Genomic DNA, 53,882 nt, shown 5'->3' with positions numbered 1-53,882 from the left:
CCTGAACCTGCTCCCGGTGGGCCAACTCGACGGCGGTCACATCCTGCGGGCGATGCTCGGCGAGTCCCAGGAACGGGTCGCGGCGCTCGTGCCCGCCGGCCTCTTCGGGATCGCGGCGTACCTCCACTACGGGCTGGGCTATGGGCTCAACGAGTCGGTCGGACTCTGGGGCTTCTGGGGGCTGCTGTCGGCGTTCATCGCGTTCAAAGGCCCCGCGAACCCGATCGACGACTCGCCGCTCGACGCCCCGCGGATCGCCGTCGGGATCCTCACCTTCGCGCTCGGCGTTCTCTGCTTTATGATCGTGCCGGTGGAAGTGACCACGATCTGAGGCTCCGCGACGCCCGGTCCCGGTCACTCGTGGGTGTAGCCCTCGTCGGCGAGCGGCTCGCCGTCCGCCGTGACCCCGCCGTCGGTCACCTCGCCGATCACGTGGAGATCGACTGCGAGCGCACCCCGAGCCCCGCCGACGGCCGACGGGGGAAGCGTACACACGAGCTCGAAGTCCTCGCCGACGGTCGCGGCCAGTTGCCACCGGTCGGCGGCGTCCGTAGTGTAGTCGTCGGCGGCGTCGTGGACCGGGACCGCCGTCCGATCGACGTCGAAGCCGACGTCCGACGCCTCGGCGAGTTGGTGGAGCGACCGGGCGAGCCCGTCCGAGGAGTCCATCATCGCGGTCGCGAACGGAGCGAGCGCCCGTCCGGCGTCGATCCGGGGCCGGAATCGAAACAGCTCGTTGCCGCGGTCGACGTCGCCGGCCTCGAACGCGCGGAGCCCCGCCGCCGTCCGCCCGAGCGCGCCGGTCACACAGACCACCTCGCCGGGCGACGCGCCGCGCCGCCACACCGGACTGTCGGTCCCGCCCACCGCCGTCGTCGCCGCGGTGAACTCCGCGGCGGTGTCGAGGTCGCCGCCGACGTACTCCGCGCCGACTGCCTCGCAGACATCGACCGCTCCCTCCACGAACGCGTCGAGTTCCGCCGCCTCAAGCGTCGGCGACGCGTACGCAGCCAGCGCCGCGGTCGCGTCGGCGCCCATCGCCGCCACATCGGAGAGGGACGCCCCGACCGATCGCCACCCCGCGGTGTACCGGGTCGTCCCCGACGGAAAGTCGGTCGTCTCGTGGAGCATATCGGTGGTCACCACCAGGCCATCGACCACGGCGGCGTCGTCGCCGGCGGCCGGGAGCGAGGCGGCGAGCCGCCGGAGCGCCGAGCGTTCGTCCATACGTGGCGTCCGGCGCGGGCGGACAAAAGTCCACCCCACGACCGGTTTCGATGGGTTGATAGACGGAACGGTCGACCGGCCGGTATGGTCAGGGCGAACCTCCGTGCCACGGTCGTGGGTTTCGCCGCGGCCGCCGTGGTGTTCGCCGTCCTGTTCACGTTCGCCGGGGTCGACGAACTCGTCGCGACGCTCCGGGCGGCGGACACGAGCGATTTGGCGTTCGTCATCGGCGCCACGGTGGCGTGGCTCCTGGCGTGGTCGGTCTCGCTGTACACCGTCCTCGGCGTGCTCGGCGTCGAACGCACGTTGCCCTCCTCCTTTCTGATGTTCTCCGGGGCGACGTTCGCGAACAACGTCACGCCGTTCGGCCAGGCCGGCGGCGAGCCGATCACGGCCTTCCTGATCTCCCGGGTCACGGACGCCGAGTACGAGCGGGGGCTCGCCGCGATCGCGAGCGTGGACACGCTGAACTTCGTGCCCTCGATCACGATCGCGCTCCTGGGCGCGGGCTACTTCGCCACCGAGGTCGCGCTGGGCGCCAACCGGAACCTGCTCGCCGCTGTCGGCGGGGTGGTCGCCCTCGCGATCCTGGTTCCCGGCCTGGTTTACCTCGGCTGGCGGCGTCGCTACCGGCTCGAAGCCCGGCTCGTCGACGGGCTCACGCCGATCATCCGCGCGCTCGCCCGGCGGCTCCCGCGGGTTCCCGTCCCGACGCCCGAGGGGATCGAGGAGCGCATCGACGGCTTCTTCCGGGCGATCGAGCGGGTCGCCGACAGCCCGCGGCGGCTGGCGGTCGCGCTGGCGGCCTCCACCGCCGGGTGGCTCGCACAGACGGTCGCGCTCCGGGCGGCGTTCGAGGCCATCGGCGTGAGCGTGCCGCTGTCGGTCGTGCTCGTGGTCGTCCCCATCGGCGCGATCGCGGGGGTCACGCCGTTGCCCGGCGGCGCGGGCGGGATCGAGACCGTTCTCGTGCTGTTGCTCCTGGCGGCGCCGCTGCCGCAGGTGACCGAAGCCGCCGCCGTCGCGGCCGTCGTGATCTTCCGGGGTGCGGTCTACTGGATCCCCGTCCTCGTCGGCGGGGTGGCGGTGGCGTGGATCGGCGTCGGCCCGGGACTCCGTGCCGATCCGGAGTGACAACGACCGTCGGTCGAGCAGCATCTACCGACGGTACGAACGACCGTCTCACGCGCCGTAGCCCCGATACGATGGCTTTAAACGACGCCGTCGGGAACTGAAGGATATGGTAAGCGTCTACGACGTTCCGGCCGACGCCCTCATCGAGGACGTCGCCGACCGCCTTACGGATCGCATCGAGCAGCCGGAGTGGATCGAGTTCGCCAAGACCGGCCACAGCCGCGAACTCCCCCCCGAACAGGACGACTTCTGGTACGTGCGCTCGGCGTCGCTCCTCCGGAAGGTGGCTAAGAAGGGGCCGATCGGCGTCGACCGCCTCGCGACCGAGTACGGCGGGCGCAAGCGCGGCTCCAACCGGTACCGCGTCGCCGGCAACAGCTCCGCCACCGGGAGCAAGAAGATCATCCGCACCGCGCTCCAGCAGCTCGAGGAGGAAGGGCTCGTCCAGACCGCGAAGGGCCAGGGTCGCCGCATCACGCCCGAGGGCCGAAGCTTCCTGGACAACGCCGCCAACGACGTCCTCGACGAACTCGACCGGCCGGAACTCGAACGCTACGCGTAGTCGGCAGCCGCTTGCGGTTGTCGGCGCAGCCCACCCCACAGTCCGGCTCGCCGACCGCGCCGACGTAACGGTTTTTACTGCTCCGCCGAAATTCGAAACTGATGAGTGGAACTCCCGACGACGACCGACTCGAGGAACTCCGAGAACAGAAGAAACAGCAGCTCCGAGAGCAGGCCGAAGGTCAGGGAGGCGGCGCCGACGCCCAGGCCCAGCAGGAGGCGGCCCGCGAACAGGCCGAGGCCAAACAGGAGGCGATGCTGAAACAGTACCTTACCGACGACGCCCGACAGCGGCTGAACGCCATCGAGATGTCGAAACCCGAGTTCGCGGAGTCGGTGAAGAAACAGCTGACCGCCCTCGCACAGAGCGGTCGAATCCAGGATCGCATCGACGACGAACAGATGCAGGACCTGCTGCGGGAACTCCAACCCGAATCGAAGAGCTTCGACATCCGGCGCCGGTAGCGGTGGACCTCGCGCTCCTTTACAGCGGCGGGAAGGACTCCACGCTCGCCGCCCTGTTCCTGGATTCCTTCTACGACGTCCGGCTGGTGACCGGCCGGTTCGGCATCACCGACGACTGGACCCGCGCCGAGGCCGCCGCCGACCGGCTGGGGTACGCCTTCGAGCCCGTCGACCTGGACCGCTCGGTCGCCGAGGCCGCCGCCGACCTGATGCTCGAGGACGGTTACCCGCGTAACGGGATCCAGCACGTCCACGAACACGCCCTGGAGCGTGCGGCCGACCTCGACGTCGACGCCGTCGCCGACGGGACCCGCCGCGACGACCGGGTGCCGACCGTCTCCCGGGCGCAGGCTCAAAGCCTCGAAGACAGACACGGGATCGACTACCTCTCGCCGCTGGCGGGGCTGGGCCGCCACGCCGTCGACCGGCTGGCCGACGAGACCCTCCGGGTCGAGACCGGCCCCTCCGCGGAGGTCCCGAAAGGCGACTACGAGACCGAACTCCGGGCGTTGCTCGCGGCCGAGCACGGCACCGACGCGGTCGACTCGGTGTTTCCGGATCACGAACAGTCGTACGTCCGCGGGATGCGCGACGCCGAGTAGCCGGCTTTCCCCCGCCGGAACCGAACGGGTTTTGGCTGTCGCCGTCCACTCGCGACCGTGTTCCCTCCGGGACCTGGCGTCGGGTACGCCGTCGTGGCGGCGGTCCTCTGGGGCGGCTACATCTTCGCGCTCAAGCGGTACTTTGCGGCGTATCCCGGGACCGTCTTGACCGTCGGCATCAACGCCGCGGCGATCGCGTGGTACCTCCCGATCACCGCGACCCGCGGGGGGTTCAGTCGGCTCCCGGCGCCGGCGGCGATCGGTGCCGTCGAGGCAGCGGTCACGGCCGGCACGATCGTCGCCACCGCGGCCGCGTTTCTCCTCTTTCTCCGTGCGCTCGATCTGGGCGCGGTCTCCTACGTCGCGCCGATCAGCAAGATCATCCCCGCGTTCGTGCTCCCGATCGAGGTGCTGGTGCTCCACCAGCGACTGACGCCGCTGGAAGTCGCCGGCGTCGTGGTGGCGACCCTCGCGGTGTACGTCGCGAACTACCGGACCGGACCGCTGCTCGACCCGCTCCGGAAGGCCGCAACCGCCCGCGCAGCGCAACTCGCGCTGGCGAGCGCGGCGTGTTTCGCGCTCGGCGACGTCGGCAAGCGGCTGGTGCTCCAGGAGTACGGGATCCCGCTGACGGCGTGGGTGCCGCTTTTGCTCGGCGGGGTGCTCGCCGTCGTGTTCCCGCTCGCGATCAGGGAGTGGGTGTCGCTCCGGGAGGCCGCCCCGCGGTTCGTCCTCGCGGGGGGGCTGGTCGCGGTCGCGGAGCACGCGACGTCGCTTGCGTTCTCCGTGGTTCCGGCGTCGATCGCGTCGCCGATCATCAACACGCAGGCGGTGGTCGCGGTCGTGCTCGGCGGGATCGTTCTCCGCGAGGAGGCGTTCGGGATCCGGCTTGCGGCCGCGGGGCTGGCGGTGGTCGGCGTCGGGCTGATCGCGGCGTGAAGGTCCCCGCTGGGCGTCACAGAAGCTTAGTCGATCGGTGCCCTCACCTCTCACGTGCTCGATTGGTCCCGCAGACGCCTCCTCGCAGCGGTCGGTACGGCCGGCGCGGTCGGCGCCGGCGGGTGGGCCCTCGCCGAGCGCACCCGGTGTCGGCCGTTCGTCGAACCGCAGTGGACGTACGTCGGCCGGCGACGGCTCGGCCCCACGGTCCGGAGCGGGAACGACCTCCTGCTTCCGGAGGGGTACGGCGTCACCGGCAGCAGCACCGACCACCGGCTCGCCGCGGTCGAACCGTTCAGCGCACAGGTCCAGTGGGCGGTCGTCGCGGAGGGCGGGGGGTTCGGCGTCCCCGTCCGTGTCGACGACACCGTCTACGTCGGCACCGGCCGCGACACGGTCCGCGCGCTCGACGCCGACACGGGCGAGCGGCGGTGGATCTACGACCCCGGCGGTCGGGAGGAACACGGCGGCGGCGCGTGGGGACAGCCCCTGGTGACCGGCGACCGGGTCCTCGTCGGCGTCTCCCACTCGACGGATCCGAACGCCGACCCCACGGATCCCGACGAGTTCGCCCACCGCGTGGTCGCTTTGGACCGCAACGACGGCTCGGAGGTGTGGGCGACCCCGGTTTCGGGGCAGGTGTGGACCGGCCCGGCGCTCGCCTCGGGCGTCGTCGTCGCCGCCGCACGCCAGGGCGTCCTCCACGGGCTCGACCCCGCGACTGGGGAGTCGCTGTGGGGGGTTTCGCTTCCGGACCGCGTCACCCAACCGGTCTCGATTGTCGCCGACGGCGTCCTCGCGGTCGTCGCCGACGACGGGACCGTCGCGTTCGTCGACGTTCCCGACGCGACGATCCGCCGGACGCGAAACCCGGTCCGCGACGCGACCAGCCTCGCCCACAGCGGCGACACCCTCTACGTCGGCGGCGCCGAGGGCCGCGTTGCCGCGCTTGCGACCGACATCGACGGCGGGATCGACGCCGAGACCGGCGCGCCGCGGTGGACCTACGACGCCGAGGTCCCGGTCGACGGCGTCGCGGTCGCCGGGGAGACCGTGTTCGCGATCGACCGGACCGGCCACCGCCACCGGATCGTCGACGGCGAGCGGACGGCTCGGGATCGGCTGGTCGAGACCGAACACACCGACGGCTGCGGGTGGGACGGCAACCTCCGGCGGGTCCTCGACGCGACGGTCGTCCGCGGCGGGCTTTACATCGCCGGCCGGTTTTGGACGCGGCTGTATCCGATCGAGCGGTGAGCGAGCGATTGTGGCAGTCGCGCGCCCCCGCTTCAACAGTTTCAAGCGCGACACCGCCGAACCGGGCGGTATGTACGACCGACTCAAGGGGTTTCGCGACTTCTACCCCGAGGAGATGGCCGCCCGCCGAGCGGTCATCGACACCCTGGAGGACGCCGCCGCCCGCTACGGCTTCCGCGAGATCGACACCCCCGCCTTGGAGCGGACGGAGATGTACGTCGACAAAAGCGGTGAAGGGATCGTCGAGGAGCTCTACGCCTTCGAGGACCAGGGCGGCCGCGAGGTGTCGCTGACGCCGGAGCTGACGCCCACGGTCGCCCGGATGGTGGTCGCAAAACAGCAGGCGCTCTCGAAGCCGATCAAGTGGGTTTCAACCCGCCCCTTTTGGCGGTACGAGCAGGTCCAGCAGGGTCGGTTCCGCGAGTTCTACCAGACCAACGTCGACATCTTCGGGTCCGCGGCGCCCGAGGCCGACGCGGAGATCCTGGCGTTCGCCGCCGACGCCTTGACCGACCTGGGGCTCACCGACGACGACTTCGAGTTCCGGGTCTCCCACCGCGACATCCTCGGGGAGTTGTTCCGGGCGTTCGACGCCGACGTCGACGAACGCGACGCCATCCGCGCGGTCGACAAACGCGAGAAGGTCGACCGCGGCGAGTACCTGGGGCTGCTCTCGGACGCCGGGCTCTCCTACGACCAGGCGGAGTCGTTCGACGACCTGGTGACGGCCGCCGACCTCGACGAGATCGCCGAGTTCGGCGGCAGCGAGGTCGAGGCGGCGGTCGGAAACCTCCGGAACGTCCTCGACGCGGCCGCGGACTTCGGCGCCGGCGAGTTCTGCGAGGTGTCGCTTTCGACCGCCCGTGGACTCGATTACTACACCGGCGTCGTCTTCGAGTGTTTCGACTCCACCGGCGAGGTTTCGCGATCCGTGTTCGGCGGCGGCCGGTACGACGACCTCATCGAGAGCTTCGGCGGCCAGCCCACCCCTGCGGTCGGCGTCGCCCCCGGATTGGCGCCGCTGTCGCTCCTCTGTCAGCGCGCCGGCGTCTGGCCCGAGGAGTCGCTTGCGACCGACTACTACGTGCTGACCGTCGGCGACACCCGCGACGTGGCCGCCCGGATCGCCCGCGACCTCCGGGGGGGCGGCAACGTCGTCGAGGTCGACGTCTCCGACCGGAGCTTCGGCGCGCAGATGAACTACGCCGACGGGGTCAACGCCGAGACGGTCGTGATCGTCGGCGAGCGCGACCTCGAAAACGGCGAGGTGACGGTGAAGGATATGGCCTCCGGCGACCAGACCACCGTCCCGGCCGAGTCGTTCCCGGGCGACGCCCGATCGCCGACGTTTGCGGACTTCGAGTGAGGCCCGCCCCGCCGTAGCCGTGGCTCCTGCGCACGACGACGTTTTGCCGTGGCTCGCGTATGGACGGGTATGTACGAGACCACCCTCGTCCCCGTCGACGGGAGCGCACCGAGCGACGCGGCCGCCGACCACGCCGTCGAACTCGCGCGGGACGCCGGCGCCACGCTCTCGGTCATCTCCGTCGTCGACGTCGGCACCCTCTCGGCGGCCGAACTCGAGCGAGGCCCTACTCGACGGCTACGAGACAGAGGCCGAACGCCACGTCGAGACGGTCGCCGACCGCGCCCGGGAGGCGGACGTCGCCGTCGAAACCCCCGTCCTCCGTGGGACGCCGTATCAGGCAATCCTCGACCGGATCGACGCCGTCGACGCGGATCTGGTCGTGCTCGGGAGTCGGGGTCGACGGGGGCTCGCACGCGCGCTCCTCGGGAGCACGACCGACCGCGTGCTCAGGCTCTCGCCGGTCCCGGTGCTCGTGCTCCCCGGCGAGGAACTGGACTACCGGGAGCCCGACAGCGTCGACTCGGCCGATGAGTAGCCGGGAGAACCGCCTGCGCGCCTTCCGGCTCGCCTACGACGGCCGGCCGTTCCACGGCTTTCAGCGCCAGCCCACGGTCCCGACCGTCGAGGACGCGCTGTTCGACGCGCTCGATCGGCTGGGGGTGTTCGACCGGTCGGCGCAGGACCGCCCCGAGGGGTACGCCGCGGCCGGCCGCACCGACGCCGGCGTGTCGGCGACGGCCCAGACCGTCGCGATCGAGTGCCCCGAGTGGTGTACCCCGCGGGCGCTGAACGGCGAACTCCCGGCCGACGTCCGGGCGTGGGCGTCGGCGCCGGCGCCTGAGGGCTTCCACGCGACTCACGACGCGACCCGCCGGACGTACGTCTACCACCTCTATGGGCCAGCCCTCGACGACGACCGTGCCCGCGCTGCCGCCGCGGCCTTGCGGGGCGAACACGACTTCCACAACCTCACGACCGACACCGCGGGGACGGTTCGGGACCTCTCGGTCGACGTCGACCGCGACGGCGATTTCCTGCGGATCCGCGCCGCGGCCGACGGGTTCCCCCGGCATCTGGTCCGCCGGATCGCCTCGGTCGTCAGGGGCGTCGGCGCCGGGAGCCGCCCCCTCGAATGGGTGCGTCGACTGCTCGGCGCCGACCCCCTCGACGGCCCGGAGGGGGTTCCGACGGCCGCCCCCGAGCCGCTTCTGTTGACCGGCGTTTCGTATCCGGGGCTGACGTTCGAGCGGGACCCCGAGGCGTCGGCGTCGGTGGCGGCGGTGTTCGGCGAGCGGCGGCGGGAGGCGCGGGTTCGGGCCCGCGTGGCCGACCACCTGGCGTCGGTCGCTCGGGAGTCGACGTCCGGTTCGGGCGGGCGCAGTGAGCGCTGAGCGTAACCGGCGCCGGCCACGGTCCGGCGCGAATAGCCGCCCGAGTACCGCCGCGGCACTCCGTCGGTAGGTTCACCCTACTCGGGGCGGACCGCCACACACAAGATTTTTACCCGATTCGTGAAACGTTCCGGTACGGTTACGGGCGACACCCCGACGGGCGTCTCGGGTAGGGGTACACGAACGCACGGCGGGCGTCGCTCGCTGGACATTTTTCGGACGCTACACGGCGAGCGACCCGTCCGGCCTACGCGACGAGGTAGATCACCGTGTAGCCGACCAGCGCGACGGTGATCCCGGTCAGCCCGGCCGCGCCGAAGTCGAACCCCGACCGTTCGGTGCCGCCGTCAGTGGCCGCCACCGCCGACGGTGCCGGCTCGGAGCGGTGCCACGACAGCCCGGCGCAGACGACCCCGAGCCCGACGATCGAGAACACGAAGTGAAACGACGTCTCGAGCGTCGGCGGGAGCAACACCAGGGCGGCGAGGCTGTACGTCGCCCCCAGCCCGCCGCTGGGGCGGTAAAACGTCCGCCACGACCGGTCGGTGACCCGAATGACCGCGATCGCCGCGAGCCACACGGTCGCGAGTTCGACCGCGAACGCCCCCAGCAGGTGCAGCGTCGGGTCGCTGTGGAGGGCGATGCGGGCACTCAACACGCCGGTGTCGAACGGGTAGAACAGCTGCGGGGGCTGGCCGGTCAGGAGGTCGCCCCACGGGTGCGATGCCAGCCCGGCGGTGGCGGCTATGCCGACGAGCCTCGGCGGGAGGTCGGTCCACCGGCGACACGCGGTCGCCGTCGCGAGACCGACCACGACGAACGCGCCCATCACGATCCCGCCGAGGGTCCCGCTCACGACGACCGCGACCGCGACGAGCCCGACTAGTCCCACGAGTGCGAGGCCGTGGCACGTCCGGCTCCCCCGGCTGCTCCAGGCGCCGAGCGCGGGGCCGGCGACCGCCGCGACGATCAGCGAGTGGGTCATCGACCGGTGGACCGAGTTCGCGGCGCTCCAGAACACCTCCGCCGTGACGCCGCCGCCGAGGACCCGGCCGCCGTCGATCGCGATCACGGCGTAGAGCACGTCGACGTCGGGCAGGGTCGCGAACGTCCCCGCCGCGACGCCGAGTGTCAACGCGCGCCGGGACGACCAGCCCCGCCACTCCGCGGCGAACACCGCGAGCGCGAACACCAACAGCCCGTGGCCGACAAACACGTCTGTTCACGTCGGTCCGACAGGATATAAGCGTCGCGCACCTGCGCGTGAAACGATAACAGCCACCTCGTCTACCGCCTACGTTCCCGTGAACGACGCGCTCGGCACCCGCATCGCACGTTCTATATGCACTCGTACCTCAACGACGACACGATGACCACGCCAGCAGACGTGAGAGCCACCGTGCCGGTGTTCGAGGACGTCCGCTACCTCAACACCGGTGCGAGCGGCCCCAGTCCCCGGAAGGTCGTCGAGGCGGCACAGCGCGGGATCGAGGCCCACGAGTGGGGTGCGGCGAGCGACCCGGGACCGTACCCGCACGCCTTCGATCTCTACGAGGACGTCCGGGCCCACGTCGCGGACTTCCTCGGCGCCGATACCGAGGAGATCGCACTGACACAGAGCACGAGCGACGGGATCGCGCGGATCGCCGGCGGGATCGACTGGGAGCCGGGGGACGCCATCGTCCGGACCGACCTCGAACACCCGGCGGGCGTCCTGCCCTGGCAGCGACTGGAGCGACGGGGATGTGAGGTGCGGGTCGTGCCCACTACCGACGGCCGGATCGACCGCGAGGCGTATCGCGATGCCGTCGCCGACGCGAAACTCGTCTGTCTGAGCGCGCTGACCTGGAACTACGGGACGTACCTCCCGGTGTCGGAACTGGTCGCGGAGGCCCACGACGCCGGGGCGTACGTGCTCGTCGACGCCGTGCAGATCCCCGGGCAGACCCCGCTCGACGTCACCGAGTGGGGGGCCGACGCGGTCGCGATGGCCAGCCACAAGTGGATGCTCGGCGTCTGGGGGGCGGGTTTTCTCTACGTCGACGGCGACGTGGTCGGCGAGTTCGAACCCGGAGGGATCGGCTACCGGAGCGTCGCGGATCCGGAGGCGGACGCATACGAACTGAAACCCGGCGCGGCCCGGTTCGAGGTCGGGACCACCAGTCCCGCGCCCTACGCCGCGCTGTCGGCGTCGATCGACCTGCTGGACGACGTCGGACTCGACACCATCGACGCACACATCGAGGACCTCGCCGAGCGGTTCGTCGACGGGGTCCCGGCCGACCGACTGTACACCCCCGCAGACCCGGAGTCGGGGCTCGTGACCGTCCGCGTCGACGACCCCCAGTCGACGGTGGACCGCCTCCGCGAGGAGTACGGCGTCGTGGTCCGGTCGTTGCCCGACCCCCCGGGCGCCGTTCGGGCGTCGCTACACGTCTACAACACCCCTGAGGACGTCGACCGACTCCTGGCCGGCCTCCGGGAGACCGGGTGGTGAACCCCTCGCACCGAGAACCACCGGATTCTGTATAGCAGCATAAACTGTATCCTCCGGCCGATGCCGGAGAAGTCATACGTTCGCCCGGCGTAGCAGTCGGAACCGATGGCAGACTCACCCGAGACCGTCCGGATCCCGCTGGAACCGCTCCGAAAGCGGGTGGCGGACGCGACCGACCGTTCGGCATCCTACGTCGACGTACAGGAAGTCGCCGTCGACGGAACGACCCTGGAGGTCACGTTCGCCACGCCCGACGAGGACGTTCCGGCGATCCACATCGTCGTCGAAGGGCCCACCGGGCGGATCGACACCACCCCGGCCCGGCTCGACTCGCCGTTCGGACTCAACGTCTACGGCGAGCTCCTCCGGGTGGAGTACGCGGGCCGCGACACCGAGACCGACGAGATTCTGGTGTCGGTCTCACAACGCGACGGCGAGGAGTGGCGGACGATACTCGGGTGCGGTCGGGTGTGGGCCGTCGAGACGACCTACGAGGGTGACCCGGTCACCGTCACGTGCCACGCGGAGACGCCTTCCGCCTCGGAGGACGACGAGGCGGCGGAGCCCGACGCCGAAGTAGAGGATGACCCGGACGAAGACTCCAACGACGGCCTGCTGGGCGGACTCGGCAGGTAGGGATCCTCGATTTCACGGCAGTGCGAGAAATAAACCAGTGTATGCTATACAGAAAAGCGGTCGGTCGTCATCGGCCGTCCGTTGCAGCCGACAGTACAGCCTCGGACTCCCGGGGCTACTCTTCGCCCACTCGGTGACCCCAGAATCCGGGATGTTTCGTCACCTCGATGTCGGCGTAAACGCGCGTCTGACAGGCGAGTCTGAGTCCCGAGCCGGAATCGTGCGGCGGGATCGAAAGTCGGCCGCGTTCGACGGTCCCGACAGCACTCACCGGCGGGTCGGCGGTGTCGGCAGCCTCAGACCTGATCTCGACCGCGCACGTCCCGCAGGTTCCGTGACCGCGGCAGTTGAGCGTGTCCGCGGTCCCGTTGTGCGGTGATACGCCGCTGTCGAGCAGGACGTCCCGAAGCACCGCTCCCTCCTCGCAGTCGATCTCGCTGTCCCCGAACGAAACGGTCGGCATACAGGATCCAACGTCGGCGCGGATAAGTGCATACCGGCCCGAAGGGCGGCAACGAACCATCGGAGGGCGTCCCGACCTGACGACAGCCAGCGGTCGATTCGTTGGATCGCTTTGATTGCTTCCTTACAATGGTTCGAGGAGAAAGCCAACGGCTTTATGTGTGGGATGAATCTGACACCGCCCGAACCGACTACGACGGTTCGTGTTGTAGGTGATGTTGCCGAGTCTCGGGTAAGGATATGCACCCCTTGCGGGGGTAGATGAAGCCCGCTATCCGAGCCGGGGGCCGAACTGGCACGGCCCACAACCCCACCGCGCGGCGCCACGAGTGGGGAACCTCCCGGCGTGGGACGCCCGGTCTGTGACCGGGAACCCCACGACTTCACTCGTGGGAGGATGTCAGACGACACACTACCCCCTGTCAACGCGGATGGAGGGTTTGGGGCGACGTTGGAAACTGTTGGCGAGGCCGCCGGTCGTTTCGGAAGGTACTCCGGAAGAACGTAAAAATCACATAGAAATTCGCCGGTTCACTCCCTGGGCGACTACCGCCGAAACTGCGGCTCCGGCCGCCTCGAGGGAATCAGCTCCAGTAGACGACCGCAGTCGCCGACCCCTCCGTGCGGTGGGCGGAACCCGGTACAGTCACCCGACTCACGAGTTGCCGTCCGACGCACAATCGCAGCCGCCCCGGTCGATCAGCTCCGTGATCGGGTAACTCGCCCCGCAGTCCTCACACAGCACCTGGACTTCGAGCAGGACGGTGAACTCCCCGATCGTGAGGTCGCCCACCGACCGGAGGTGATCGAGGTTGTTCTCGGCGACGGCGACGAGCCGGCTCCGGAGCCGCTGGATCGTCCCCCGGACGCTCTCCGAACGGTCACCCGCCGACCGGTCCTTCGAGGCGCCCCGGAAGTCGGTCAGATACGTGTGGATCGCCTGGTGGGAGACGAACTCCCGGCGGAGCGTCTCGACGTCGATGCCGTACTCCTCGAGCGTCGCCTCCGCGTCGACCCGGCTGCCCGCGGTGACGTCCGCATCGGAGAGCAGCCGGTAGAGGTTGGCGGCCTCGCCGTCGAGCGGGTCGTGGCCGGCCGCCGCGAGCCGCCGTCCGAGGAGCCGTTCGTTGAACCAGTCGGCCAGCGACCGGAGGCTCTGTTCCTCGTGGCCGCGGCCGAGCCACCGGGCTTCGAGCTCCTGTCCGAGCCCCGTCATCCCGTATTCGTCGATGAGCCGTCCGACCTTGCTCCGGGTCGGGTCGGGTTCGTCGGCCATACCCGGCGTTCGGCGCTCGCCCGGTTAAATCTATCAACGGCCGCGGTCACACCGGCAGCGGCAGGCCCGCGCCGACGAACGGCGTGACCACGACCGCGAGGATCGCACTCGCAGTCAGGACGTACCGCGCCATCCGCTGGAACACGTCGGACGCCGAACTGTCGAGCCCGCGGTCGTCGCGCATGTTCGGGATCGTCGGCGCGTAGGCTGTAAGCCACACGATCCCGGCGGCCAGAAACTCCACCAGGTTCGCGAAGGCGTCGGCGACGAACCCCGACTCCAGGGCGAACCACGCCGCGGCCGACGGCCCCAACTCCGCGAGGGTGAGGAAGGCGTACGCCCCGAGCGTGGCCGGCAGCAGGACGAGCACGTACAGCAGCCGGTACTTACCGGCGGGGTCCTCGAACCGCCGCACGACCGCCCCGCCGATGGCGCCGATCAGACCGGCGGACAGCGCGAGCACGATCAGGGTGAAAAGCTGGGACCCGAGCTCCGCGGACGCGGTCTGAAGGGTGAGCACACCTCCGATTCTCGACTGTCGAGTATAAATCCGTGACGGCTCCACGGCCGACGGCGGTCACACTCATTACGCCCGCGGCGCAACTGGAGGTATGGGCCTGTCGAAGGACACCGTCAACGGCATCGTCTCGCTCGTGATCAGCGTCGCGGCGACGTACCCCTTCCTGAACGACGACGAGGGGTACTCCGGGACGGAGCTGTTGCTCTCGGTCGCGGTGTCGGCGTTCCTCTCAGGATTCTTCACCAGCTACTTCGCCGGGGAGTGACGCCGCTCGGGGGCGGGCCGCCCTTCGAGCAGCCTCCGCCACGCGCAGATTCAAGGGCGTCCCGCGGCATTCCCCGCTATGGCGGGTCCGAACCCCGAGGAGTTGCGCCGGGTCGTCGAGCGGTTCCCGCGGCCGCCCGCGGACGACCGGATCGCCGCGGCCGACGACCGCCTCGGCAACGCGTACAGTCGAATCGCGGAGTCGTGGTACCCCGAGTTGCGCCGGCGCGCGTCGGCGTACGCCGACGGCGAGATCCTTCGCGAGGACGTGCTCGAACACGTCGAGGCGGTCCCGGCGTTCCGGCTGACCGACGGCGCCGCGCCGCTCCCCGACCGGCGGGCGGCGCTGACCGAGGCCGCGGCGGACGTCGACGAGCTGGCGGCGGTCTCGACGTGGTACCGCGACCTGCGGGCGCTGCTCGTCGACAGCCCCGAGAACCGCTCGCTGCTCGAACGCGTCCTCCACGATTTCGGGTACGCGCTGGCCCACGGCCTGTTCCTCGGAGCCTCCTCGCCCGAGCAGGTGGTGCGGCGGCTCCGCGTCGCCTACCGGTCGGTGGGCGTCCGGATCGACGACGTCGACTCGGGCCCCGGCGGCGAGCGTACGACGTTCACCTGCCCGTACCGGAACGTCGCCGCCGACCGGTGCGGCGAGAAGTGGGTCTGCCACGAGAAACTGGACCGCGTCGACGACGGCTACGTGACCTACCTCGCGGAGCGCGGCATCGACTACCAGCGACCGCGGGACTGCCCCGGATCCGAACAGTGCTACTCGACTGTCACGCGGGACGGCGACGAGCAGTGGTGGCCGAAGACCCCGCCGTCGGCGGTGGCGGGAACGCCGTGACCGCCCCGGCAACGCGGGGTGTCAACGCTGTCGCCCTCGCGGCGGACGCCGGTCGCGCCGACCGGATCCGATCGGGGTACGGCCGGTGGGCCCGCCTCTACGACTGGTTCGCGCGGGCGACGGCCGGGGTCGGCGGCGTCCGCCGCCGGTGCGTCGCGGCGCTCGGCCTCGACCCCGGGGACACGGTCGTCGAGTTCGGGTGCGGTCCCGGCGTCAACCTCCCCGTACTCAGGGACGCCGTCGGTCCCGACGGCCGGGTCGTCGGCGTCGACATCACCGGGCCGATGCTCCGCCGGGCCCGGGGGCTCGTCGACCGCCGCGGGTGGGAGAACGTGTCGCTGGTCCGGGGTGACGCCGCGACCCCGCCGATTGCGACGGCCGACGGCGTGCTCGCCACGTTCGTGACCTCGCTGTTCCCGGACGCCGGCAGCGTGGTCGACCGGTGGTGTGACGTCGCCGACAGCGTCGCCGTCGCCAACTTCGTCCCGCGGGGAAACAGGGTAGCGAACGCAGCGCTGTGGGGGTTCACCCGACTGAACGCACGGCTGTTCGACGCGGCCGGTGGAGACGCCCTGGCCCAGCTCGAAACGCGGACCGACGCCTCCCGCGACGCGCTCGCCGCCCGGATGGACGCCGTCGAGACCACGCGACACGTCTTTGGCACCATCGAGATCAACGCCGGCGCCCGGGTGGCGTGAGCTACCCCCCCCAAGCAGGTCACTCAAGTACCAGGAGCCCGAACGGCGTTGCAATGCCAGTAGTCGAAGTGACACTCCCCGACGAACTGTTGAGCGAGTTCGAACAGCTGGTCGACGAGGAGTTCGTCACCGAGGAGCAGGCCGTCGAGGAACTGCTTACGATGGGCATCGATGCCTACAACGTTGACGTGGTCGACGACAGCGAGCCCGGCGACGACTTCATGGACGGCGCGGAGAACAACCTCTTCGATACGGCCTCCGACCCCGGCGACCTCGACGAGGACACGCTGTAGGGTCCACCGGCGCTAATCGTCGGCGGGCGTCGGGCCCCGCGCCGACCCCTCTGCCACGTCCCGCGGCAGTACCACACGTACGCCGCCGGCATCCGGCTGACCCCGAGCGCCGCGAGGGATCACGGCGGCCCCCGACCGGCCCGGTGAAGACGAACGCGACCACGGAGCCCCGACAGCATCGAGAACGTCACTTTCGCCGCGAACTCCGCGGCCGACCCGCACGGTCGAGCTTCCCGGCGCCGACGTTCCGGCGGGTCAGTCAAAACCCGTTCGGACGGCCGGCTGGGCCGCACCAGTCCGGAACCGTCGCCGCCGGTACACGTTCGCTGCCAAGAGGCGGCGCTCGGCCGACGGTCGCTCAGGCGTACACGCGAACGACGTGGCCGCCGCACCCGCACTGATCGACGTACTCCCACTCCATCTCGTCGCCGTACTCCCGGGCTAAGGCGTCGTAGAGGTACGTCTCCGGGTGGCCGTGCTCACCCGGGGTGGTGTGATCGACGGCCGACAGCGCCTGTTCGACGAGAAACTCGCGGTCCGCGGCGTGGTCGGGCCCTTCGAGGTCGGCCGACCACGAGTTGTCGTGGACACGCTTAACGGGACCGGCCTCGACGTCGTGGTCGTCCGTGTCGGTGGACGTACCTGCAGGTTCGACCGGCCCACGGAGGGCCGTTGTCCCGAATATGCTCCTCACGTGCGGCCTTCAAGGGGTACACCGGCGACGCGGTCGTGGTTAGTTGAGCGATAGCCGGCCCGAAACCCGCCCTCGGGTGGGACCGGAAGGGGCTGCGCTCTCGACTCGGTGGCTTCGTTCCGGTCCTCGTCGTTCGCTTCGTCACCGGCGGCTCGCCGCCGGTTTCCAGCGAGACCTCCGGTCTCGCCCGGCTCACTCCTGCGGTCCGTACGTCAGCCGCCGTCGTCGAGAGCCCGGGGGCTTCCGAGGGCTTCATACCGTCGGCTATCGTCCCGTGACGGATTTCGACACCCCGGGGTGTCGAAAACCGCCACGTAGTTATAGCCAACAGCATCACTCCCCAGTTCCCATCGGTTTCACCCCCATCTAAACAGTACCGCCGAAGATTCAAGACTGGCCGTCGCCGAAAGCCCGGTAGATGTCCACCGACGACTCCGCCGCGGCGGCCTCGCTCGACGGCGCGTCAGCGGTGACCACGCGCCGCCTCCGGTATCTCGGCGCCACGCTCGCAACCCTCGTCGCGCTGCTGCACCTCCTGGACCCGAGCCACGGGCTTTTGGAACTGTTCGACCTGCTCTACACCAACCCCGGGTTGCTCGTCTTCGACCCTCGGCCCGCCGCGTTCGTGGTTTCGGCGACGGCGCTGTTGGTGGGCGTCTCGCTCAGCCGCAACGCCCCGAACCGGCGGCCCTACTACCTCGCGGGGATCGCCCTGGCGCTCACGTACGTGGTGGGGTATCTCGCGTGGCATCTGACGGGCCACGGGGGGTTTCTCCCCGGGAGAGAGCCGCTGCTCCACGGCCTTTCGCCCGTTGCGAACGTCGTCCGCCACCTCACCAGCGATCCGTGGGCGGCGGCGTCGATGGCGAGTGAACTCGCCCTGATCGGCGTGCTCGTCGCGTTGCTCCGCCGGGAGTGAGCGGGGCCCGAACGCCACGATCCCGCCCTCTCACGTCAGCCCGGCGTCGTCGTCGCCGCCGACGAACCGCTTCAGCACCTTCCCCTCCGCGCGGTGGAGCTTCTCGCTCGTCGTCGACTTTGCGAGCCCGACCGTCTCCGCCAAGTCGGTGAGGGTACACGTCCGCGGGGTGTCGTAGTAGCCGCGCTCGACCGCCTCCTCCAGGAGGTCGTACTGGTCGTCGGTCAAAAGCGACTGGGTGTCGATCGACTGGGTGATCGAGAGGAGGTCGAAGCGGATCCCGAAGTTCTCCAGCAGCGTCCCCAACTCGGAGAGCTTCTCCCGCGGGGCCGCAAGCTCTATCGTCACCTCTCCGTCCTCAATGGTGATGGGAAGCTCCAGCGGGATCCCCGCCTCGCTCATCGACCGGATCAGGAGCGGTTGGGTGGTCTCGAACTGGACCAGCGCCTCCCCGGGTTGGGCTTCCAGCACCGTCACCGACGTCACCGACTCGTGGCCGTCGATCGCGGTCACGATCGGCTCCACGTCGTCGGCGGCGATCTCCACCAGCCCGACCCCGTCGTCGTCGGCGGGCATCGCCGCGAGCACGGTGAACGCCGCGTCGGGGTACTGCTGTGAGAGGGTCGAGACCCACACCTGTTCGGGGATCTGTAGGGAGAGTGTCGCGCGAGGCATCGGTATTCGAAGGTACTTGGAGCGCGGAGAGTAAAGTACCCACGAATATGTTCGGCCCGAACGCCGATTGGTGGGAACGAGCGGGCCGGATTTTCGTCGGGATCCCGTCCGTCCGGGTGTAATGTGCACCTCCGGACAGGCTCCGACGGACGGCGAGGAACCGACGGACGACGGCCGCGGCGACGGGCCCGCGGTCTCCCGGCGCGGCGCGCTCCGGGCTATCGGCGGCGGGGTCGCCGCCGGCGCGGCGCTCAGCGGGGCGTCCACGACGGTCCGGGCGCAGTCCGACGGCCCCGATCTGGCGTCGTGGTTCGAGAGCGTCTCGAACTACGACGGGGTCGTCGACGAGACCGGCAGCAGCTCGGTCACCGTCGAAGTCGGCGTCGAGGCCAACGGGGGCGCCTTCGGGTTCGGGCCCGCGGCGGTCCGCGTCGACCCGGGGACGACAGTCACCTGGACCTGGACCGGCAAGGGCGGGAGCCACAACGTGGCCGGCGACGGCTTCGAGTCGGAACTGACTGATTCCGGCGACTACACGTTCGAGCACACCTTCGAGGACGCGGGGGTCTACACCTACGTCTGTACGCCCCACGAGACGCTCGGGATGAAGGGCGCCGTTGTCGTGGGCGACGTCGCGGTGAACGCGGGCGGCGGCAGTAGCACCGAGGGCGGCAGTACCGAAAGCGCGGGCGACGGCGGCGGCACCGGCACGCCCAGCGGCGACAGCGAGGCGGCCGCCGAGGAGACGCTCGGTCCCGCCGAGGAGTCGGTCGCGGCGCCCTTCGGCGACGCCGGCGCCCGCCGCCTGGGTGGCCTCGCGCTCGGCGGCGTCTTCGGACTCGCGCTGGCGTCGCCCGGACTGTTCGGCGCCTTCCTCTGGCTCACCGACCGCGGGAACGAGCGACCCGACGACGAGACGTAAGCCGGCCGCCGTGCCGGCAGGCCCGTCACGACCGGCTACCGTCCGCGCCGGATCGTCGGCTGACGGCGGCTCAGTCCCCGTCCGCCTCCGCGCGAACTTCACCCCACAGCGCCGACAACTGCTCGGACGCCGACCGGGTCGGCACTTCGAGTTCGAGATCCAGGTCCCCGTCGGGGTTCCGGACGACGACCGCCTCGAAGTCGACCGCGTAGCGCGCGGCGTCGTCGCCCTCCTGTTTCCGCAGGAGTCCCGCCTCCGCCATCGCCTGAAGCTTCCGGTAGGCGGTCGACCGGGGGACCTCACACGCCTCTGCGACCTCCGCGGCCGTCATCGGCCCCTCCAGTGCGCGCACGATCCGGCGGGTGCGCTCGCTTTTCAGCAGGTCGAACACCGTTTCGACGTCGGGCGAGACCGCGTCGGACAGGGGGTTCGAGGCCATCGTGACGGGAATCCGTCGCGTCGGGAGCATCCGCGGGACAGTGGTAAACGCTCCGATACCACGCCCGCCGGTGTGGGGATTCGGCCGCCCGTCCCCTCGCGGTTGTCCCGAACATATTCGACGGATTCCCGAGCCGCTGGAACGACGCCGAACTTATACGATTTTACCGGGCCGAGCCCCGACTGTATGACAGACTATGTTGGCGCTCCCGGTTCGAGGATGTCCCGCCGTCAGTTCCTGGCTGCGACCGGTAGCACGGGCCTCCTCGGACTCGCGGGCTGTGCTGCCCCGACACAGAACCGGATCACCAAGACCGACACGGGTACGGGGGTCGCCGCGACACAGCAGGGGTCGCTGCCCACGACCAGCCCCCCGGAGGTCATCGACGCAAACGAGCAGGGCGGCTCCATCACGCTCGAATCGATGCCCGCCCGTCACGACGTCCACCCGCTGGAGACGATGGGCGGTCCCGTCGAACTCCCGCAGGTGTGGGCGTTCAGCGCGGAGGGTGGGGAGCCGAGCGTCCCCGGCCCGATCATCCGCGCCACCGAGGGCACCGAGATGGAGATCACCCTCGACAACTCCAGCGGCCAGCGCCCCCACACGCTCCACTTCCACGGCGTCCGGAAGACCTGGGAGAACGACGGCGTCCCCACGACGACGGGGATCCAGGTCGGCCCCGGCGAGTCCCACACCTACACCATCCCCGCGAACGTCCCCGGGACGCACCTGTATCACTGCCATTACCAGACCAACCGTCACGTCGAGATGGGGATGTACGGCATCCTCCGAGTCGACCCGGAGGGGTACGAACCCGCCGACCGCGAGTACTTCCTGAGCGTCCGCGACTGGGACTCCCGGCTCCCGCGGATGATGGCCGGCGAGGACGTCCAGTACGACCCCCGGAACCGCCGCCCCGACGTCTTCACGATCAACGGCAAGAGCGCGCCGCGGACGCTCCACCCCGAACAGGGGTCGCCGCTCATCGTCAGCGAGGGCGACGACGTCCGGATCCACTTCGTCAACGCGGGGTATATGAGCCACCCGCTGCACATCCACAACCACCGGTTCGAGGTGTCGGCGAAGGACGGCGGCCGGGTCCCGGAGGCCGCCCGCCACGGCCAGGACATCGTGAACGTCGCGCCCGCGGAACGGTACGCCATCGACTTCACCGCCGACGCCGACCCGGGCGTCTACCTGCTGCACTGCCACAAGGTGAACCACGTGATGAACGGCAACTTCTACCCCGGCGGGATGCTCACCGGGCTCGTCTACGAGAGCGTGATGGATTCGGACATCTTCGCGCAACTGATGGAGTACGCCGGCTTCGAGGGGTAGCCGCGGCCGCGACCGATCCCCACCCGACACCCTCACTCCGTCCGAGCCACGCCGAATATGTTCGCCGCCGCCACGGCGAACCGAAAATCGGCGGTCCTTTTCCGGGATCTACGCGCGTAGCCCCGCGTGTATGAAAGTCGAACGCAGGACGATCGCGAAACTCATCGCCGTCGTGTTCGTCTTCAACCTCGTGGTGATGGGCGGGGGCGCGTGGCTCGCCTACAAGGAGGCGCCGCCCATCCCCGAGGAAGTCGTCGGCCCCGACGGCGACGTGGTCGTCACGGGTGCAGAGATCAGGGACGGCAAGCGGACCTTCCAGCGGAACGGCCTGATGAACCACGGATCGATCCTGGGCAACGGCGCGTACTACGGCGTCGACTACACCGCCGACGCCCTCGAACTCAAAGTCCGGCATATGCGGGACTACTACGCGCGGGAGCGCTACGGCGAGCCCTACGACGACCTCAGCTCCGAGCGGCAGGCCGCCGTCGCCGACGTCGTACGGCAGGATCTCGACGGCTCCTACGGCGGCGGCCCGATCCGCTACTCCGCGGCCGAACTCTACGCCCACGAGCAGGTCCGCGAGGAGTACGTCCGGCGGTACCACGAGGGCTCTCACGCGCGCGGCGTCCCCGCGGGGATGATCGACTCCGCGGCCGACGCCGAGCGGTTCGCCGACTTCGCGATGTGGACCGCGTGGTTCTCCCACACCGACCGCCCCGAGGCTGCTCACTCCTACACCAACGACTGGCCGTACCAGCCCGGCGCGGGCAACGACGCCACGCCCGCCGCGATGACCTGGAGCGTGATCGCGATGGTGCTGCTCGTCGCGGGCGCGGGCGCCGGGATCTGGCTGTACCGGTCCGTCGAACTCCCCGAACCCTCCGCGGCGGGGCTCTCGGTGCCGGAGCCCGGCGACGTGTCGGTGTTCCCCAGCCAGCGGGCCGCCCTCCGGTTCGTCCCCGTCGCCGCGGGGCTGTTCCTCGCACAGGTGCTGCTCGGCGGCCTGCTGGCGCACTTCTACATCGAGCGCGCCGGCTTCTTCGGGATCGAGCGGATCTTCGGGATACACATCCTCCAACTCCTGCCGTTCGCGATCGCGAAGACCTGGCACATCGATCTGGGGATCCTCTGGATCGCGGCCACGTGGCTCGGGGCGGGACTGTTCCTCCCGCCGCTTCTGACCGGCCACGAGCCGAAGCGGCAGTCGACGTACGTCAACGGCCTGCTGGCCGCGATCGTCGTGGTCGCGGTCGGCGGGCTCGGCGGGATCTGGCTCGGCTCCAACGGCTACTTCGACGGCCAGCTCTGGTGGCTCCTCGGCAACGAGGGGCTCGAATACCTGGAGGTCGGCAAGGTGTGGCAGGTCGGGCTCTTAGCCGGGTTCGGGGCGTGGGCGGTCCTCGCCATCCGGGGGCTGAAGCCGCTTCTCGACCGCGAGCCCGTCTACGGGTTGGCGCATATGATCCTCTACGCCGGCGGGTCGATCGCGCTGCTTTTCACTGCCGGGTTTCTGTTCACGCCCTCGACGAACATCGCCGTCACCGAGTTCTGGCGGTGGTGGGTTGTGCACATGTGGGTCGAGGGCGCCTTCGAGTTCTTCATCGTCGCCATCATCGGGCTGACGCTGGTGTCGATGAATCTCCTCTCCCGGCGGAGCGCCGAGAAGGCCGTGATGCTCCAAGCGCTGCTCGTGATGGGGACCGGCGTCATCGGCGTCTCCCACCACTACTGGTGGGTCGGGATGCCCGATATGTGGGTGCCGATCGGGAGCGCCTTCTCGACGCTTGAGCTCATTCCGCTCGTCTTCATCCTCTATGAGGCCCTGGGACAGTACGCCGCGATGTCCAGCGAAGAGTTCCCCTACCGGCTGCCGTTCCTGTTCATCGTCGCCAGCGGCGTCTGGAACTTCGTCGGCGCGGGCGTGCTGGGGTTCTTCATCAACCTCCCGCTGATCAACTACTACGAGCACGGCACCTACCTCACGGTCGGCCACGCCCACGCGGCGATGTTCGGCGCGTTCGGGTTCCTGGCGCTGGGGATGGTGACGTATATGCTCCAGCTCTCCATCCGCCCCAGCCGGTGGGACGGGTCGTGGCTCCGGGCGGCGTTCTGGTGTTGGAACGTCGGGCTCGCGCTGATGGTGTTCGTCTCCGTGCTCCCGGTGGGGTTCCTCCAACTGGAAGCGGTGTTCACCCAGGGGTACGACGCGGGCCGCAGCCTGGCGTTCTACAACCGGCCGCTGGTTCAGACGCTGTTCTGGGCGCGGGCCCCGGGTGACACGCTGATCATCCTCGGAACCGCGATCTACGCCGCGGACCTGCTCAGAAAGCGGTTCGTGCTCAGACGCTCCGAGGACGACCCCGCAGTCGAGGATATGGCGGTCGCCGAGGGCGTGCTGGGCGACGACTGAGCGTCGCCGTCCGTCCCTCCTCGATTCGGCGGCGAGCGTTTATATACGATCACGGGACCACCGCCCCCGTGACGTAGAACTCACCCCGCGTCGGGCAGCGGTTGCTCGGCACGTCGACGCGGGTGCTGCGTGTGCCGACTGTTCGCCCCGAGACGCCGCGCGGAAAACTCGGTTCTCATACTGTCGGCTATCGTCGCGTGACGGATTTCGACACCCCGGGGTGTCGAAAATCTTCACGTAGTTATAGCCAACAGTATCAGTCCGCCCGGCCCGCCGGCATCGGCCCGTCGTACCCCTCCGGAACGTACGGACACAGCGGGTCGCTCGCGAGCGGGTCGCCGGTGTGGGCGTACGCCCGCGACCGGCTCCCGCCGCAGACGTGTCGGAACTCGCAGGCGCCGCACTTCCCTCGGAACCCGTCGGGGTCCCGAAGCGACCGGAACAGGTCGCTGTTGCGGTACAGTCCCACCAGATCCCCGTCGCGAACCGAGCCCGCGGACTCGGGCAGGAAGCCCGACGGGTACAGTTCGCCGGTGTGGCTCACGAACGCGAACCCGTCGCCGGCGGTGATCCCGAGCCGCCGGCCGATGCCGTCCCCCTCCGGCGCGTCGCTCGCGTCCCGGCGGCGCTGGATCGCCACCCGGCGGTACTGCGGCGCTTCGGTCGTCTTGATTCCGAACCGTGACTCCTCGCCGACGTCCGAGAGCCAGTTCAGTATCTCGTCGGCACGCTCCGGCGGGACCGGATCGAGCACCCGCCCCCGACCCACCGGAACGAGGAAGAACACCGACCACAGCACCGCTCCGAGGTCGGCGACCAGATCGCGAAGGTCGGGAAGCTCCCCCGCGGTCGCCGCACAGACGGTGGTGTTGATCTGCACCGGGATCCCGGCGTCCCGTGCGGCTCGCGCGGCCGCTACGGTCTGCTCGAAGCTGCCGGACTCGCCCCGAAAGTCGTCGTGGGCGGCCGCCGACGCCCCGTCGAGGCTCAGCGCCAGCCGCCGGATCCCGGCGTCGGCGAGGGCCGCGATGGTCTCCGGCGTGAGCGACGCCGTTCCGCTGGGGGTCAGCGTCATCCGGAGGCCCCGTTCGGTGCCGTACTCGACGAGTTCGAGCAGGTCCGGCCGGACCAGCGGGTCGCCGCCGGAGAGCACGACCAGCTGTCCGTCGCCGAACGATCGCGCGTCTTCGAGGAGCTGTTTGCCCTCCGCGGTCGTGAGCTCGTCGGGGTGCCGCGCCGGCTGGGCGTCCGCGCGGCAGTGATCGCAGGCGAGGTCACACGCCTGCGTGACCTCCCACACGAGCACGAAGGGCCGACGGTCCGTGTCGATCCGGCCGGGATCCGGCGGGGCCGCGTCGCCGGCGTCGGATCCGACCGACTCCGGCGGCGACCCCCCGTCGTCTCCGGTCGTAACGCGTGGCGGCGGTCCTGACATCGTGCGTCGACGGTACGGCGCCCCCTCTCCAAGGTCGTACGCCGAACGTGTTCGGCGTCGACTACCCTTTACCGGCCCCCATACCGTGAGGTATGGATCCGGAACCGTACCTCGCGGCCGTCGACCTGTCGACGGATCGCCCGGTCGACTTCCTCGACGCACGGGACCTCCCGCCGCCGAAGCCGCTGGAGGAGACGATGACCCGGGTCGCCGACCTCGAGGAGCCGACGGTGTTCGTCCAGCTCAACGACCGGGTGCCGCAGTTCCTCTTCCCGAAACTGGACGAGCGGGGGATCGAATACCGCACCGCGGAGGTCGAGGCGGGGGTCGTCACCGCGATCTGGCGTCCGTCCGCCGAGTAACCCGACTACTGCCAGGTGACGTACGCGAGCACGCTTATACCGGCCGTCTCGAGGATCTGCAGGATCATCATCACCCGGACGGCGACCGTCGGCATCGCCGGCGCATTGAAGTAGAACAGCAGCGCGACCACGTTCTCCGCCAGCAGAAAGCCCGCGAAGACCATCGACGCGAGCGTAAATGGGGCGCGGATCTCCCGGTAGGTGTTGACCCAGATCCCGATCACGAACAGCAGAAGCAGGACGTTGAGGCCCGCAGCGACGCGGGCGGCGTCCAACATCACGCTCATACGATCACTCCTGGCCGGGTCGTCGACGGTGCCGAATGTGGGTTGGTGTGGGTCATATTACGCTTCGAGTTGTGACAACACGGTCTCGACGGTGTCCCAGTGTGCCCGCGTGCGGTCGCTGGGGAGATAGATCGTCCCGTAGTCGGCGTCGCTGCTGGTGACGACGCCGTTGTCCTCCAGGACGTCGAGGTGATGTCTGACCGTGTTGTACGCCAGATCCAGGTCCTCCGCCAGTTGGTTGGCGTTCCGCGGGCGGTTGTCCAGCGCACGCAGGATGCGGGCGCGGTTCGGCCCCCCGCGCGTGCCGGCGAGCGTCTGCCAGAGGACCGTTTCCATCCGCCCGGGGATTTTCCGGCGGTCAGTATGAATCCTCCGACCCGTCGATATCCCGACCCTCGACGGACGGTCGCAGTCGGCGCCGGCAGCGACGGACCACCGCGGTGCCGTGACCGGTCCTTGCGCCGTCGGCGCCGTGCCCGAGCACCCGTTGAACCGTCGCGACGCTCTCCGCTCACCGGGAGCCGCCCGTGTCGTGTCTGCGAAGCGATCGTGGTCACCCCACAGTTCATTATTCCGAGAATAGCGCGTAAAACAGTTTCGTTGGTTCAGTATGGAGTAGCGGTAGAGGCGCTGACGACCCAGTTCATACGGACTTGAGGGAGAATTGAGTCCGAGTTGCGACAAGCATTATGATTCTGTCATTCGTCGCCACGAGTGGATGTCACGAGACACGAACTCCACCACACGACGACGGGTGCTTCTGGGAATCGGCGCCGGAACGATCGCCGGACTCGCCGGCTGCGGCGGCAACGGCGGCGGCGGGACCGAAACGGACACAGAGACGGAGACGGTCACGCCGACGGAGACCGCGACCCCGACCGAAACCGAGACTCCGGCCGGAACCGCGTCGGTCCGGGTGGCGCACCTGTCGCCGAACGCGCCGAGTGTGGACGTCTACGTCGACGGCAACGCTGTCCTCGAGGACGTCGCCTTCGGCGCAGTGAGCCAGTATCTGGACGTTCCCGCGGGCGAACGCGAGGTCGAGATCACCGCGGCGGGCGACGCCGACGCGTTGGTCTTCTCGGGGCCGGTCCCCGTCGAGGCCGACACGGACTACACGGTCGCGGCGGCCGGCGAGATCGGCGACGACGCCGATCAGGCGTTCGAGCCGCTGGTGCTGGAGGACGACAACTCCGATCCCGGCGGCGACACCGCCCGCGTCCGGGTCGTCCACGCCTCGCCCGACGCGCCCGCGGTCGACGTGACCGCCGCGTCCTCCGGCGACGCCCTGTTCGATGGCGTCGCGTACGGCGAATCCGGCTACGTCGAGGTCCCCGCTGGCGAGTACACCCTCCAGGTTCGCGGCGATACCGAGAGCAACGACGGCGACGTGGTCGCAACAACTGACGTGGACGTGGCGGGTGGCCAGGTGTACACGGTCTTCGCGGCGGGGTACCTCTCGCCGGACGACGAACCCGCCGACACCCCGTTCCAGTTCGTCCTCGCGCAGGACACCGGCGGCGGGATGAGCACCGAGATGGCGTCGGTACGAGTTGCGCACCTGTCCCCGAACGCCCCGAACGTGGACGTGTACGTCGACGGCGACGCGGCCCTCGAAGACGTGGCGTTCAGCGCCGTCTCCGGCTACCTCGACGTCCCGGCCGGCACCCGAACCATCGAGATCACCGCGGCGGGCGACGCCGACGCGTCGGTCTTCGAGGGCGACGTGCCCGTCGAGGCAGGGACGGATTACACGATCGCCGCGATCGGCGAGATCGGCGACGACGCCGATCAGGCGTTCGAGCCGCTGGTGCTGGAGGACGACAACTCCGATCCCGGCGGCGACACCGCGCGGCTCAGAGCCGTCCACACCTCGCCCGACGCGCCGGCCGTGGACATCACCGCCGAGGCCGGGACCACCCTGTTCGATGGGGTCGAGTACGGCGGCTTCGGCTACACGGAGGCCCCGGGCGGTGATTACACCGTCCAGGTTCGCGGCGACACCGAGAGCAACGACGGCGACGTAGTCGCCGACACCGACGTGAGCCTGGCGGGCGGCCAGGTGTATACGGTCTTCGCGGCGGGATACCTCACGCCGGACGACGAACCCGCCGACACCCCCTTCCAGTTCGTCCTCGCGCAGGACACCGGCGGGGGGATGTGAGCGACTGACCGCGCCGGACCTCCGACCCCGCTGGCACCGCTTTTCGGCCCTCGATTCGACGCCTCCGCGCTGTAGACCCTGTCAGACGCTCCCGAAAGATTATTTTATTCGGTTCCTAAACGCCGGTCGATGCCGACGTGTGAGAACTGCGGTTCGTTCGTCACCGCGGAGTACGTCCGGGTGTTTGCGCCGAACGGGATGGACAGTCCGCGGGTCTGCCCCAACTGCGAGGACAAGGTTCGAGACGGTGCCGACGTCCGCGAAGCGCGCGCGACCAGGCACTGACGCGGTTCGTTTCGGAACGCTTACGCCCGCCTCTTGCCGCCGAGCGCAGTCACCGGAGGTGGCGCTCGGCGGTACCAACGGGGAGTACTCGGTATCAGGCGGCTTTTGACCTTCCGGAGCCATCCGACGGTATGGGCGATCGTTCCGCGTTCCTCGACGGCGAGCGTCACGACGACGTCGCGCTGTTTCTCACCGAATCCTATCTCGACAGCCAGGGGAAGCTTCCAAAGATGGGCGAGTCCGTCGACTCGGGGTACGTCCTCGTCGTCCCGGGCGACGACGGCCGGCGGGCGTTCGCCGCGGGGACGGGAATGGAGGCGATGGAGTTCGCCCGCGGCGCGATGGAGACCCGCGGTCACGTCTCCCGGGACCTCGACGGCGGCGAGTGTCCGCGGCGCGAGGCCGACGCCGAATCGTCCCACGAGGTCGAGTTCGTCTTCGCGTTCTCCGAGGAACGGAACGCAGAGGTCGGCGGGCTGTACGCCCGCGGCGACGTGATCCACGCCTACGCCCACTGCGCCTGCGGCGCGAGCTACTCCGACAAGTGGGTCGTCGGCGAGGAACGGGAAACCGGCGTCCAGCCCGGCGGTTTCGAGCCGGTCGAAGCGACCGAGTGACCCCGGCGCCTGCGACACCGGCCAGCCGGCAAATTCACCTGCGACACGCCCCGACGACCCGTATGGACGAGACGGTCGACGTCACGGTCCGCTCCGGCGACGACGAGGAGACCATCGCGGTCGAGCGGGGCCGAAATCTCAGGGACGCGCTCTTGCAGCACGGCTTCCCGGTTTACGGGACAGTCTCCCGGCACGCCAACTGCGGGGGGCGGGGGCTGTGTGCCACCTGCACCGTCGAGGTCGACCCCGCGCCGGAACCGACCCACTGGCACGACGCCGCCGCCGTCCGGTTCGGCTACCCCCGGCTCTCGTGTCAGATCGCGGTCGAGGAACCGCTGACGGTCCGCCTCCTCGACAAGTACGTCTGGGGGCAGGTGCTGCCGCGTCGGGTGTCGGGTGGCGAGTAGCCGGACCACGCTGGGCACCCTGTCCCCGTGCGCAGTCGATCCGTTGACTGACTCGAAAAATATCGAATAATGTATCTTTATTTCGGCTGGCCTCGGAATCCCGCTGTCCCACTCGGCAGAAGTTAATTGAGGTTCAGAAGGTCTTAGAGACCCGTTCAACGGTCTGTTAAGGCTACTTATCGCGCCGGTTGAGTCGAATTCCAGCCTCCGTTGAGCCGAACTTCACCGAATTACTGTCAAAAATCCGGTACTCCTTCCCGGTGTGGATATGAACGCAACCGGACGATCAGTACTGCAAGGCGTCGGCGCCGGAACCGCCCTGCTCCCGGCTCCCGTCGGCGCGAGCAGCGCCGAGGAGACCAACGGCGCGACCCTCGACGACGAGTTCCGGGTGCGGGCGATCCACGCCTCGCCCGATGCTCCCGGGGTGGACGTGACAGTCAACGACGGTGCGATCACGGTCCTCGAGGACATCGGGTTCGGGGAGTCGAGCGGCTACGCAACCGCGGGTGCGACTACGGCGTCGAGATCAGCCCCGCGACCCGGTGCTCCGACTCGACGGCGTTACCTTCGAGGCCGGCAGCACCTACACAGCCTTCGCGGTCGGATACCTCACCCCCGGCGACGCGCCCGGCTTCGACCTCCTGCTTCGGGAGGACAAGAGCGCGCCGCCGCGCGGCGACGACGAGGAAGACGATGACGACGGCGACGAGGACGAGGATGAAGAGGACGGCAACAACGGAAACAGGGGCGGTAACGGCCGCGGACGCGGCCGCTAACCGTCGGCTATGTCCCATCCGCACGGCGACGTGACTGCCCCGGAGCGCGTCGGCCCCCTGGCTATTCGTCCGATGTGGCGCTTTCGGCGTCCGCTTTGGTCTCCGCTTGCATCTCGTCGGCGACCGCCTCGAACGCCCGGAGGATCACCCGTTTTGCGGTCGCGCCGCCGGTCGTCCAGTGGTGGGCGTAGTCGAGCATATCGTCGTAGATGTCGGGTTTGCAGCCCGCAGCGCGGGGATGCCCGCCGCCGTTGACGCGGCCCGCGACCTCGTGGGCGCGCTCGAAGCCCTCCGAGCCCCGAATGCTCGCGCTGCCCGCCGGCTTGACGACGATCGCCGCGTCGGCACCCTGCTCGCGAAGTGCTTCCGCGACCTCGTTCTGCGAGCACCGGCCGTAGGTGACGCCGACGGTCCAGGGGCCGACCCGCTTGAGCTCGGCCCGCGACACTGCCGCGTCGATCAGGTTCTCCTTTTCGACCCGCCGGAGGTCGATGTACTCCGCGACGGCGTCGGGGAGATCGACGCCGAAGGTCCCCACCATCGTCACGTACTCCTCGGGGTCCGTCCAGTAGGCGTAGTCCGCGAGGTCGTCGCTCCGGGGGTCCTCCTTCCGCCAGAGGTCGTGATCGCGGGTGACCGCCGCCAGTTCGGCCCACCGCTCGCCGAAGTCGTAGTCCAGCGACCGGAGCGTCACGTCGGTCGAACACTCCGCGTCGGACTCGCCGACGACGAGGTCGACGCCGGCCGCACGGACCGCCTCGGCGGTGTCGTCGTCCCACTGGTGGTGGTCGTACCACGCGACCGACGCCGCGAGGTCGACCGCGGCGTCGAGTTCCGCGGCGATCCAGTCGTACTCGTCGGGACAGAGGTCGCAGACGTAGAGGTCGATCCCCTCGGGGGCGTACTCGACGACGTTCGCCAGTGCCTCGTCCAGGGAGTAGGGCCCGGCGCCGACTAAGGCGACCGTCGACCGGGGGCGCTCGTCCGCTCCGTCGCTCTCGTCCGTCTCGTCGCCACCGCTGTCCTCGTCGCCGCCCGCGGGGTCGTTCCACCGATCGACCCGGTCGGCGACGTCGTCCGCGAACGAGCCCCACGAAAGCGTCGCGTCGTACATCTCCCGGAGCAACGCCACACACCCCAGCCCGTCGGCGTCGGTGTCGGCGACGACGACGGCTTCGGCGCCGTCGACCGCCTCGGCGACCCGCTCTTCGGTCCGTGCGTCGTCGAGGGAGTCGGGGTAGAAGAAGCCGGTCCCGGGGAGTCGGGACTTCCGCGTCACGGACAGTTGTCCGCTGTCGATGAGTTCGTCGTCCATAGCCTTCCGACGGCCGCCGGGGTGAAAACCGGCGTGGTTCGGGGTTCAGTCTCCCGCCGCGAGCCGGCGGACCGTCGCCGCGAGGACCCCCGCCGCCGTTGCACAGTCCTCCCAGTCGGTCCACTCCCGCGGCGAGTGGGAGGCGCCGTCGACGGAGGGCGCAAACAGGAGGCCGACGTCGGTCGCGTCGGCCAGGTTCGCGGTGTCGTGGACCGCCGCGGAGTGGAGTCGGACCGCGTCGGCGCCGCGGGCGGCGGCCGCGTCGTCGGCGGCCCCGACGCACCGGTCGGCCATCGGCGTCGGCGGGCTGGTCCGGTACCGGTCGATGTCGGTTTCGACCCCCCGGGTCCGCTCCAACCGCGCCAGGCTGGTTCGGCACCGCTCGACCAGCCGGTCCATCGTTCCGGCGTCGGTGTCGCGGAGGTCGAGTTGGAACCGGACCTCGCCGGGGACGATGTTCCGGGCGTTCGGCTCGATCGTCCCCTGCCCGACGGTCGCGACCGCCGACTCCCGGTCGGCGGCGACTTCCTCGGCGGCGCGTTCGACGTCGCGTACGAACTCGGCGCCGGCGGCGAGGGCGTCGGTCCGCTCGTACATCGGCGTCGACCCCGCGTGGTCGGCCTCGCCGGCGACCGCGACCTCGCAGTTGGTGATGCCGGTGATCGCCTCCACCACGCCGACGTCCGCGCCGGCGTCGGTCAGTCGGGTCCCCTGCTCGATGTGGAGTTCGACCCACGCGCTCCAGGACGCGGGGTCGATCCCGTCGTCACCGCGGAACCCGATCGCGTCGAGCCGCTCCCGGAGCGTGACGCCCTCGTCGTCGACCAGGTCGAGCGCGTCGGCGACGTCCCGGCCGCCCGCCGCGACCGACGACCCGAGCGTGCCGATCCCGAACCGCGCGCCCTCCTCCTCGGTGAAGGCGACGACGTCGACCGGCCGGCCGGGGGCGACATCGGCGTCCTGCATCGCACGCACCGCCTCCAGGCCCGCGTAGGTCCCGAGCGGGCCGTCGAAGATCCCGCCGCGGGGCACCGAGTCCAGGTGGCTGCCGATCGCGACCGGCGCGGCGCCGGGGTCGCATCCGGGCGGCGTCCACCGCCCCGCGACGTTGCCGACGGCGTCGACCCGCACGTCGAGGTCGGCGTCGCGGAGCCGGTCGACGAAGCGCTCTCTCGCCCGCCGGTCGGCGTCGCTCCCGGTCAGGAGCGTCCGCCCCCGCCCCTCGTCGGCGTCGACCGCGCCGAAAGCCGCGTTCGCCTCGATGTCCGCCCGCAGCCGGCCCTGGCTGATCTCCATACTACGGGCCTGCGCGCCCGGACGGATAAACCCGCGAGGGTCGACCGGGGGTGGGGTTACGCCCGGCCGGGCTCCCCGACCGGCTCCTCGGCGTCCTCGTCGGCGGCGAGCTGGCGGACGGTCAACACCGGCACGGGACAGGTCCGGACCACGCGCTCGGCCACCGACCCCACCAGAAACCGGTTCTCGCCGTGGCGCCCCCGGGTCCCCATCGCGACCATATCCGCGCCGACCGACCGGGCGTACTCCTCGATGATCGACGCCGGCCGCCCGGTTTCGATCTCGGTCCGCACCGCGCGGTCCGTCGCCGCCCGGACCGTCGCGACCGCCTCCCGGCCGCGGTCCACTAGCGCGGCCCGCATCTCCTCGCGGAGCCGTTCCGGCGACGACGCCACCTCCCCCTCGTCGACGACGTACAGACAGTGGACCGCCGCGTCGAACCGCTCGGCGAGATCCAGCGCCACGTCGACCGCGCGGCGGGCGCTCCCGGAGCCGTCGGTGGCGACCACGATGGTCTCGAACATACCCCGGAATTGCGGCCGACGGGAAATAAAGCCCGTCGAACGGTCGCCCGCTCCACGACTGCGACCGACGAGATGGGCTTTTTGTCTCCGGCCGCGGAAGGGCGGATATGACCCGCCGACCGCTCGACATCGACGTCGTGCTCGCGCCCGTCGACCGGAGCGAGGAGTCGACCGACGCGGTCGCGTACGCCGCCGCCATCGCCGCCGAGTACGGCGCGACCCTCCACGTCGTCCGCGTGCTCGACGCCGAGATCGTCCGGGCGATCGACGCGGGGGACGTCGACAACGACCGGGTGGCCGCCGACGGCGAGGCCATCGTCGAGACTGCGCGGGAACTCGCCGACGACTGCGGCGTCCCGGTGTCGACGTCGGTCGCGTACGGCTTCTCAACGTCGATGAAGCTCAGACACCCCGGTAGCGTCGTGCTCGACACCGCCGAGGAGGTCGCCGCCGACTTCCTGGTGGTCCCCCGGGAGTCCCTCGCCGGGACCGATTCCGGCGTCCTGGCGAAGGCCGCCGAGTACGTTCTCCTGTACGCCAGCCAGCCCGTGTTGTCGGTGTAGGCCGGGGTCGGCGGTCTTCTCCGCTCAGCGCGTTCGTGTTTAGTTACACGTATGCTAGCCGGAGAATCTCTGTGGGTGGGATTGGAAGGGGCCGCGCTCTCGACGAAGACGCGCGAAGTAAGCACCGCAGGAGCGAACGAAGTGAGCGACGAGGAGCACAGCGAGCGCATCGAGTCGAGAGCGCGGGGGCTTCCGGAGTCGGTTCCGACCCGTTAACTGCGACTTGTAGCTCCCTCACAGCTCACCGAACCGTTCAGTCCTCTGTCGCGATCCGCGCGCGCATCTCCATCTCGAAGCTCTCGGAGCCGCTGATCTCGAACCCCAGCTTCTCGTAGAGCCCGATCGCGGGCTTGTTCCACCGCTCGACGCTGAGCCACACCCGGTCGACGCCGTTGGCCCCGCCGTAGCCGAGCAGCCCGCGCATCAGCCGGGTTCCGATCCCGGCCTCCTGGTACGCCTGGAGCACGAAGATCGCGAGTTCGTAGGTGTCGTCGTCCGGAACCAGGGTGGCGTGGCCCGCCACGGTGTCGTCGTCCCACGCGATCACGTTGAGGCTCTCCTTCTCGATGAGGCCGTCGAGCCACGACCGGATCCGCTCCTCGTCGCCCGGGGGGATGCCCTGTGCGCGGTCGGCAGGGTCGAACGCGACGTACATCTCGACGAGCGCCTCGAACTCGTCGTCGCCGCCGTCGTAGGGGCGGAGTTCGATCTCGCGTCCCTCGCGGTCTTCGAAGGTCGACGGCGGGGTCTCGAACGGCCCCGCGACCGTCTCGGGGTAGCTGCGGTCCCGGTTCATCTGACCAGCGACACGGTGACGTGGGAGTTCAGGAGGACGAACTCCGCGGTGGCGCCCAGCTGGATCTTTCCCATCGGGCTGGTGGTGCCGCCGCCGAGCGCGATCCGGTCGAACCCCTCGGACTCGGCGATGGTGACGAGTTCGCTCCCGGCGTCGCCGTCGACGTGCCGGATCTCGGCGCCGATCCCTTCGGCGTCGAGCACCCGATCGACCTCGGTCTCGATGTCGTCGACCGAGCCCTCGGCGCGAGGGTCGTCGACGATCGCGACCGTCAGGTCGTCGCCCGCCTCGGCCGCACGCGACACCGTCTGCTCCAACGCCCGGAGGGAGTCGTCGCCGCCGTTGATTCCCAGGAGGACCTTCATTCTACGTCGTGACCTCGGTGCGGGAGTAGAAAAAGCGTCGGGGTCGTGATACGGACGGTCGTAGTCACTTACCGGTCATCGTCGAACTGCGTGGGCGATGCCCGGCAATTCGCTACACCCCGTACGAGGGAACGCTTTTTGCCGTCCGGGCGACACCCCGGAGTATGGACGACGACGCCGAGGTGTCGACGGGGGAGCCGCGACGGACCGACGCCGACGCGTCGGCGTCGGACGCCGGATCGAATGGGGGATCCGACGGGGACGCCGGAGTGGAGGGCGGTTCCGACAAGGACGCCGGATCGGCGAGTGGCTCCGGGACGGACGCGGACCCGCGCGACGAGTCGACGCCGGTCGGGGTCAAAAGCTCCGCGGGAGCGGGCTCGACCGACTCAGCGACGCCGAGCGGGGACGGCCCCACCCCGTCGGACACCCCCACCGACGTGCGGAAGTACGCCCGGTTCAAGAAGGTCGACGGCGCCCAGTACGACCGCGTCAACGACTTCCTCCGGGATCGGACCTACATCACCGCCCGCGAGTGGGCGATCGCCCGGCTGTGTGCGGACTTCCGAACCGAGACCGGCGTCGAGATGACCAAGATCGGCGAGAACCTCCCCGAACTGGTGCCGTTTATGACCGACACCTACACCCCGCAGGCGGTGAACCAGGCCCGGTCGTCGTTCGAGGAGAAGGTCCGGATGTCGGGGACGACGTTTCTCTACGGCGCGATGTCGGGTTTCTTCACCGCCGAGGAGCTCGACGAGCTGATGTACGAGGTGACCGAGATCGCGAAGTTCCTGCTGGAGGTCGAGGGCGTCGACCTCTCGGTCGAGGAGGAGATGGAGGCCGAAGAGCGGATCTCAAGCGTGATGCGGGAGGTCCGGGAGGCGAGTTCGGACCTCCGCGCGGACGACCTCTCCGGCGAGGGACGCGACGGCGACCCTACCGACTGACGAGGCCGACGGCGCCTCAGAGCGTGTCGACCTGCCGGCCCTCGTGGATGACGAACTCGGTGTCGGCCGCGAACCGCAGCAGGGCGCGGTCGCTCAGATCGAGCTGTTTCAGCCGCTCTGCCCGCGGGTGATCACCCAGCGTATACGAGATACTGCTGCTGTACGGCCAGACGCCGATCTCCCCGTCGAGTTCCAGCTCCTCGCGGAGGAGCCGCCCGTCCATCGTCGTGTAGCTCACCCCGGAGTCGGTCTGGCTGAACGCCGGCGGCCGATCGACCGTCACGTCAACGAGGTGTTCGCCGTCGACGGTGACCGAGGTCCGGCGCGTCGAGCCGTCGTCGCGGTGCGTGATGTCGGCGACCTCCTTCGGATACCCCCAGATGTCGACGCCGAGCGCCTTCGCGGGCTCGGAGGTGACCGGGAGATACCAGACGTAGCCGGTCACCCCGCGGGTGAACACCGAGACGTACGGCAGCGTCCGGGAGTCGTCGTGGACGGCCGGGAGCAACACCCCGAACTCGTTGTACGGCTCGATGCCCGAGCCGTGACCGATCCGATCGTAGTCGACGCACAGAAACGTCACCGCGGCGCGATCCGGCGTGGCCCGGATCGGCGTCAACCCCTCGGGGAGCAGCTCCCCGACGGCCTCGCGGTCGGCAGACAGGACCACCCCGGTCATCGTCGCGTGCGTCGACAGCGGGAGGTCGACTTCCTGCCCCGTCGAGAGGGTTTCGGCGCGCCCGTTCGTTCCGCCCGGTGCCGTGACGTTCTTCGCGGCCATCGTAGTGTCTACTGTGGGTCTCTGAATCAAGTGTGTTTCGCTGACACATCCCACGCGTTCCGTCGGTGCCTGCCGTGACGCCCACGCCGAACCGACGAATCGAAACGTCCCGAACCGGTAGTGTGGACGATGGACCTCCAGTTCCTCGGCGGCGCCCGCGAGGTCGGCCGGAGCGCGATCCTCGTCAACGACTCGCTGCTTCTGGATTACGGGATGCTCGCGGGGACGCCCCCGCGGTTTCCGGTTGCCGACCCCGACCCCGACGCCGTGGTGGTGAGCCACGGCCACCTGGATCACGCCGGCGCGGTTCCCGCGTTGCTGTCGGGCGAGTCGCGGCCGCCGATCCACTGGACGCCGCCGACCCGGGAACTCGCCGTGACGCTCGCGGAGGACACCCTGAAGCTCCACGGCGGGACGATGCAGTGTCCGTTCACCGAGACCGACCTCCGGCGGGTCCGCGGGGTCTCGGAGGCCCACGGCTACGGGGAGCCGTTCACCGCCGCCGGCCACGAGGTCACGCTCTACAACGCCGGCCACATCCCCGGCAGCGCCCACGTGCTCGTCGACGACGGCGACACCCGGCTGCTCTACACCGGCGACTTCTACACCGACGACCGCGGCGGAAGCGACGCTCTCGCGAGCCGCACGGATCGTTCCGGCGAGCCGATCCGTGGCCAGCGGCTCGTCACGGGGACGACCGCCCGCCCCGACGCCGACGTGGTGGTCTGTGAGAGCACCTACTCCGACGTCGATCACGACTCCCGCGACGAGATCGAGGCGCGGTTCGCCCGGAGCGTCGAGGAGACCCTCTGGGAGGGCGGCACCGTCGTGGTCCCGGCGTTCGCGATCGGGCGCACCCAGGAGTTGCTGCTCGTCTGCGACGCCCACGACATCCCCTGCTACGTCGACGGGATGGGCAAGCGGGTCACGCGGATGCTCCGGGGGTACCCCGAGTTCGTCCGCGACGCCGAGGCGCTCCGGCGGGCGACCTCTCACGCGCGGTTCGTCACCGGCCGCGACGGGCAACGGACGCGGATCACCGACCAGCGGGCGGCGATCGTCACCACCAGCGGGATGCTCTCCGGCGGTCCTGCGATGACGTACATCCCCGAGATCCGGTCGAACCCGACGAACAAGGTCGCGCTGACGGGGTATCAGGTCCAGGACACCCCGGGGAGACGCCTCCTCGAAACCAGCAGCGCCGAGATCGACGGCCGGGTGATGCCGGTGGCCGCACAGGTCGAACAGTACGACTTCTCTGCGCACGCTGACCGGGCGGGGATTCGGTCGTTCCTCGCCGACTACGCCGACAGCGAGATTGTCGTCAACCACGGCGACCGGTGTGTCGACTTTGCGGCCGAACTGAGCGGGGAGGGCTTCACGACGGCGGCGCCGGACGTCGGGGAGACCATCACCGTCGGGTAGCGGGACAACGGGGCGAGGCTCCTGTGCGTCCCACCGACCCTACTCCTCCCGCGGGACCGCCCGGACCTCGAACTCCCGGTAGCCGCCGTAGGCGGCGTCCAGCGCGCCCAGCCACCAGTTCCACCGGTCGGCGACCGAGGAGTCCTCGGGGGCGTCACCGAGGTTCCGGACGATCTCCGCGACCGTGAGGGGTTCCCCGCGGTCCTCGGCGACGATCCCGGCGTCGGCGAGGTCACGCGCCTGCCTCGCGACGACCCGGTGCTCGGCGTCCTCGCCGTCGAACGCCGCGCGTAACGCCTCGACGAGTTCCTCGGCGCCGAACGGGGCGGTTTCGAGCGGCGTGTCGCTGTCACCTGTGCCGTTCATACCTGGACGTTCGCGGCCCAGGGCCAAGAGTCCGCCGCCGGTGTGTGTCGGCGCCGCCGTTCCGGTCGTGGCGGCCAGCCGTTCCCCGCTACTCCCACCACGCGCTCCGCCGCTCCTCGTAGGAGGCGTCGCGGAACGGCGGGGGCTTCTCGGAGTCGGGTTCGGCGCCGAACGCGAACGCCAGCCAGTAGCCGACGTGCCACCCGACGGCGTCTTTGTCGAGGTCGACGAGCGAAACCCGAAGCTCCGAGTAGGTCTCGACTTCGCCGTCGCCGTCGGGATCCCACCCGGCGGTGCCGCCACAGGACGCCGCCCCCGACCCGCACGGCGATGTCTCGACCGGCCGCACGACGATCTCGGCGTCCTCGGGGTCGTCGACGGGCGTGAACGTGAGGTTCGCGGGCATCCCCGGCGGGTCGTCCTCGTAGTACTCCAGCGCCTGCCGGACCTGCTCGCGGAAGCCCGCGGGGTCGCCGGCGCGTTCGGCGTCGACGTAGACGGTGAACTCGGCGTCGTCCCACGCGAACTCGCGTTCGGTCGCGTTCGGCAGCGGTTCGGTGTAGAGCACCATCCGGCTGGCCATCACCGCCGCCGGGGGGTCGTCGTGGGTGAGCCCCAGGGTGTGGCCGAGTTCGTGTTCGATCACGGTCACCGTGGAACCGTCGGCGAAGCCGGTCCGGACCGACACCGTCTCGGGCCGGTCGACCTGGCGGCTGTCGGTGAGCAGCGGCGCACACCCCGCGGCGTCGCTCGCGCCGTCACACTCCGGAACGGTGTCGACGAACTCGATCACGAGGTCGGGGTCGGCAGCGTCCGGGCGGACCTCGTAGTCGGTCGGGAACCCGGCGAACCGCTCGGATTTGGCCTCCCAGAACGCCGCGGCCTCGCGCACCAGCGGCGCCCACTCGCGATCAGTGCCGGCGCGGTCCGCGATCGCGATCACCACCGGCTCCGAGCCCCACGGGTTTGCCCGCTCCCCGGCCCCCGTGGGTGTCGGTGTCGACGGGGCGGACGTCGCCGCGGCCGCCCCCGACGCCTCGGTCGACGCGTCGACGCCGGTCGGCGCCGGGGCCGTCCCCGGCGCGTCGAGGGCGGGGCCGGCACACCCCGCGAGGACGACCACGACCGCGATCGCCACCGCGGCGGCGACCGACGGCGATCGGTTCCACATAACGGAAGTGTGGCGCGACCGGGGAAAGAAGGTTCGGACCCCGATCGGGGTCGGAACGGACGGCGCCGCCGCTCGCGACGTGAGCGGCTGAGAGGAGTAAGCCCCCTTCTGTTCGGCTCGGCATTCGGCTGAGCAGCCGCGCCCTGTCCGGACTACCTTTGCGGCGCGGCCTTGCACCGGCGAGGGTTCGCCGTTCCATCCGTTCTCGGCCGTCGGCTCGCGGGCGGGGTCGCCCGCTCGCGTTCCGCGGCCGCGCGGCCCTCGACGGGTCAGCTTCCTCCCCTTGCGGGTCGGGTCGCGCGCTCGCGGGTCGCCCCGTTTGCGCCGAGCGGCGTCGGCCGCTCGCGTCTCATCGGTCGGGCCGAGGGGTGTCGTTTCTGTTCCAGAGCCAGCCGTCTCCGACTCCCGGCTTGCGCCGGGTCGCCCGTCCGGACGGTGGGGGGACTTTCCTCATCGGTCCGGGGACCGACGGGAGCCGAGCTCTCTCTGCCGATCGATCAGAGGCGGGAGAGTCGGATAAGCCTTCGGTCGGTCACGGGCGCAGCGCCGAGAGCTGCGACCTGACCCAACAGACCGGCGACCACGACCCCGGCATCGCGGCGCTGCCGGCGCCGATTGCGACGGCGAAGTACGCCGGCGGCACCGTCTCGACCCCGACGAGGTCGGCGAGGACTCCGACGATCCCGCCGCCGATCAGGAGGGTCGCAACGATATACTGGAGGGTGTCGTCGAGCATCGCTGTCGGACTACCACCGCCAGCGAATTGTATGTTACGCCGACACGTAACGCCGGTCGCTCCGCGGCCCCCGCGGTCGGATTTCACGTCGGGTCGCCGGGATACAATGTCATCGGGCCCGATGTGCGTCCACGCCGGCTCCGGTGTGCGTATGCAGCGCATAACGGCGCGTACGCAACTGCTACCGTCGGCTGACTGTACCTGCTCCGAACCAACCGTTGCGGCCGTCTACCCCCGAAATGGAAGGGAAGCGTTCAAGTCGTGTGAGCGTCTGAATACGGGTATGTCCGAGGCGCAGACCGTTCGTCTTACGTACGACGATGGGGCGAGAGCGGTCGAGCTAGCGCGTGAGTCGGTCGAATCGTACGTCTTACACGGCCAACGCGAACAGCCCGGCAGTATGCGGGACGCGTTCTACGCCCGGACTGGGGCGTTCGTCCGGATCCGATCCACGCGCGGTCGGGGCCGACTCCGGGGCTGCGCCGGCGCCTACCGCGGCAACGACCAGTTGGGCCACGCCGTCGTCGACGCCGCGATCCAGGCCGCCTCCGGCGACTCCTGTGGCTCGGAGATCGAACAGCCCGAGCTCTCGAACCTCACCGTGTCGGTCTGCATCGTCTGCGACTACGCCGAGACTGACGACCCCCTCGACGACATCGAACTGGGGACACACGGCGTCGTTATCGACAAGGACGGCAGCCACGGGTGGCTCTACCCCACGATCCCGACCGAGAACGGGTGGAACGAACAGCAGTTCCTCACCCACGCCTGCCGGAAGGCGGGGCTCTCGCCGCTGGCGTGGCAGGACGACGATTCGACCGTCACCCTCTTCGAGGGACAGGTCTTCCGGGAGCGCGCCGACGGCGGCAGCGTCGAGGAACTGTAGCTACTGCTCACGAACGGCCACAATCTCGCACGACGTGACGACCGCGGAAGCCCCCGTGCTCTCGACTCGATGCCCTCGCTGTCGTTCGAAAGACGCAGCGTCTTTCGTGGTCACGAGAGGACTTCGCCCTCTCGAACGACGGTCCTCACTCCGTTGTGGTCCTCACGTCGCGCGTCAACGTCGAGAGCGCGACCCCTTCCGTTCCCGCCCACCAGCGGTTCCTTCACCCGCTATCGCGTAATTGAACACGACCGACCTCGCGACGCGTTGAGCCGCGCCGCCCCTCACTCGCTCCCGTACCCGCACGACTCCGCATCGCGGGCGGCCCGCTCGGCCGCCGCGTCGATCCCGAGGTCGAAATCGGCCACGACCTCGCCGTCCCGGAGCAGCGGCCGGAGGAGCGGCTCGGCGTCGTCGGGGCCCGCCTCCCCGGCGAGCCCGACGTGGTGGCCGCCGTCGGGCGTCCGGTAGACCTGCTTGACGCCCGGGAGTTTCCCGCGTTTAGAGACCGAGTCCCCGTCGATCTCGACGATGTCGAGCGCGAAGTCGACCGGGTCGGCGTTGGAGACGTAGCCGCCGACACCGAACCCGTCGGCGACGTCCCGGAGGTCACGGAGGTCCGAGGGGCCGAGCCCGCCCGACACGAATATCCCGACGCCGTCGTGGTCGTGGGCGTCGAGCGTCCACCGGACCTCCCGGATGATGTGCCGGAAGTCGCCGCGCCGGGAGCCGGTGGTGTCGAGCCGCACGCTGTCGAGCCGGTCGCCGAGCGTCTCGGCGGCCCGGAGCGCCTCGTCGGCCTCGTCGTCGAAAGTGTCACACAGCGCCACCCGCGGGACTTCGGGGCCGACCGCCTCGTCGAACGCTTGCCACGCTTCCTCCTGGTTGCCGCGGCCGAAACAGAGCACCAGGGCGTGCGGCATCGTCCCGCCGGCTTCACGACCCAGGACTTCGCCACCCGCCACGTGGGAGAAGCCGTCGAGCCCGGCTGTGAGCGCGCCGCGTTCCACGACCGCCGCGATCGAGGGGTGGACGTGCCGCGCGCCGAAGGAGAGCACGAGGGAGTCGGGGGCTGCCCGCCGCACGTCGAGCGCGGCGGTCGCGATCCCGGAGGCGTGGGAGAGAAACCCCAGAAGCGACGTCTCCAGCCGCGCGAACTCCAGGTAGTCGCCCTCGATCCGCATCACGGGCCCGCCGTCGAACAGCCGCCCCGGCGGAACGGCGTCGACGGCCAGGTCCCGCCCGGAAAGCAGCGCCGCGGCGTCCCGCACCCCGGACAGCAGCTCGTAGCACCCGTCGGGAAACTGGTCGGCGGTCACCTCCGCGATCACCCTCGGGTTCCGCCCCGCGTGACGGAGCGTCGTCTCCGTCCGATCGAAGTACGCGTCGGTCGCCGACCCCTCACGGATGGCGTCGGGACCGACGATGTCGAACTCCATACGCCCGCGTTCGCGGGGTGGATTGAAAAACGCGTTCGTTCGTCGCGATGCTCCGAAAGCCAATCGTCTTCAACAGCTTCGGGACAGTGGCGGTGCGGTCCGGAACGTCGCTTCCAGGCAGGACCGCTCTGAGGGCGTCGCTCCCGGGTCAGGACCGCCGCGGCCGGATGTCGTCGAGGTCCTCGGTCGCCGGCCCGTTGACAATCGTCACCCGCGTGCCCGACCGGGTGACTCTGAAGGCGTCCTCGAACCCGCCGTCGGGGATCACGTAGACGTTCTCCGCGCGCTGCTCGGCGTCCTGGGCTTCGAGGATCGCCCGGTAGGCCCGCCGGAACTCGCGGGCGTCCGCCTCGGAGTCCCACTCGGTCACCCACACGTAGCCGTACTCCGCACTCGACCCGGTGCCCTTCTGGTAGGGGAACAGCCGGTCGTTCCCCCAGCCCGCGGAGGGCTCGGCGGCGTAGTTGTAGACGTCGTACGGCCCCTCGGTGTCGCTGATCGACCGCGGGCCGATGGTGTCGGCGCCGGCGGTCCGGGCCTGGTACCAGAACATCACGTACATCGACGCCTCGCCGACGGTGTCGGAGCCATCGACGCCCTGCCCGGGGAAGGTCTCCCAGCCGTTGCGGGCGCGGTCGCGGTACTCGATCGGCACCGGCTGTTCGTCGGTGCGGTGGATGATCTGCTCGGTCGATTCCGGCGGGGTCTCGAACTCCTCGTCGACGGCGTTCCACCCGCCGAGATCGACGAGGTTACCGATGTAGACGGGGCCGTCGGAGTACGGCTGGAAGATGGTCAGCAGGATCCCCAGGTTGGAGTCGCCGCCACCGCCGCCCCCGCCGCCCGAACGCTCCGGGGTCGCCACGCAGTCCCAGGCCGCGCCGCACTGCTGGGCGTAGCGCCGCTCGACGTAGTTCGCGTCGCCCTCGATCAGCCCGTCGACCGCGAGCTGCTTGTCCTGGGTGTCGCCGCCGTACTTCGGCCTCGTGAGGTCGTAATGCTGGTCCTGCAGCGCGTGGACGAGTTCGTGGACCAGCGTCGCGTTGTTGATCGTCGGCGACTCCGGGGCGTCGGTGATGACCTTGATCTCGTTGTCACGGGCGGAGTAAAACCCCGCGACCGCGGCGCTTCTGGTGTCGCTGATTACCTCCCCGCTCTCTTGGGACTCGCCGGTGACGAAAAGCGCCTCCCAGATCTGGTCGTTCCACCGCTGGTAGTCGCTCTGTCCGCCCGAGCTGCCGGAGCCGCCGGAGCGGTTCCGGTACTCCTCCCGCGAGAGGATCGAGACGGGAACGCGCTGCCGGAACTCCTTCCCGCGGATGTACTCGACGCGGGCCATCGCCCGCCCGACGAACGCCCGGAGTTCCGCGTCGGTGAGGCCGTCGGACTGGTCGACCGAGATCGACTCGTTGTACCAGTAGCCGTCCTCCCACCCGAGGACGTCGCTCTCGGGGTCGTCGAAGTCGGCGTTGGGGGTCGCGATCGCCTCGCCGCCGGCCGGTGCCGACGCAGTCGGCGGCTCGAACGCGGGGGCGCTACACCCCGCGAGCACGAGGAGAGCAGCCAGCGCGACGGCGACGAGCCCGCGTCGGTGTGTCATTGTCCGCGTGATGGGCCACACGGGCAAGTAGCTTTCCGCTCCGGGGGACCGAAACCATTTGTCGATCCGACCCCGACTCCCGATTATGAGCCCGGATCCGTTCGATCCCGAGCGAACCGCGGTGATCGTCGTCGATATGCAGAACGGCTTCTGCCATCCCGACGGGAGCCTCCACGCGCCGGGCAGCGAGGCCGCCATCGACGACGTGTCCGCGCTGCTCGACGACGCCCGCGAGGCGGGTACACAGGTCGTCTTCACGCGGGACGTCCACCCGCCGGAGCAGTTCGAGGACGCCCACTACTACGACGAGTTCGAGCGGTGGGGCGAGCACGTCCTCGACGGGTCGTGGGAGGCAGAGATCGTCGAGGACCTCGCGGTCGAGCCGTCGGATCACGTCGTGGAGAAGCACACCTACGACGCGTTCTACGAGACGGAACTCGACGGGTGGCTCTCCGCGCGCGGGATCGACGACCTCCTGGTCTGTGGGACGCTCGCGAACGTCTGCGTGCTCCACACCGCCGGCAGCGCCGGGCTTCGGGACTACCGGCCGGTGCTCGTCGAGGACGCGATCGGCGCGATCGACCCCGACCACCGGGAGTACGCCCTCGATCACGCCGCGTGGCTGTTCGGCGAGGTCACCCGGCGCGAGGAGATCACCTTCGAGTGAGGGTCCGACGCCGTCCCCCGGTCACCCCAGCCGGATCGGCTCGTCGCTGTCGCGGACGGTTACCCTCACCGCGTCGCCGACGTCGAACTCGCGGTCGGGACAGACGAGCTTCGCGCCGAACGCCGGGTCGCGCGCCGCGAACAGCGAGAGTCCCGTGATCCGGTCGCCGTTCGCGAGGACGTCGACGTCGCGCCACGCCACGTCGCGGCCGGTTGCGTCCCCGAGGTGATGGCCGAGAAGGGTGACAGTGGTGGATTCCGGGGCTCCGGCTGCGACCGTCCGGCCCGGCAGTCCACCCCCGGTGTAGTGGGCGAGTCCGCCGTCGAGGACCGTCAGCGTTTCCTCGCCCGCCGTCCCGGCTCCCGCTTCCCCACCGACCAGCCCGGCGATCCCGGCGAACCGCTCTCCGGGGGCCGGATGGGTGGGGCTGTCGAGCACCGCGTACGTGTCGCCGGTCCGGGTCACCGTTCCGACGCCGTCCCAGGTCAGCGGTTCGACGTCGACGGCCGCCTCGACCGGCAGGGACCCGCCCGCACGGAGAAGGTTCTGCTCGGATCGCCGGAACCCCACGTGGACGTGGTTCCCGACCCAGGGGGCGAAAAACCCCGACCGGACCATCGGCCCGAGGTCGTCGCCGACGTCGACGACGTCGCCTGGAGATACCTCCGGTCGAACGTGCAGAATTCGCGCGACGATCCCCTCGTCGATCGGTCTGTCGACCCGGAGCCCCGTCCGGTCGGCATCGATGTCGACGAGGATCAGGAACTCCTCGTCGGCCGCGTAGGGTTTCGGCGGCGCACGGACGGTCCGGGTCGCTACGACCTCGCCGGCCACGGGCGAACGCCCCCGACTGTCCGCCGGGTAGAGGTCGATCGCACAGCCGCGATCGTGGGCGGGGTACGGCGAGTTGTACAGCGAGAACCGCCGGTACCCGTGGACCACGGACGGCGGGAGCCGGATCGTGCCATCCCGGGTCGCCGCCTCCTGCGACCGTGGTTGACCCGCCTCGGCACCGTCCGGATTCACTCCCGATCACCGGCCATACCGGGTCCGCGGACCGGGAGCGCTTAGATGCGTCGGCCCCTACGCGACGCTACGTGATCCAGCAGATCCGTCCCGAGACCGAACGGGTTCGTGTCGTCGGCGGGCGCGCCGCCGATCCGAACGCCGACCGGGCGGCCGTTGACGCGGCCCTCCGGGTGGCCGTGGGGGAGTCCACGCCTGTCGTCCGCGCCTGGAAGCCACACCGACACGTCGCGTTCGGACGGCGCGACGCGCGCGAGGAGGGGTACGATCGCGCCCGGTCTGCGGCCGAAGAGCACGGCTACCGGCCGATCGAGCGGAGCGTCGGCGGTCGGGCGGTCGCCTACAGCGGCACGACGGTGGCGTTTGCCGCGGCCATCCCGACGCCCGACCCCCGGAGCGGCATCGGCGCGCGGTACGACGCCGCAACGTCCGGCGTCGTCCGTGCGCTCCGGACGCTCGGCGTCCCGGCCCGCCGCGGCGAGCCCGACGCCGCGTTCTGTCCCGGCGAGCACTCCGTCCAGGCACACGGGAAGATCGCCGGGATCGCACAGCGCGTTCGCCGCGACGCGGCGCTCGTCTCCGGGATCGTGATCACGACGGACCACGAGGCGATCGCGGCCGTCCTCGATCCGATCTACGAGGCGCTCGGCGTCCCGTTCGATCCGGACTCGGTCGGCAGCGTCGCCCGCAGCGGCAGCACCGCGGCTCCCGACCCGGTCGTCGACGCGCTCCTCGACGCCTTCTGTAGCGGGCTGAAACGTGATCCGATCGACGTGACGTCACTGCTCGACGACGGATAACCCCCTCCCCGGCACCGACCCGAACCGCCGCGTTTAGGTCGCCGCCCGCTGAGGCCCGGGTATGTCGACACTCCTCCGTGACGCGCGGCTCGCCGACGGCCGCCGATGCGACGTTCGGGTCGAGTCCGGAACGATCGCCGCGGTCGCCGACACCGCCGATCCAGCCCCGGCAGACCGCGTCGTCGACGCTGACGGGCGGCTGTTGCTACCGGGGGCGATCGACGCGCACGTCCACTTTCGGGCGCCCGGCGACGCTCACAAGGAAACCTGGACGACCGGCTCCCGGAGCGCCGCGGCGGGCGGCGTGACGACCGTCGTCGACCAACCCAACACCGCGACGCCGACGATCACGGGCGAGGCGTTCGACCGGAAGGCCGAGTTGGCGGCCGCCTCACACGTCGACTACGGGATCAACGGCGGCGTTACCGAGGAGTGGGACCCGGACAGCCTCCTCGACCGGCCGCTGTTCGCGCTCGGGGAGGTGTTCCTCGCGGACTCGACCGGCGGGATGGGGATCGACACAGACCGGTTCGCGGCGGCGGTGGACCGCGCCGCCGACGCGGACGTGACAGTGACGGTCCACGCGGAGGACGCGACCCGGTTCGACGAGACGGCTCGTGACAGCGACGCGGGGGAGGTCGGCCGCGACGCCGACGCCGCCCGCTGGAGCCAGTACCGGCCCGCGGCGGCGGAGGCAGCGGCCGTCGAGCAGGCGGTCGAGATCGGCGCGGCCGCCGGCGCGGAGATCCACATCGCCCACACCAGCACGCCTGAGGGCGTCGACGCCGCGGCCGACGGCGGGGCGACCTGCGAGGCGACGCCGCACCACCTGTTTCTCTCCCGGGAGAACGCGACCGAACTAGGGACCTACGGCCGGATGAACCCGCCGCTCCGGAGCGAAGCCAGGCGCGAGGCATTGTGGGAGCGGCTCAGAGACGGGACGATCGACATCGTCGCCACCGACCACGCGCCGCACACGATCGCGGAGAAGGAGACCTCGCTATGTGACGCCCCCAGCGGCGTCCCCGGGGTGGAGACGATGCTGCCGCTCCTGCTCGAACGGGCGCGCCGAGGAAAGATCACCTACGAACGCGTCCGCGACGTCACGGCCGCGAACGTCGCAGACGTGTTCGACCTTCCAGCGAAAGGCCGGATCGCGGCGGGGAACGACGCCGATCTGGTGCTCGTCGATCCGGAGCGGACCCGGGAGATCCGCGGCGACGACCTCCACTCGAAGTGCGGGTGGACGCCGTTCGAGGGGATGACCGGCGTCTTCCCGTCGCTGACGATGGTCCGGGGAACCGTCGTCTACGAGGACGGAGCGTTCGTCGGCGACGCGGTCGGGGAGAACGTCCGGGGCTGACCGGGAGTCGGGGACGGCGGTGGCGGTAGGCCGTGGCGACCCACCGGAAGCTGACGACTCCTTCGGGGCGAACAGCCGGTACGACAGCCCCCACGCCGGTGTACCGGACACCCGCTCGCCGGCGTGGGGCGACGGTCAGGTCACGCGGGGCGTGGTCCCGGTATCGGATATGAACCCTCGCAGCGACGGCTGCCCCCCGCGGTCGTGCATCCGTCGTTCACGCCGTCGAAAACTATCTACCCCGTGCGGTCGGAGATGCGGCTATGCCCGATCCATTCGTGGCCATCGGCGGCGACGCCGCCGGCCTCTCGGCCGCGAGCAAATGTCTCCGCACCGACCCCGACCGCGACGTGATCGTCCTCGAGAAGGGCTCGTGGGTCTCCTACGCCCACTGCGGCACGCCGTACTTCGTGAAAGGCGAGGTCGAGCACCTCACCGATCTCCTGTCGCTGTCGCCCGCGGAGGCGGCCGAGCGGGGGATCGACCTCCGCCGCGACCACGAGGTCGTCGCTGTCGACACCGACGCCCGGACCGTCACTGTCGAGCGTGACGGGGAGACGATCGAGCAGCCGTACGGCGACCTGCTTGTCGCGACCGGCGCCCGCGCCGTCTCGGCGCCGATCGAGGGGTCGTCGCTCGACGGCGTCTTCACCCTCCACGGGCTGGATCACGCCGCCGCGATCCGGTCGTACCTGACGCCGCCCGACGAGTTCGCGGTCGCGGACCTGGGCGGCGGCGACGCCCTCGACGAGGCGGTTGCCGAGCGGTACGGCGCGATGCACCCGCCCGAAACCGTCGCGATCGTCGGCGCGGGCTACGTCGGCGTCGAGATGGCGGAGGCGTTCGCCGCGTGGGACCTCGATGTCCACCTGTTCCAGCGCTCCGAGCGCCCGGTGCCGGGCTTCGGCGACGCTGTCGGCGACGCGGTGACCGAGCACCTCCGGGAATCGGGGGTGACGCTCCACTTCGGCGAGGAAGTGGATCGACTCGACGGCGACGCGGGCCACGTCGACCGCGTGGTCCCTGCGAGCGGCGCGGAACTGCCAGTCGACGCCGCCCTCGTCGGGATCGGGATCCGGCCGAACACCGACCTCCTTGTGGGGACACCGGTCGAACTCGGCGAGTCGGGGGCGGTCGCCACCGACGAGTACGGCCGCACCTCCGCGGAGCGCGTCTACGCCGCGGGCGACGTCGCGGAGATGCACCACACCGTCACCGGCGAGCCGACCTGGAACCCGCTGGGGCTCCCGGCGAACCGCGCCGGCCGGGCGATCGGGTCGACGGTCGGCGGCGACCCGACGCCGGTCGGGCGGGTCGCGGGCACCGCGATGGTGAAGGCGTTCGATCTGGAGTGCGGTCGGACCGGACTCATCGACCACGACCGGGCCCGCGAGGCGGGGTTCGACCCCGTTTCCGAGACCGTCACCGCGGGGTCGCGGTCGGGCTACTACCCCGGCGCGGCCGAGACGACGGTCACGCTGACTGCCGACCGCGACACCGGTCGCCTCCTCGGCGGGAGCATCGTCGGCGCGGACCGGGCGGCGGTCCGGATCGACACGGTCGCGACCGCCCTCGGCGGGGAGCTGACGGTCGCGGAACTGGAGCGGCAGGACCTCGGCTACGCCCCGCCGTTCAGCCCGGTGTGGGATCCGGTGTTGGTCGCCGCGAAGGTGCTGAACGGGACCTTAGAGTAGGCCGTGAGGACGCACCCGACCGGCGTGACGGTCATCCGTCCGGAGCCGTAGCGTATGACGTATGCACCCACAACCGGACTACAAGGATCGATCGGAGTCGGAATAGCGATGGCGCATAACCGACGGGCCGCGCTCCGCGCCGCGGCGACGACGCTCGTGGCCGTTCTCGCCGGCTGTGCCGGGAGCGACGCGGGGTCGACGGCGACGGAGTCGGCGACCGACACCGCCACCCCGACGCCCACCGACACCGCGACACCGACCGACACCGCAACATCGACCGAGACTCCTACGCCGACGGCGACCCCGACCCCGACTCGGACGCCCACGCCGACGGCGACCCCGACGCCGGCGCCGCCCGAGGAGGTCCCCCTCACGATCGACAACGAGGGGATCAGCGCCTGGGTCGTCGTCGCAGACGGGAGCAGGGCGGTCGCGCCGACGGACGAGCGGAATCCGACGATGACCTTCACCGTCGGGAGGCGATACGTGGTAGAAAACGACGGGTGGAGCGCCCACCCGTTCGCGCTCCGGCGCACGGACGATACCCCGCTGCTCTCACAGGATGCCGACGGGACCTACGAGGGTAGTGAGGCTGTCGCGTGGCGCGACGACGGCGACACCCTCGCGTTCACGATGACCGAGGACCTCGCCGCCGAACTGGACTACTACATCTGTACGGTACACGGCTCGATGCGCGGCGATGCCGCGGCGACCACGGAGTGACGCCCGGCGAGGCAGACGCCGGAACAGGGCCGAACCCGGGCGAGGAAGCCCGCACTGCTCACCGTCCGGACCCCCCGACGGTGACACGCGAGTCCGGCCGCTCGAAACGGTAGGGTAACTGCTTCGTGACTCGTTGGCCGACCGGATAGGTCCGCGTCGAACAACCCGCGTGGTTTTGTATTACATACAATATATTTCCCGCTCGTAACGGTCGCGATCGGCCGACCGCGACTGCATAATTTTTAACGAAATATCAACATATATCGGAGTCTTGCGGCGTTTTCCTCCCGTGATAGTCCGTCCCGTGGCACTGCCTATACCGCCGTATTCTTCCCTCTGAAACGCGTAAAGCCCAGTATGACTGAAACGATATCGAGCCGGTGGTTACGCTGAGTATACCTATCCAGATACGTACATATATCGGCCAGGCCCCGTCCCTCGCACGATATCGAAACGCCGCGTTGTTCGTGTCGGTTGCAATACTATTCGGGTGTTCGTTCGTCGCAATCGAGACGGGCCTTCGGGAACTCCCGCCGCTTCTCTTCGCCAGCCTCCGGTTCGACGTTGCTGCCGTCGTGCTGGTGAGCTACGTCGTTGCCGCGCGGTCCCGGTCGGCGTGGCTGCCGCGAACCCGGGGCGACCTGCTCGGGATCGGTGTCGCCGGCGTGTTCCTGATCGCGCTGAACAACGCGCTGCTGTTCGTGGGACAGGGATCGACCACGGCGGCGATGGCGTCGATGATGTACGGGCTGAACCCGGTTCTCGCACCCGTCTTCGCGTGGTGGCTCCTCGGTGACCGGCTGTCGGGGGTCGGCGCGCTCGGGATCGGCGTCGCGCTGGCCGGCGTCGTCGTCATCCTCCGGCCGTCGCCAGCCACGCTTACGAGCGCCGGGACCGTCGGGCAGGGGCTCATCCTGGGAGCGGCGGCGGCCGTCGCGATCGGGAGCGTGCTGCTCAAGCGGGTACAGCCGCGGATGGGAAGCCTCCCGCTGACCGCGTGGGCGACGGCCGTCGGTGCCGTTGCTCTCCACGGGGCAAGCGCCCTCGCCGGCGAGTCACCGACGGCCGTGGTCGGTGTGAGCCTCCCGACCCTCGCGAGTCTGCTGGTCGTCGGGGTGCCTTCGACTGCGGTCGCGTACGCGATCCGGTTCGAGTTGATCGAGCGGATCGGTCCGGTCCGAACGAACCTGGTGTCCTACGCGGTTCCGGTCGTTGCCGCCGTGCTCGGGTGGATGTTGCTCGGGGCCGGCGTGTCCGCCGTGACCGCTGCCGGGTTCGCCGTAGTCTTCGTCGGGTTCGCGCTGGTCGAGCGCGACGCCATCCGGCGGGAGGTCTGTCGGCTCCGGCAGTCCGGACGCCGGCGACGCGGGACGGATCCGGCGGGACCCGCCGAGTCGCCGTTCCCGTGTGACGACTGACGTCGCCCGGAGTCGCGACGGATCGGTGCGGCTGTCGTTCGGGTGCAAGCGGGTCCAGAGAGACGGCGCAGTCGTCGCTCGCTCCCTGGTTCGAGCCCTCCGACGTACTGTGGCCCGCGACTCGCTTCGCTCGTCGGGTTCTTACGGGCCGGGAGGGACGTGAACCACGGTCGCTCACTCCGTTCGCTCCCTGGTTCAAGCCCCCCGGGTAGTTTCGCCGCTCCTCACTTCGTTCGGAGACGGCTCACGGGCCGGGAGGGACTTGAACCCCCGACCGTCTGGTTAAAAGCCAGACGCTCTCCCGAACTGAGCTACCGGCCCACACCCGTCACTAACCTGGCGTCGTTCATAAGCGTTTACTCTCCGTCCGCGCCTCATTCCACGAGATACGCCTCCAGCGCCTCGGCGACCATCTCGTCGGGCTCCCTGTTCTCGATCGAGGCGCGGCGCCGGAGTTCGCGGTAGATCTCCAGCGGCAGGGAGAGTTCGATCCCGCCGGGTTCGATCCCCTCGGCGCGCAGCGCCGCCGCCGCGGAGGTCTGTCCGTCGACCGCGCCGGCGAGCCGCCGGACCTGCCGGACCGTGAGGTCGGCGTCCACCACCGCCCACGCCAGGTCGTAGCGGTCGACCCCGGAGACCCGTGCGATGTGCTTCGCCGCGGTGGGCGCGATGTCCCCGCGGGCGACGTGCCGGCGGATCGCCTGCGGGAGGTCGTGAACGCGCGCCCACTTCCGGACGAACGAGACCGACACGTCGCCGCCGGCACGCTCGACCGCCTCCTTGTACGAGCCGACGCCCCGGACCAGGGCGGCACAGGCCGCCGCGCCGCGGAGCATATAGACGTTGTCCGCGCCCCCGACGGTGTTCTCCGAGAACGCGCGGACGGTGTCCGCGGCCTCGACGACGCTCTCGTGGTCGTCGGGATCGAAGCCGACGGCGCGCTCGGCGTGCTCGCCGGTGACTGCCGGATCCGCACGGACGACGGGCTCGCCGACGGGCTGCTCACGGTCGACTGGGAATCGGTCGGGATAGTCGGCGGCGTCGTCGTCGGCCATTCAAGCGTACGTAACCGGGCGGCGAGTAAAAACCTCCTCCCGCTTGCGCATCGTGCGCACGGCGAACTCGGACTACTCGTCGCCGCGGCTCTCCGAAAGGTACTCCCAGACCTCGGTACACCCCGCGCCGTCCGGAAGACTGTCGAGGTGGGCGGCGTCGTCGACCTCGGTGTCGTCGCCGGTCGAGTCCGCGTCCGCCGGCTCGTCGGCCGTCGCCGGCTCCTCGGTCGCGTCCGTCCCCTCGTCGTTCGGTTCGCCGTCCATCCTGGTGTTCATTGCGGATCCGCGCCCGCGTCGTCCGCTGCGCCGTACAGTTCCGGGGCCACGTCAGCCGGGGCGTGCTGCCGCCGCGCTCCCGAATCCCTTGCGAGCACGTCGCGCGTCGAAGCCGAGTCTGTCATCACACCGATACTGGGACCGGTCCCGCTTAAGAGTCGTCCCCGGAGTAAATCGAACCACTACTCCCGGATACCGGAACGAACCGCCGGCACCGCGGACGCCGCTATCCCCGGAAAACCGCACCACGACGGCCTGATCACACGGCTCCCGCGTGTCGCCGACGCCGTCGCGGCTTGCGGACGCCGTCAGAGCCGAGGGCCTCGGGCCCGTACCGGAGGGTATGACGACCCGCCTCCGCGTGCTCGACGACGGCGCGTGGCTCTCTGTGGACGATACGCGCCGGGTGAGCGTGAGCGAACTCTGGCGGCTCGACGCGCCGGACTTCTGTGAGTGTGCCCTCGCGGATCTGG

At 70.1% G+C, this 53,882-nt stretch carries 62 protein-coding genes, 1 tRNA gene, 1 other RNA gene and 2 pseudogenes (2 of these 66 only partly in view); 38 read left to right on the top strand and 28 right to left on the bottom strand.

Annotation, left to right across the window (positions count from 1 at the left end; translation table 11 throughout):
- Positions 1-331, top strand: the end of a protein-coding gene (locus tag H5V44_RS11215) for a site-2 protease family protein (protein ID WP_185193190.1). Its footprint begins 809 nt before the window's first position; the window shows 331 of its 1,140 coding nt (coding positions 810-1,140); its start codon lies beyond the left edge, outside the window; the stop codon is at positions 329-331.
- A 23-nt stretch (positions 332-354) separates the two neighbouring features.
- Here the strand turns inward: H5V44_RS11215 and thiL are convergent, their stop codons facing one another.
- Positions 355-1,227, bottom strand: coding sequence for a thiamine-phosphate kinase (gene thiL / locus H5V44_RS11210; RefSeq protein WP_185193189.1), 873 nt, complete (start codon positions 1,225-1,227; stop codon positions 355-357).
- A gap of 84 nt (positions 1,228-1,311) precedes the next feature.
- Between thiL and H5V44_RS11205 the strand changes: the two genes are divergently transcribed.
- From H5V44_RS11205 to truA, 9 genes and pseudogenes are all read left to right on the top strand, one after another.
- Positions 1,312-2,361 (top strand): lysylphosphatidylglycerol synthase transmembrane domain-containing protein, encoded by a 1,050-nt coding sequence (locus H5V44_RS11205; protein ID WP_185193188.1) that lies wholly within the window; start codon positions 1,312-1,314, stop codon positions 2,359-2,361.
- A 106-nt stretch (positions 2,362-2,467) separates the two neighbouring features.
- Complete coding sequence (locus H5V44_RS11200; RefSeq protein ID WP_185193187.1) at positions 2,468-2,923, top strand: 30S ribosomal protein S19e; 456 nt, start codon at positions 2,468-2,470, stop codon at positions 2,921-2,923.
- Between the two features lie 101 nt (positions 2,924-3,024).
- Entirely contained in the window at positions 3,025-3,387 is a 363-nt protein-coding gene (locus tag H5V44_RS11195; RefSeq protein ID WP_185193186.1) for a DNA-binding protein, read from the top strand.
- Positions 3,388-3,389: 2 nt separating this feature from the next.
- Entirely contained in the window at positions 3,390-3,989 is a 600-nt protein-coding gene (locus H5V44_RS11190; RefSeq protein WP_185193185.1) for a DUF7411 family protein, read from the top strand.
- A 57-nt stretch (positions 3,990-4,046) separates the two neighbouring features.
- Positions 4,047-4,928: an EamA family transporter gene (locus tag H5V44_RS11185; protein ID WP_185193184.1), complete on the top strand. Its 882-nt coding sequence runs from the start codon at positions 4,047-4,049 to the stop codon at positions 4,926-4,928.
- Positions 4,929-4,982: 54 nt separating this feature from the next.
- The gene (locus H5V44_RS11180; RefSeq protein ID WP_185193183.1) at positions 4,983-6,185 is read left to right on the top strand and encodes an outer membrane protein assembly factor BamB family protein; all 1,203 of its coding nucleotides are present in this window, start codon (positions 4,983-4,985) and stop codon (positions 6,183-6,185) included.
- Positions 6,186-6,255: 70 nt separating this feature from the next.
- A complete protein-coding gene (hisS, locus tag H5V44_RS11175) occupies positions 6,256-7,551 on the top strand; it encodes a histidine--tRNA ligase (protein WP_185193182.1) in 1,296 nt (431 codons plus the stop codon).
- A gap of 69 nt (positions 7,552-7,620) precedes the next feature.
- Positions 7,621-8,089, top strand: a pseudogene (locus H5V44_RS18175) (universal stress protein).
- A 13-nt stretch (positions 8,090-8,102) separates the two neighbouring features.
- Positions 8,103-8,945: a tRNA pseudouridine(38-40) synthase TruA gene (gene truA, locus H5V44_RS11165; protein WP_185193277.1), complete on the top strand. Its 843-nt coding sequence runs from the start codon at positions 8,103-8,105 to the stop codon at positions 8,943-8,945.
- 247 nt (positions 8,946-9,192) lie between these two features.
- On the opposite strand, the gene H5V44_RS11160 is transcribed toward truA, so the two are convergent.
- Positions 9,193-10,161: a metal-dependent hydrolase gene (locus tag H5V44_RS11160; protein ID WP_185193181.1), complete on the bottom strand. Its 969-nt coding sequence runs from the start codon at positions 10,159-10,161 to the stop codon at positions 9,193-9,195.
- 126 nt (positions 10,162-10,287) lie between these two features.
- On the opposite strand from H5V44_RS11160, the gene H5V44_RS11155 reads away from it, so the two are divergent.
- Positions 10,288-11,442, top strand: a complete 1,155-nt coding sequence (locus H5V44_RS11155) for an aminotransferase class V-fold PLP-dependent enzyme (protein WP_394354525.1) — start codon at positions 10,288-10,290, stop codon at positions 11,440-11,442.
- A 105-nt stretch (positions 11,443-11,547) separates the two neighbouring features.
- A complete protein-coding gene (locus tag H5V44_RS11150) occupies positions 11,548-12,078 on the top strand; it encodes a hypothetical protein (protein ID WP_185193179.1) in 531 nt (176 codons plus the stop codon).
- A gap of 115 nt (positions 12,079-12,193) precedes the next feature.
- Here the strand turns inward: H5V44_RS11150 and H5V44_RS11145 are convergent, their stop codons facing one another.
- The 3 genes from H5V44_RS11145 to H5V44_RS11135 all read right to left on the bottom strand — a co-directional run bounded on the left by H5V44_RS11145 (position 12,194) and on the right by H5V44_RS11135 (position 14,336).
- A complete protein-coding gene (locus H5V44_RS11145) occupies positions 12,194-12,541 on the bottom strand; it encodes a 2Fe-2S iron-sulfur cluster-binding protein (RefSeq protein WP_185193178.1) in 348 nt (115 codons plus the stop codon).
- Between the two features lie 654 nt (positions 12,542-13,195).
- Positions 13,196-13,816, bottom strand: coding sequence for a rod-determining factor RdfA (gene rdfA, locus H5V44_RS11140; RefSeq protein ID WP_185193177.1), 621 nt, complete (start codon positions 13,814-13,816; stop codon positions 13,196-13,198).
- Between the two features lie 46 nt (positions 13,817-13,862).
- On the bottom strand, positions 13,863-14,336 hold the full coding sequence (locus H5V44_RS11135) for a hypothetical protein (RefSeq protein WP_185193176.1): 474 nt from the start codon (positions 14,334-14,336) through the stop codon (positions 13,863-13,865).
- Positions 14,337-14,427: 91 nt separating this feature from the next.
- On the opposite strand from H5V44_RS11135, the gene H5V44_RS11130 reads away from it, so the two are divergent.
- The 4 genes from H5V44_RS11130 to H5V44_RS11115 all read left to right on the top strand — a co-directional run bounded on the left by H5V44_RS11130 (position 14,428) and on the right by H5V44_RS11115 (position 16,438).
- On the top strand, positions 14,428-14,601 hold the full coding sequence (locus H5V44_RS11130; RefSeq protein WP_185193175.1) for a hypothetical protein: 174 nt from the start codon (positions 14,428-14,430) through the stop codon (positions 14,599-14,601).
- A 78-nt stretch (positions 14,602-14,679) separates the two neighbouring features.
- Positions 14,680-15,447, top strand: a complete 768-nt coding sequence (locus H5V44_RS11125) for a hypothetical protein (protein ID WP_185193174.1) — start codon at positions 14,680-14,682, stop codon at positions 15,445-15,447.
- Positions 15,405-16,145, top strand: coding sequence for a class I SAM-dependent methyltransferase (locus tag H5V44_RS11120; RefSeq protein WP_394354524.1), 741 nt, complete (start codon positions 15,405-15,407; stop codon positions 16,143-16,145). The genes H5V44_RS11125 and H5V44_RS11120 overlap by 43 nt, the downstream gene beginning before the upstream one ends.
- Positions 16,146-16,198: 53 nt before the next feature.
- Positions 16,199-16,438 carry a DUF7120 family protein gene (locus H5V44_RS11115; protein WP_185193172.1) on the top strand — a complete coding sequence of 80 codons (240 nt, stop codon included), beginning with the start codon at positions 16,199-16,201 and terminating at the stop codon, positions 16,436-16,438.
- 358 nt (positions 16,439-16,796) lie between these two features.
- Here the strand turns inward: H5V44_RS11115 and H5V44_RS11110 are convergent, their stop codons facing one another.
- Positions 16,797-17,123 (bottom strand): CGCGG family putative rSAM-modified RiPP protein, encoded by a 327-nt coding sequence (locus H5V44_RS11110; RefSeq protein WP_185193276.1) that lies wholly within the window; start codon positions 17,121-17,123, stop codon positions 16,797-16,799.
- 427 nt (positions 17,124-17,550) lie between these two features.
- Between H5V44_RS11110 and H5V44_RS11105 the strand changes: the two genes are divergently transcribed.
- Entirely contained in the window at positions 17,551-18,051 is a 501-nt protein-coding gene (locus H5V44_RS11105; protein ID WP_185193171.1) for a hypothetical protein, read from the top strand.
- A gap of 30 nt (positions 18,052-18,081) precedes the next feature.
- Here H5V44_RS11105 and H5V44_RS11100 read toward each other — a convergent pair whose 3' ends face one another.
- Positions 18,082-18,726, bottom strand: a complete 645-nt coding sequence (locus H5V44_RS11100) for a helix-turn-helix domain-containing protein (protein WP_185193170.1) — start codon at positions 18,724-18,726, stop codon at positions 18,082-18,084.
- Positions 18,727-18,847: 121 nt separating this feature from the next.
- Between H5V44_RS11100 and H5V44_RS11095 the strand changes: the two genes are divergently transcribed.
- Positions 18,848-19,648: a halocyanin domain-containing protein gene (locus H5V44_RS11095; protein ID WP_185193169.1), complete on the top strand. Its 801-nt coding sequence runs from the start codon at positions 18,848-18,850 to the stop codon at positions 19,646-19,648.
- A 70-nt stretch (positions 19,649-19,718) separates the two neighbouring features.
- On the opposite strand, the gene H5V44_RS11090 is transcribed toward H5V44_RS11095, so the two are convergent.
- Positions 19,719-20,087: a winged helix-turn-helix domain-containing protein gene (locus H5V44_RS11090; RefSeq protein ID WP_185193168.1), complete on the bottom strand. Its 369-nt coding sequence runs from the start codon at positions 20,085-20,087 to the stop codon at positions 19,719-19,721.
- A gap of 186 nt (positions 20,088-20,273) precedes the next feature.
- Between H5V44_RS11090 and H5V44_RS11085 the strand changes: the two genes are divergently transcribed.
- Positions 20,274-21,425, top strand: coding sequence for a multicopper oxidase domain-containing protein (locus H5V44_RS11085; RefSeq protein WP_185193167.1), 1,152 nt, complete (start codon positions 20,274-20,276; stop codon positions 21,423-21,425).
- 130 nt (positions 21,426-21,555) lie between these two features.
- The gene (locus H5V44_RS11080) at positions 21,556-23,838 is read left to right on the top strand and encodes a nitric-oxide reductase large subunit (protein ID WP_185193166.1); all 2,283 of its coding nucleotides are present in this window, start codon (positions 21,556-21,558) and stop codon (positions 23,836-23,838) included.
- A gap of 256 nt (positions 23,839-24,094) precedes the next feature.
- On the opposite strand, the gene H5V44_RS11075 is transcribed toward H5V44_RS11080, so the two are convergent.
- Positions 24,095-25,273 (bottom strand): TIGR04053 family radical SAM/SPASM domain-containing protein, encoded by a 1,179-nt coding sequence (locus tag H5V44_RS11075; protein WP_185193165.1) that lies wholly within the window; start codon positions 25,271-25,273, stop codon positions 24,095-24,097.
- Positions 25,274-25,365: 92 nt separating this feature from the next.
- On the opposite strand from H5V44_RS11075, the gene H5V44_RS11070 reads away from it, so the two are divergent.
- On the top strand, positions 25,366-25,635 hold the full coding sequence (locus tag H5V44_RS11070; protein WP_185193164.1) for a DUF2249 domain-containing protein: 270 nt from the start codon (positions 25,366-25,368) through the stop codon (positions 25,633-25,635).
- Between the two features lie 5 nt (positions 25,636-25,640).
- On the opposite strand, the gene H5V44_RS11065 is transcribed toward H5V44_RS11070, so the two are convergent.
- Both H5V44_RS11065 and H5V44_RS11060 read right to left on the bottom strand, forming a co-directional pair.
- A complete protein-coding gene (locus tag H5V44_RS11065; protein WP_185193163.1) occupies positions 25,641-25,922 on the bottom strand; it encodes a hypothetical protein in 282 nt (93 codons plus the stop codon).
- Positions 25,923-25,979: 57 nt separating this feature from the next.
- Positions 25,980-26,258, bottom strand: a complete 279-nt coding sequence (locus H5V44_RS11060; protein WP_185193162.1) for an ArsR/SmtB family transcription factor — start codon at positions 26,256-26,258, stop codon at positions 25,980-25,982.
- A gap of 382 nt (positions 26,259-26,640) precedes the next feature.
- On the opposite strand from H5V44_RS11060, the gene H5V44_RS11055 reads away from it, so the two are divergent.
- The 6 genes and pseudogenes from H5V44_RS11055 to H5V44_RS11035 all read left to right on the top strand — a co-directional run bounded on the left by H5V44_RS11055 (position 26,641) and on the right by H5V44_RS11035 (position 30,174).
- Entirely contained in the window at positions 26,641-28,086 is a 1,446-nt protein-coding gene (locus tag H5V44_RS11055) for a DUF4397 domain-containing protein (RefSeq protein WP_185193161.1), read from the top strand.
- 129 nt (positions 28,087-28,215) lie between these two features.
- Positions 28,216-28,371, top strand: coding sequence for a DUF7563 family protein (locus H5V44_RS11050; RefSeq protein WP_185193160.1), 156 nt, complete (start codon positions 28,216-28,218; stop codon positions 28,369-28,371).
- A gap of 131 nt (positions 28,372-28,502) precedes the next feature.
- Positions 28,503-28,988, top strand: a complete 486-nt coding sequence (locus tag H5V44_RS11045; protein WP_185193159.1) for a DUF5807 family protein — start codon at positions 28,503-28,505, stop codon at positions 28,986-28,988.
- A 62-nt stretch (positions 28,989-29,050) separates the two neighbouring features.
- Positions 29,051-29,395, top strand: a complete 345-nt coding sequence (locus H5V44_RS11040) for a 2Fe-2S iron-sulfur cluster-binding protein (RefSeq protein ID WP_185193158.1) — start codon at positions 29,051-29,053, stop codon at positions 29,393-29,395.
- Positions 29,396-29,786: 391 nt separating this feature from the next.
- Positions 29,787-29,858, top strand: a pseudogene (locus H5V44_RS18170) (hypothetical protein); the annotation flags it as partial.
- An 82-nt stretch (positions 29,859-29,940) separates the two neighbouring features.
- Positions 29,941-30,174, top strand: a complete 234-nt coding sequence (locus H5V44_RS11035; protein ID WP_185193157.1) for a hypothetical protein — start codon at positions 29,941-29,943, stop codon at positions 30,172-30,174.
- A 61-nt stretch (positions 30,175-30,235) separates the two neighbouring features.
- On the opposite strand, the gene H5V44_RS11030 is transcribed toward H5V44_RS11035, so the two are convergent.
- From H5V44_RS11030 to H5V44_RS11020, 3 genes are read right to left on the bottom strand one after another with little or no spacing between them, the layout of a single operon-like run.
- Entirely contained in the window at positions 30,236-31,489 is a 1,254-nt protein-coding gene (locus H5V44_RS11030; protein ID WP_185193156.1) for a DHH family phosphoesterase, read from the bottom strand.
- 45 nt (positions 31,490-31,534) lie between these two features.
- Positions 31,535-32,785 carry a M20 family metallo-hydrolase gene (locus H5V44_RS11025; protein WP_185193155.1) on the bottom strand — a complete coding sequence of 417 codons (1,251 nt, stop codon included), beginning with the start codon at positions 32,783-32,785 and terminating at the stop codon, positions 31,535-31,537.
- A gap of 56 nt (positions 32,786-32,841) precedes the next feature.
- Entirely contained in the window at positions 32,842-33,309 is a 468-nt protein-coding gene (locus H5V44_RS11020) for a universal stress protein (RefSeq protein WP_185193154.1), read from the bottom strand.
- A 107-nt stretch (positions 33,310-33,416) separates the two neighbouring features.
- Between H5V44_RS11020 and H5V44_RS11015 the strand changes: the two genes are divergently transcribed.
- Positions 33,417-33,872, top strand: a complete 456-nt coding sequence (locus H5V44_RS11015) for a universal stress protein (RefSeq protein WP_185193153.1) — start codon at positions 33,417-33,419, stop codon at positions 33,870-33,872.
- Positions 33,873-34,125: 253 nt separating this feature from the next.
- Here H5V44_RS11015 and H5V44_RS11010 read toward each other — a convergent pair whose 3' ends face one another.
- Together H5V44_RS11010 and H5V44_RS11005 are read right to left on the bottom strand one after the other, a co-directional pair.
- Positions 34,126-34,668 (bottom strand): GNAT family N-acetyltransferase, encoded by a 543-nt coding sequence (locus H5V44_RS11010; protein ID WP_185193152.1) that lies wholly within the window; start codon positions 34,666-34,668, stop codon positions 34,126-34,128.
- Positions 34,665-35,033 (bottom strand): universal stress protein, encoded by a 369-nt coding sequence (locus tag H5V44_RS11005; protein ID WP_185193151.1) that lies wholly within the window; start codon positions 35,031-35,033, stop codon positions 34,665-34,667. The genes H5V44_RS11010 and H5V44_RS11005 overlap by 4 nt, the downstream gene beginning before the upstream one ends.
- Positions 35,034-35,197: 164 nt before the next feature.
- Between H5V44_RS11005 and H5V44_RS11000 the strand changes: the two genes are divergently transcribed.
- On the top strand, positions 35,198-35,983 hold the full coding sequence (locus H5V44_RS11000) for a DUF5806 family protein (RefSeq protein WP_185193150.1): 786 nt from the start codon (positions 35,198-35,200) through the stop codon (positions 35,981-35,983).
- A gap of 16 nt (positions 35,984-35,999) precedes the next feature.
- Here H5V44_RS11000 and H5V44_RS10995 read toward each other — a convergent pair whose 3' ends face one another.
- A complete protein-coding gene (locus tag H5V44_RS10995; protein ID WP_185193149.1) occupies positions 36,000-36,764 on the bottom strand; it encodes an acetoacetate decarboxylase family protein in 765 nt (254 codons plus the stop codon).
- Positions 36,765-36,893: 129 nt separating this feature from the next.
- On the opposite strand from H5V44_RS10995, the gene H5V44_RS10990 reads away from it, so the two are divergent.
- On the top strand, positions 36,894-38,189 hold the full coding sequence (locus tag H5V44_RS10990) for an MBL fold metallo-hydrolase (RefSeq protein WP_185193148.1): 1,296 nt from the start codon (positions 36,894-36,896) through the stop codon (positions 38,187-38,189).
- A gap of 39 nt (positions 38,190-38,228) precedes the next feature.
- On the opposite strand, the gene H5V44_RS10985 is transcribed toward H5V44_RS10990, so the two are convergent.
- The 4 genes from H5V44_RS10985 to H5V44_RS10970 form a co-directional block, all read right to left on the bottom strand.
- A complete protein-coding gene (locus tag H5V44_RS10985; protein ID WP_185193147.1) occupies positions 38,229-38,555 on the bottom strand; it encodes a hypothetical protein in 327 nt (108 codons plus the stop codon).
- An 88-nt stretch (positions 38,556-38,643) separates the two neighbouring features.
- Positions 38,644-39,726 (bottom strand): matrixin, encoded by a 1,083-nt coding sequence (locus H5V44_RS10980; RefSeq protein ID WP_185193146.1) that lies wholly within the window; start codon positions 39,724-39,726, stop codon positions 38,644-38,646.
- An 85-nt stretch (positions 39,727-39,811) separates the two neighbouring features.
- Positions 39,812-40,217: RNase P RNA component (gene rnpB / locus H5V44_RS10975), an RNA gene on the bottom strand.
- A 41-nt stretch (positions 40,218-40,258) separates the two neighbouring features.
- Positions 40,259-40,462: a hypothetical protein gene (locus tag H5V44_RS10970; protein ID WP_185193145.1), complete on the bottom strand. Its 204-nt coding sequence runs from the start codon at positions 40,460-40,462 to the stop codon at positions 40,259-40,261.
- Positions 40,463-40,745: 283 nt separating this feature from the next.
- Here H5V44_RS10970 and H5V44_RS10965 point away from each other — a divergent pair, with 283 nt between their 5' ends.
- Complete coding sequence (locus H5V44_RS10965) at positions 40,746-41,348, top strand: TIGR00296 family protein (protein WP_185193144.1); 603 nt, start codon at positions 40,746-40,748, stop codon at positions 41,346-41,348.
- A gap of 284 nt (positions 41,349-41,632) precedes the next feature.
- Here H5V44_RS10965 and H5V44_RS10960 read toward each other — a convergent pair whose 3' ends face one another.
- Together H5V44_RS10960 and H5V44_RS10955 are read right to left on the bottom strand one after the other, a co-directional pair.
- Positions 41,633-42,787 carry a nicotinate phosphoribosyltransferase gene (locus tag H5V44_RS10960; RefSeq protein ID WP_185193143.1) on the bottom strand — a complete coding sequence of 385 codons (1,155 nt, stop codon included), beginning with the start codon at positions 42,785-42,787 and terminating at the stop codon, positions 41,633-41,635.
- 148 nt (positions 42,788-42,935) lie between these two features.
- A complete protein-coding gene (locus H5V44_RS10955) occupies positions 42,936-44,387 on the bottom strand; it encodes an Hvo_1808 family surface protein (RefSeq protein ID WP_185193142.1) in 1,452 nt (483 codons plus the stop codon).
- 85 nt (positions 44,388-44,472) lie between these two features.
- Between H5V44_RS10955 and H5V44_RS10950 the strand changes: the two genes are divergently transcribed.
- Positions 44,473-45,054: a cysteine hydrolase family protein gene (locus H5V44_RS10950; RefSeq protein ID WP_185193141.1), complete on the top strand. Its 582-nt coding sequence runs from the start codon at positions 44,473-44,475 to the stop codon at positions 45,052-45,054.
- Positions 45,055-45,075: 21 nt separating this feature from the next.
- Here H5V44_RS10950 and H5V44_RS10945 read toward each other — a convergent pair whose 3' ends face one another.
- The gene (locus H5V44_RS10945) at positions 45,076-46,080 is read right to left on the bottom strand and encodes a hypothetical protein (RefSeq protein WP_449271815.1); all 1,005 of its coding nucleotides are present in this window, start codon (positions 46,078-46,080) and stop codon (positions 45,076-45,078) included.
- A 71-nt stretch (positions 46,081-46,151) separates the two neighbouring features.
- On the opposite strand from H5V44_RS10945, the gene H5V44_RS10940 reads away from it, so the two are divergent.
- From H5V44_RS10940 to H5V44_RS10920, 5 genes are all read left to right on the top strand, one after another.
- Positions 46,152-46,880: a lipoate--protein ligase family protein gene (locus H5V44_RS10940; RefSeq protein WP_343067722.1), complete on the top strand. Its 729-nt coding sequence runs from the start codon at positions 46,152-46,154 to the stop codon at positions 46,878-46,880.
- A gap of 61 nt (positions 46,881-46,941) precedes the next feature.
- Entirely contained in the window at positions 46,942-48,243 is a 1,302-nt protein-coding gene (locus H5V44_RS10935; protein ID WP_185193140.1) for a dihydroorotase, read from the top strand.
- A gap of 263 nt (positions 48,244-48,506) precedes the next feature.
- Positions 48,507-49,937 carry an FAD-dependent oxidoreductase gene (locus H5V44_RS10930; RefSeq protein ID WP_185193139.1) on the top strand — a complete coding sequence of 477 codons (1,431 nt, stop codon included), beginning with the start codon at positions 48,507-48,509 and terminating at the stop codon, positions 49,935-49,937.
- A gap of 108 nt (positions 49,938-50,045) precedes the next feature.
- On the top strand, positions 50,046-50,660 hold the full coding sequence (locus H5V44_RS10925) for a hypothetical protein (RefSeq protein WP_185193138.1): 615 nt from the start codon (positions 50,046-50,048) through the stop codon (positions 50,658-50,660).
- Between the two features lie 467 nt (positions 50,661-51,127).
- On the top strand, positions 51,128-52,078 hold the full coding sequence (locus tag H5V44_RS10920; RefSeq protein WP_343067721.1) for a DMT family transporter: 951 nt from the start codon (positions 51,128-51,130) through the stop codon (positions 52,076-52,078).
- Positions 52,079-52,325: 247 nt separating this feature from the next.
- Here H5V44_RS10920 and H5V44_RS10915 read toward each other — a convergent pair.
- From H5V44_RS10915 to H5V44_RS17860, 4 genes are all read right to left on the bottom strand, one after another.
- Positions 52,326-52,399: transfer RNA gene (locus tag H5V44_RS10915), tRNA-Lys, on the bottom strand.
- Positions 52,400-52,452: 53 nt separating this feature from the next.
- Positions 52,453-53,133: a DUF7119 family protein gene (locus tag H5V44_RS10910; protein WP_185193137.1), complete on the bottom strand. Its 681-nt coding sequence runs from the start codon at positions 53,131-53,133 to the stop codon at positions 52,453-52,455.
- 72 nt (positions 53,134-53,205) lie between these two features.
- The gene (locus tag H5V44_RS10905) at positions 53,206-53,409 is read right to left on the bottom strand and encodes a hypothetical protein (RefSeq protein ID WP_246403909.1); all 204 of its coding nucleotides are present in this window, start codon (positions 53,407-53,409) and stop codon (positions 53,206-53,208) included.
- Positions 53,406-53,534 (bottom strand): hypothetical protein, encoded by a 129-nt coding sequence (locus H5V44_RS17860; RefSeq protein WP_281381259.1) that lies wholly within the window; start codon positions 53,532-53,534, stop codon positions 53,406-53,408. Before H5V44_RS17860 ends, H5V44_RS10905 begins: the two co-directional genes overlap by 4 nt.
- Positions 53,535-53,752: 218 nt before the next feature.
- Between H5V44_RS17860 and H5V44_RS10900 the strand changes: the two genes are divergently transcribed.
- Positions 53,753-53,882, top strand: the 5' portion of a protein-coding gene (locus H5V44_RS10900) for a hypothetical protein (protein ID WP_185193136.1). 224 nt of this gene lie beyond the right edge of the window; the window shows 130 of its 354 coding nt (coding positions 1-130); it begins with the start codon at positions 53,753-53,755; the stop codon falls past the right edge of the window.

The sequence above is a fragment of the Halobellus ruber genome (genome assembly GCF_014212355.1).
GTDB classification, from domain to species: Archaea; Halobacteriota; Halobacteria; order Halobacteriales; family Haloferacaceae; genus Haloquadratum; species Haloquadratum rubrum.
This window is presented reverse-complemented; position numbering and strand designations above follow the sequence as displayed.

Coding starts and splice junctions, on each gene's coding strand:
- thiL (WP_185193189.1), bottom strand. CDS start 1,227: ATGGACGAACGCTCGGCGCTCCGGCGGCTCGCCGCCTCGCTCCCGGCC.
- H5V44_RS11205 (WP_185193188.1), top strand. CDS start 1,312: ATGGTCAGGGCGAACCTCCGTGCCACGGTCGTGGGTTTCGCCGCGGCC.
- H5V44_RS11200 (WP_185193187.1), top strand. CDS start 2,468: ATGGTAAGCGTCTACGACGTTCCGGCCGACGCCCTCATCGAGGACGTC.
- H5V44_RS11195 (WP_185193186.1), top strand. CDS start 3,025: ATGAGTGGAACTCCCGACGACGACCGACTCGAGGAACTCCGAGAACAG.
- hisS (WP_185193182.1), top strand. CDS start 6,256: ATGTACGACCGACTCAAGGGGTTTCGCGACTTCTACCCCGAGGAGATG.
- H5V44_RS11155 (WP_394354525.1), top strand. CDS start 10,288: ATGCACTCGTACCTCAACGACGACACGATGACCACGCCAGCAGACGTG.
- H5V44_RS11150 (WP_185193179.1), top strand. CDS start 11,548: ATGGCAGACTCACCCGAGACCGTCCGGATCCCGCTGGAACCGCTCCGA.
- H5V44_RS11145 (WP_185193178.1), bottom strand. CDS start 12,541: ATGCCGACCGTTTCGTTCGGGGACAGCGAGATCGACTGCGAGGAGGGA.
- rdfA (WP_185193177.1), bottom strand. CDS start 13,816: ATGGCCGACGAACCCGACCCGACCCGGAGCAAGGTCGGACGGCTCATC.
- H5V44_RS11130 (WP_185193175.1), top strand. CDS start 14,428: ATGGGCCTGTCGAAGGACACCGTCAACGGCATCGTCTCGCTCGTGATC.
- H5V44_RS11125 (WP_185193174.1), top strand. CDS start 14,680: ATGGCGGGTCCGAACCCCGAGGAGTTGCGCCGGGTCGTCGAGCGGTTC.
- H5V44_RS11115 (WP_185193172.1), top strand. CDS start 16,199: ATGCCAGTAGTCGAAGTGACACTCCCCGACGAACTGTTGAGCGAGTTC.
- H5V44_RS11105 (WP_185193171.1), top strand. CDS start 17,551: ATGTCCACCGACGACTCCGCCGCGGCGGCCTCGCTCGACGGCGCGTCA.
- H5V44_RS11100 (WP_185193170.1), bottom strand. CDS start 18,726: ATGCCTCGCGCGACACTCTCCCTACAGATCCCCGAACAGGTGTGGGTC.
- H5V44_RS11095 (WP_185193169.1), top strand. CDS start 18,848: ATGTGCACCTCCGGACAGGCTCCGACGGACGGCGAGGAACCGACGGAC.
- H5V44_RS11090 (WP_185193168.1), bottom strand. CDS start 20,087: ATGGCCTCGAACCCCCTGTCCGACGCGGTCTCGCCCGACGTCGAAACG.
- H5V44_RS11085 (WP_185193167.1), top strand. CDS start 20,274: ATGACAGACTATGTTGGCGCTCCCGGTTCGAGGATGTCCCGCCGTCAG.
- H5V44_RS11080 (WP_185193166.1), top strand. CDS start 21,556: ATGAAAGTCGAACGCAGGACGATCGCGAAACTCATCGCCGTCGTGTTC.
- H5V44_RS11075 (WP_185193165.1), bottom strand. CDS start 25,273: ATGTCAGGACCGCCGCCACGCGTTACGACCGGAGACGACGGGGGGTCG.
- H5V44_RS11070 (WP_185193164.1), top strand. CDS start 25,366: ATGGATCCGGAACCGTACCTCGCGGCCGTCGACCTGTCGACGGATCGC.
- H5V44_RS11065 (WP_185193163.1), bottom strand. CDS start 25,922: ATGAGCGTGATGTTGGACGCCGCCCGCGTCGCTGCGGGCCTCAACGTC.
- H5V44_RS11060 (WP_185193162.1), bottom strand. CDS start 26,258: ATGGAAACGGTCCTCTGGCAGACGCTCGCCGGCACGCGCGGGGGGCCG.
- H5V44_RS11055 (WP_185193161.1), top strand. CDS start 26,641: ATGTCACGAGACACGAACTCCACCACACGACGACGGGTGCTTCTGGGA.
- H5V44_RS11050 (WP_185193160.1), top strand. CDS start 28,216: ATGCCGACGTGTGAGAACTGCGGTTCGTTCGTCACCGCGGAGTACGTC.
- H5V44_RS11045 (WP_185193159.1), top strand. CDS start 28,503: ATGGGCGATCGTTCCGCGTTCCTCGACGGCGAGCGTCACGACGACGTC.
- H5V44_RS11040 (WP_185193158.1), top strand. CDS start 29,051: ATGGACGAGACGGTCGACGTCACGGTCCGCTCCGGCGACGACGAGGAG.
- H5V44_RS11030 (WP_185193156.1), bottom strand. CDS start 31,489: ATGGACGACGAACTCATCGACAGCGGACAACTGTCCGTGACGCGGAAG.
- H5V44_RS11025 (WP_185193155.1), bottom strand. CDS start 32,785: ATGGAGATCAGCCAGGGCCGGCTGCGGGCGGACATCGAGGCGAACGCG.
- H5V44_RS11020 (WP_185193154.1), bottom strand. CDS start 33,309: ATGTTCGAGACCATCGTGGTCGCCACCGACGGCTCCGGGAGCGCCCGC.
- H5V44_RS11015 (WP_185193153.1), top strand. CDS start 33,417: ATGACCCGCCGACCGCTCGACATCGACGTCGTGCTCGCGCCCGTCGAC.
- H5V44_RS11010 (WP_185193152.1), bottom strand. CDS start 34,668: ATGAACCGGGACCGCAGCTACCCCGAGACGGTCGCGGGGCCGTTCGAG.
- H5V44_RS11005 (WP_185193151.1), bottom strand. CDS start 35,033: ATGAAGGTCCTCCTGGGAATCAACGGCGGCGACGACTCCCTCCGGGCG.
- H5V44_RS11000 (WP_185193150.1), top strand. CDS start 35,198: ATGGACGACGACGCCGAGGTGTCGACGGGGGAGCCGCGACGGACCGAC.
- H5V44_RS10995 (WP_185193149.1), bottom strand. CDS start 36,764: ATGGCCGCGAAGAACGTCACGGCACCGGGCGGAACGAACGGGCGCGCC.
- H5V44_RS10990 (WP_185193148.1), top strand. CDS start 36,894: ATGGACCTCCAGTTCCTCGGCGGCGCCCGCGAGGTCGGCCGGAGCGCG.
- H5V44_RS10985 (WP_185193147.1), bottom strand. CDS start 38,555: ATGAACGGCACAGGTGACAGCGACACGCCGCTCGAAACCGCCCCGTTC.
- H5V44_RS10980 (WP_185193146.1), bottom strand. CDS start 39,726: ATGTGGAACCGATCGCCGTCGGTCGCCGCCGCGGTGGCGATCGCGGTC.
- H5V44_RS10970 (WP_185193145.1), bottom strand. CDS start 40,462: ATGCTCGACGACACCCTCCAGTATATCGTTGCGACCCTCCTGATCGGC.
- H5V44_RS10965 (WP_185193144.1), top strand. CDS start 40,746: ATGTCCGAGGCGCAGACCGTTCGTCTTACGTACGACGATGGGGCGAGA.
- H5V44_RS10960 (WP_185193143.1), bottom strand. CDS start 42,787: ATGGAGTTCGACATCGTCGGTCCCGACGCCATCCGTGAGGGGTCGGCG.
- H5V44_RS10955 (WP_185193142.1), bottom strand. CDS start 44,387: ATGACACACCGACGCGGGCTCGTCGCCGTCGCGCTGGCTGCTCTCCTC.
- H5V44_RS10950 (WP_185193141.1), top strand. CDS start 44,473: ATGAGCCCGGATCCGTTCGATCCCGAGCGAACCGCGGTGATCGTCGTC.
- H5V44_RS10935 (WP_185193140.1), top strand. CDS start 46,942: ATGTCGACACTCCTCCGTGACGCGCGGCTCGCCGACGGCCGCCGATGC.
- H5V44_RS10930 (WP_185193139.1), top strand. CDS start 48,507: ATGCCCGATCCATTCGTGGCCATCGGCGGCGACGCCGCCGGCCTCTCG.
- H5V44_RS10925 (WP_185193138.1), top strand. CDS start 50,046: ATGGCGCATAACCGACGGGCCGCGCTCCGCGCCGCGGCGACGACGCTC.
- H5V44_RS10910 (WP_185193137.1), bottom strand. CDS start 53,133: ATGGCCGACGACGACGCCGCCGACTATCCCGACCGATTCCCAGTCGAC.
- H5V44_RS10905 (WP_246403909.1), bottom strand. CDS start 53,409: ATGAACACCAGGATGGACGGCGAACCGAACGACGAGGGGACGGACGCG.
- H5V44_RS17860 (WP_281381259.1), bottom strand. CDS start 53,534: ATGACAGACTCGGCTTCGACGCGCGACGTGCTCGCAAGGGATTCGGGA.